This is a genomic window from Roseobacter cerasinus, from assembly GCF_009811755.1.
Classification (GTDB): Bacteria; Pseudomonadota; Alphaproteobacteria; order Rhodobacterales; family Rhodobacteraceae; genus Roseobacter; species Roseobacter cerasinus.
On sequence record NZ_BLIV01000002.1, the window covers coordinates 223,352 to 280,272 of the forward strand.

The following is a 56,921-nucleotide window of genomic DNA, read 5'->3' on the forward strand; positions in this document are numbered from 1 at the left end:
CCAGGAATGCGGTCCTTTACGGTCATCAGTGACAGTAAATCAGGGTCGCGTGTCAGTTGTGCGTGCCCATTGATCCGCATAGTGTCGTCAAAGCCCGGGATCAGAAACAGCAGCCCCACCTTGGGATTTGTCAGAAGATTTGTCAGCGTATCGAGACGGTTGTTGCCCAGCCTGTCAGGGATCAGCAGCGTCTTGTCGTCCAGAATTTTCACGAAACCACGAGGATCGCCGCGTGGACTTACATCCGCAGAGCCAGCCTGCGACTGGGTGCCGATGCAGACAAACGGCGATCGTTCGATGAAGGACCGCGCGTGCACATCAATCTGAGCCATGCATTTCTTGATGGCGATGTCATGTGTCGCGGCAAACGAACGTCTCAGGTCCTGTTCGTCGCTCACCAGGAATTCCGGTCTCAGCGAGGTTTTCGCGGTCATATCTGGCCTCTCATGCTTGCCGGACAACACTGCCCCCGCTCGGGTCAGGAAGGAAAGGCGAAAGTGGCTTGGCGCGCGGCGCGCACTTGGCCGACGTCACAGCGGATATCTGGCCGCTGGAACAACTGCGCGCCTCACCCCTCGCGCGGGTCGTGCGGTTTGCCGGGACCGAACCGGCGCAGGAAGGTTGCGTAGGAAAACCCAAGCTCTGCCGTATTGCAGAGCTTCTGTCCGCTCGTTTCCGTGTGCAGCGACAAGCCACCCCAGGCGATCCGCATGAAATACCCATGGCGGCCAAGTCGCGCATCGAGATCTTCCCAGCTCTTGGCCTCGGCCATGTCGCGAAACAGCAGTTTCTGCAGCGCAAAGACGAGCCGCGGATCGACAGCATCTGACTTCTTTTTGACCTGCTCTTGCGCCGCCAGATGCGCCATCAGCACATCCTCCACGATCTTGGCCACGGTGCCCTGCTGCTCAACCGCAAGGTCGTGAACCGCAAGCGCCAAGTCGGCGGGTAGCTGAATCGAAACGGTGCGCCTGCTCATAGCGGGGGAGGGTCCTTAATTATGGTTTACAATGAGTTAAAACCGTTCGGCTCTCAACACTTCGCAATCCACAATTGTCACGACGCCGATATGGCGTTCGACTACGTCGAAAGCGGCGTCGAGCAGTTTGTCCAATTTTTCAGGACGCACGATGCAGATGACCTGCACCATGCCACTGGCGCGGCCAATCTCACCAGCGCGGGTCCAGGCGCCGGAGCGTCCGGAGCCGCCCAGAACCGGCAGAACCGTAAAGCCCGTCACATCTGCGGACAGCAAGGCTTCGGTGAGGCGCGACTGCATGATCGCCTCGATGGTGATCTCGACCCGTTTGGCTTGATGGGTTTGCATGGGTCAGCCTCCTGTCATGGTTGTCGCCACTGCAACATACAATGGAATGCCCAGCGTCAGATTGAAAGGGAAGGTCACGCCCAAAGACAACGTGAGGTAGATCGCCGGGTTCGCCTCTGGCAACGCCACCCGCATCGCCGCTGGCACCGCGATATAGGACGCCGAGGCCGACAGCACCATCAGCAAAGCCACACCACCGGAGGAGAGCCCGAGAAGCAGGCCAGCGCCAAGGCCGCAGAGGCTGCCGATCACCGGCATCAGCAGACCGAAGGCAAGCACGCCGGGGCGCAGCACATCGCTGCGCTCGCGCAACCCACGCCCGGCCACCAGCCCCATATCCAGCAGGAAGAGGCAGAGAACACCCTTAAACGGCGCCACGACAAAGCTCGAAATCTCCTCAAGCCCCTCTTCGCCGGTCGCCCAACCGATGAAAAAGGCCCCCACAAGCAAAACAATCGAACCGTTCAGCAAGATTTCGCGCCAAAGCGTGCTGTCCATCCGCTGGCCATTTCCACTGCGGGAGATCAGCCATAGCGCCGAGAGGATCGCAGGCGCCTCCATCGCTGCCGCCACGGCGACCATATAGCCTTCGGAGGCGATCCCGCTGCTTTCCAGCACGGATGTGGCCGCCACGAAGGTCACAATGGAGATCGATCCATAGTGCGCCGCAACCGCCGCCGCATCCAGTCGGCTCAACCGGGTCATGACCTGCAAGAGCGCAAAGGCAATCAACGGAAGAACGGCCGATAGAATCACCCCCGCCAGAAGGGTCAGACCCAGCTTCACATCAATCCCATGCGCCGACACGCTGACGCCGCCTTTGAACCCGATCGCAAAAAGCAGATAGATCGACAGCGCCTTGGCCGCTGCCTCGGGCACGCTCAGATCAGACCGCGCCAGCGAGGCTGCAACACCAAGCGCAAAGGACAGGATAATAGGCGACAGCAGATTGGTGGCCGCCAGTGACAGGATCTGTTCCATACGCTCACTCCTCGCAAGGCCGCTGAGGGCCGCATCTCAAACGGGTTGAAAGGTCTCAATGTGGGCGTTGAAGGGCTCAGGCCTATCATCGCCGCTGTCGGTCCAAAGCCCGCGCAGGATCAGACGCGCCACATGTCGCACGTCGACTGCATGCCCCACTGCGGCCCATGTTCCGTGATCGCCGCCTTCGGGGCGATATGATGGCACCAAATAACTCGGCAACGGTTTTGCGTTATCCATAACTGTCCCGCTCGGCTTTTTGCGGTGGAGCTATACTGAATTCAAATAGAATTCGAGGGAAAAGCACCCGTGGTCTCAACACTTTGGATAGCTTTGCGCGGCATATCTGGTCAGGCCGTGGGGGTGCAAAGGGTGAGTACTATGGATCAAGTCCTGAAAATCAGGCTGAAAGAAGCGGTGCATGTTGATCAGGACCGGCTGGCCGCACTCTATGCGGAGCTTGGCGACATCGGCGCCGAGGACGTCGTGTGTCGTGCGATGGAAGAGATGGCCTTGCGCCTGTCCCATTGCAACCGGCTCTTTGCGGCGCACAACTATGATGACTTGCGCAAATGCGCCCGCTCGCTGATCGCCATCGGCGACCAGATCGGTATGCACGCATTGACCCGCGTGGCCCATGACGTCATTTCAACCATTGACGCGGGCGATGGTCCCGCGGTCTCTGCAACGCTCGCGCGGTTGATCCGCATTGGCGAACAGTCACTGACAGCCATCTGGGATCTTCAGGACATCACCATCTGACGCCTTGCGCGGCGGGCATGACAGGCTAGGCTGGCCGCAATAGCTCCCAAAAAGGCCCAGCCCATGCCTCTGCCGCTCTTTGCCGCCCCCACCGAAACGGCGCTCCCCCTACATGTTGTCGATCAACCGGGCCTCGCAGCCTGGCGCGAAACTCAGCCGGATGCCATCCTTGCCTGGCTCGATGGGCTTGGCTTTACCGGGGCATTGGGACAGGCCGTGCCCCTGCCAGGCGACGGTGGTGCGCCCTGCGGTGCGGTCGTCGGTTACGGAAGTCGCGAAGCTCGCGGCCGCGCCCGCTTCCACCTTGCCGCTGCAGCGGCCAAACTGCCGAAAGCAACCTACAAGATTGCATCCGGGCTTCCGCAAGATCAGGCAGAGGTCGAGGCACTGGGGTGGCTGCTCGCCGGATATCGGTTCGAGCGATACAAAACACAGACACCCATGCCTGCCACACTCATCGCCCCCGACGGCGTTGATGCCAATGCAGTGGCCGCCATCGCAACCGGTGAGGCCCTGACCCGCGATCTGATCAACACACCCGCCTCCGACATGGGCCCGGACGATCTGGAGCAAGCGGCCCGAGATCTCGCCGCACGCCATAGCGCCAAAATCGCCGTGACCATGGCAGATGCCCTGCTGGCAGAGAACTTTCCGATGATTCACACGGTCGGGCGCGCCGCCAACCGGGCACCCCGGCTGATCGACATGCGCTGGGGCGACGCAGGCCCGCGCATCACGCTGGTGGGCAAGGGCGTCTGCTTTGACACCGGCGGGCTGAACCTCAAACCCGGGGCGTCGATGGGTCTGATGAAGAAGGACATGGGCGGGGCGGCCGCCGTGCTGGGTCTGGCACATATGATCATGGCCAGCGGCCTGCCTGTGCAGCTGCGCGTGCTGATCCCTGCGGTCGAGAACGCCGTATCCGGCAACGCGTTCCGCCCGGGTGACATCCTGACCTCGCGCAAGGGGCTGACGGTCGAGATCAACAACACCGACGCCGAAGGGCGCCTTGTGCTCGCGGATGCGCTGACTTTTGCACAGGAGGAGGACCCGGACCTCATCATCTCCATGGCCACGCTGACCGGGGCGGCGCGGGTCGCCGTTGGCCCCGATCTCGCGCCCTATTACTGCGACGACGCGACCTTCGTCACCCGCCTGGAAACAGCAGCCACACAACAGGCGGACCCGGTCTGGCGCATGCCCTTCCACGCGCCTTACGAGACCATGATCGAACCGGGGATCGCCGATCTCGACAACGCACCCAAGGGCGGGTTCGCCGGGTCGATCACCGCCGCGCTCTTCCTGCGCCGCTTTGTGGATCAAACGGCATATGCGCATTTCGACATCTATGGCTGGCAACCCAGCGACGCGCCTGCCCGCCCCAAAGGCGGCGTTGGCCAGGCCACCCGGGCACTCCTGAAAACCATCGCGGAGATGTCTGCTCAGTGACCGACGCGCGCTTGACCCTCGATCCGGCCCTGATCACAAAAGAGAAAGCGATGCAGATCGCAGTACCGCTCACCGATCTCTGCCGAACGCCCGGCGGCGCGCGCGACAGGCAACTGCTCTGTGGCGATGCTGTCACGGTGCTGGGTCAGCAAGACGGCTGGAGCCTCCTGCGCGCGTCCAAAGACGGCTACTGCGGTTACGTGCAAAGCGCCGCGCTGTCGGAGGCGCAAGATCCCACTCACCATGTCACCGCCCGCAGCACACATGCCTATACGGCGCCGGATATGAAGTCACCCGAACGTCACAGCCTGTCTTTCGGCAGCCGGATTACCGCACTGTCAGAGAGCGCCACATTTGTCGAAACCGCCCTCGGCCATATCCCACGCCAACACCTTCACCGCGTGCATAATATCGCCACGGATCCGGTGGCCATTGCCGAGCTGTTCCTCGGCACACCCTATCTTTGGGGCGGCAACAGCGTCTGGGGCATCGACTGCTCCGGCCTCGTGCAGGCTGCGTGCCTCGCCTGCGGTCTGCCCTGCCCCGGTGACAGCGACCAACAGGAGGACCAACTGGGCGCACATCTGCCGCCAGGCTCCGACTACGCCCGCAACGATCTGCTGTTCTGGAAAGGCCATGTGGCCTGGGTTTTGACGGCAGACACACTCTTGCATGCCAACGCCGGCCATATGGCGGTCGCCCGCGAATCGATTGACGCGGCCATCTCCAGGATCGCAGCCCAAGGCGACGGCCCCGTCACAGCGCACAAACGCCTCATGGCAGAGTGACCACCAAACGCAAGCGCCGGAGGCGATTGCAAAACATCGTGTGGCCCGGAACGGGCCTCCTTTTGAGAGAGATTACTCGACGGCGCGGATCAGTTTGCGCTCCAACACACGCAAAACGGTCTTCAGGTCATGGCCGCGTCGCAAAATCTGGCCGTCCATCCCAACAACTGCGTACATTCCCTGCTTGTCACGCATCCGTGGGCGTTTTTCGATCCGGTAGATCGGGTTCTCCGCTGTGCGCCGGAACACCGAGAACACGGCCACATCGCGCAGGCAGGAAATGCCATAGTCCCGCCACTCGCCCGCAGCAACAAACCGGCCATAGAGAGATAAGATCACAGACAGTTCTGTGCGATGAAACGCCACCTGCTGAGTCGGAAACGGGTGCAGGTTGCTCGACGGTGGCACCGATATATTCATGCTCTCACAGTTGCGCCGTTGCGCGGACAAATCAAGCCCCCTGATTGGCCCCGTATCGCGCCATGAAGGTCTTGACCGCCCCATCGACCACACGATCCATTTCCTCTTCGGTCACCGTTTGGGTCATCCCAAAGATCAGGCGCGGCCAGACATCTGCCTTACACAGCTCTCCAAACTGATCCGCCGCCAGAATCCGGTCCTCAATCCGCAGTTCTCCCCGAGCCTCCGCCTGCTCGAAATAAGCCGCCATCTCGGCGCGCATCACCGCCGGGCCGGAGTTGTAGAATTTCTGCCCCAATTCGGGAAAGCGATCGGATTCCGCTACGCAAATGCGAAAGATCTGCTGCCCGAACTTCGATGTGATGAAAGTAAGGAAATGCCGCCCGGTCTGTTGCAGCACCTGTTCCGGTGCTGCACTCATATCAATGCTGCTCAGCGCGTCATCCGCCTGACGCTGGCATTCGGTGGTCGCCACCTCCATGAACAGCAGGCGTTTGTCCGGAAAATAGCTGTAAAGCGTGGCCTTGGACACATTCGCCACCCGCGCGATCTCGTCGACACTGGCCCCTTCGAACCCATCCGCCATAAAGACCTGCCGCGCGCCTTCAAGCACCTGGTCGAATTTCCGGCCTTTGCGGATGATTTCGGCTGTCGACGTCATGAAGCCCCCCCGGTTTCTTATGGTTAACAATATAAACCGAACAGTTCAGTTCCAAGAAAAATTGTCGCAGCCCCAATACAGAGGTGTTGAAGACGCCATGACCAAAGTTTAGAATAATTCTAAACGACGAGGCGTGTGACGTGTATTTCCCCTTTTTCCGCAAACGGTTCCGCACTCTTACCGAACAGCAGATCCTGGCCCTTGCGATCTCTTCGGAGGAGGACGATGCCCGCATATATCGCGGCTATGCGGAACATCTGCGCCCTGACTTCCCGGAATCCGCCCGCCTGTTCGACGGTATGGCGGATGAAGAAGACAGGCATCGCCAGCGCCTGATCGACAGGCACAGAGCGCGTTTTGGAGAGGTCATCCCGCTCCTGCGGCGCGAGCATGTCGCGGGCTATGACCACCGCCGGCCTGTCTGGTTGGTCGAAAACCTCGGGCTTGACCGCATCCGCGCCGAGGCCCAGGCCATGGAGCAGGAGGCCCAGGCATTCTACCTCGCGGCGGCCGCCAGAACGCAGGATGCCGAAACCCGCAAGCTGCTGGGCGATCTCGCCGCGGCAGAGGCCAGCCATCAAGTCACGGCGCGTGAGTTGGAAACCCGGCACCTCGACCCCGACAGCCGGGATAAAGAGGACAAGACCGCACATCGGCAGTTTCTGCTGACCTGGGTGCAACCGGGGTTGGCGGGCCTGATGGATGGCTCCGTCTCGACGCTGGCGCCGATTTTCGCAACCGCCTTTGCCACGCTGGACACCTGGACAACCTTCCTCGTCGGTCTCGCCGCCTCCGTCGGCGCGGGCATCTCCATGGGCTTCACCGAAGCAGCCTCGGACGATGGTCAGCTTTCGGGGCGTGGCTCACCGATCAAGCGCGGCTTTGCGTCGGGGATCATGACCACCGTGGGCGGGCTGGGCCATGCGCTGCCTTACCTCATCACCGATTTCTGGACGGCGACCAGCATCGCGATCCTGGTGGTCTTTGTGGAGTTGTGGGCTATCGCCTGGATCCAGAACCGATACATGGACACGCCGTTCTGGCGCGCCACGCTGCAAGTGGTCTGCGGCGGTGCGCTGGTCTTTGGCGCAGGTGTCCTGATCGGCTCGGGCTGACTTGCAGAGGTGCCACGCAGCCTCTACCACTCCGGCATGATCGAGATTTTCCTCAAGACCGTTCCTTTCTTTGCGCTGATCGGTCTGGGGTATTGGGCGGGCTACACGCGGTTTTTCACCGAAGAGGCCACGGCCTATCTGACGAAGTTCGTCTTCTACTTCGCGCTCAGCGCCATGCTGTTCCGGTTTGCGGCCAATCTGTCCTTCGACGACATCTGGGATCCAAACCTTGTGGCTGGGTATTTGGTTGGTACGCTCGCCGTCTATCTTGTTGCGACCCTCGTCGCTTACCTGCGCAAACTCGACGTAGCGACCACTGCGGTCGAGGCGCAATGTGCCGCCATCGGCAATGTGGGCTTTCTTGGTGTGCCGATGCTGACCCTGCTGATGGGCGAGGCGGCAATTGGCCCGATCATGATGGCGCTGGCGGTTGATCTGATCGTCTTTTCCAGCCTGATCGTGATCCTGATCACTGGCTCGCGCGACGGGCGGGTGAGCCTGGGCATCCTGCGCACCGTGGGGCTGGGGCTGGTCAAGAACCCGATGATCGTGTCGATTGTCGCAGGCCTCATCTGGTCGGTCTATGATCTGCCGATCCCGGTGCCCGCCAATGAATTTCTCGCCATTCTGGGGGCCGCTGCGACGCCCGGCGCGCTCTTTGCCATTGGCGCCTCGCTGGCCAGCAAATCAGCGGAGCGGTTGCAGATCGCAGGCTGGCTGAGCTTTTGCAAGCTGGGGCTGCATCCGCTCTTTGTTGCCATCGGCGTGCTCTATCTCTTCCCGGCGGATCCCTATTTCGCCGCCGTGATCATCGCCGCTGCGGCCCTGCCGGTGGCAGGCAATGTCTACATCCTCGCGCAGCACTATGGCGTCGCCCCGCACCGGGTATCTGCCGCCATTCTCGTCTCCACTGCCATCAGCATTCTGACAGTCAGCGGGATCATCTCCATCGTCGCCCCAGCCTAAGGTGGCACTTGCCGCAGGGCCGCAGGCGCGCTAGCCATGCGCCGAGTGAACCGAGGAGCCCGCCCATGAAAACCATATCCGAAAACGCCTGCTTCGGCGGCACCCAAGGGGTTTACACCCACACCTCCCAGGTTTGTGACTGCGACATGACCTTTGGTCTGTTCCTGCCCGAAGAGGCGGCCGAGGGTCCGGTGCCGCTGCTCTGGTATCTGTCAGGTCTGACCTGCACCCATGAAAACGCGATGACCAAGGCGGGCGCGCAATCCTGGGCGGCGGCGCATGGCATTGCACTGGTCTTCCCCGACACCTCGCCGCGCGGTGAGTGGGTTGCCGACGACGAGGCCTATGATCTGGGCCAGGGCGCGGGCTTCTATGTGAACGCCACCGAGGCCCCCTGGGCCGCGCATTTCCAGATGTGGGACTATATCACCGAAGAGCTGACCACCGCACTTGATCACTCCTTTGCCGTCGATATGGAGCGTCAGGCGATAACCGGACATTCCATGGGGGGGCACGGCGCGCTGACCATGGCGATGTCGCTGCCGGGGCGCTTCCGGTCCGTTTCGGCTTTTGCGCCGATCTCCAATCCGACCGCCAGTGATTGGGGGCGCAAGCAGCTTTCTGCATATTTGGGGAACAATGAAGAGACATGGGCGGCACATGATGCGACCCTGTTGATGCGGGAGAAGGGGTTTGACGGGCCGATCCTGATCGACACCGGGACGAATGATCAGTTCATTGATTTGTTGAAGCCCGAGGCGCTGGCCGAAGCTACGGCGGCGCGTCGGCAGCAGGCGACGCTGCGGATGCAGCCCGGCTATGACCACAGCTATTTCTTTGTCTCGACCTTCATTGAGGAACATGTGGCCTTCCACGCCGACGCGCTTTACGCATGACGGCGCTCTACATTGATGCGGATGCCTGCCCGGTGAAGGGTGAGGCTGAGAAGGTGGCAACCCGGCATCGCGTCAGGATGTATGTGGTCTCCAACGGCGGGTTGCGCCCGTCGCAGAACCCGCTGGTGGAGACGGTGATTGTGCCCGACGGCCCGGATGTGGCGGACATGTGGATCGCCGAGCGTTGTGGAGCCGGGGATGTCGTTGTCACCGGGGACATTCCACTGGCTGCGAAATGCGTTGAAGCGGGGGCGCTGGTGCTCAAGCACACTGGCGAGGCGCTGACCCAGGCCAATATCGGGAATGTGTTGGCAACGCGGGATTTGATGGCCGACCTGCGCGCCGCTGATCCCTTCCGTCAGGGCGGCGGCCGGGGCTTTGCAAAGGCGGACCGCTCGCGTTTTCTGGACGCGTTGGAGCGTGCCCTGCGCACCGCTAAGACAGCTACCTGATTTACAACAGTTTTTGACGAGGCACGCATGCAGCCCAAGGCCGTGGTTTTTGACATCGGAAACGTGCTGATCGAGTGGCAGCCCGAGCGCTTCTACGACGCGGTGATCGGCGAAGATCGCCGCCGCGCCATGTTCGAGGCCGTCGATCTGCATGGAATGAACGAGCGTGTGGACAGAGGGGAACATTTCGCCGACACGATCTATGCGCAGGCCGAGGCCACGCCCGAATGGCGCGACGAGATCCGCATGTGGCACGACCGCTGGATCGAGATGGCCTCCCCCGTCATCGACCAGTCAGTGCGGCTGATGAAGGCCTTGCAATCCAAGGGCGTGCCAGTCTTTTCGCTGACCAACTTCGGCATTGAGAGCTACGATTTCGCCGCCACGTACTACCCGTTTCTGCGGGAGTTCGACCGCGACTTTATCTCCGGCCATATGCGGGTGACCAAGCCCAACCCGAACATCTATACCTTGCTTGAAGAGGGCGCGGGGCTCAGCGGTGCGGATCTGGTCTTCACTGATGACCGGGCTGAAAACATCGCCGCCGCCGATGCACGGGGATGGCAGACGCATCTGTTTGAAGGGCCGGAGGGATGGGCAGCACGGCTTGTGGGTCTGGGCCTGCTCACGGAGATGGAGGCCGCATGACCGCCCCGGTGATCTCCTTTGCCGAAGGCGACAAGCTGCTCGACTGGATCGCACTGACCAACGCGCTGGCCGCAGGGCACACGCTGCCCAAGGCGGAGATTTCCGACACCTTCCTTTACCGCGACCCCGACACGCTCTTGAACCGGTCTGCCTGGATCGACGGGCTGGGGCTGGCGGTGAAATGCGCGACGGTGTTTCCCGGGAACACGGCGCGCGGCACGTCGTCGATCAACGGCGGCGTGATGCTGTTTTCAGATCAGGACGGCACGCTTGAGGCGATCATCGACTTTCACCTCGTGACCAAGTGGAAGACGGCGGGCGACAGCCTGCTTGCCACCCGCCGTCTGGCGCGGCCCGACAGCAAACGCATCCTGATCGTTGGCGCGGGCACGCAGGCGCGCGGGCTGCATGCGGCCTACAGCGCAGCTTTTCCACAAGCACAGTTTACTGTCTGGAATCGGACGGCAGAGAATGCAAAGACGCTGGCGTCCGCGATCCCCGGGCTTGAAATCGCCACCTCACTGGAAGAGGCCGTTCCACAGGCCGACATCGTCACCTCGGCCACCATGTCGACCGAGCCGCTCATTTGCGGCGATTGGCTCCAACCAGGCCAGCATATCGACCTGATCGGCGCCTACCGCCCCAATATGCGGGAGGCGGATGACACCGCTCTGCGCCGCGCCCGCCTCTTCGTGGACAGCCGCGATACAACGGTTGGGCACATCGGTGAGGTCAAGATCCCGCTGGAAACCGGCGTGATAACCGAAGATGATATCGCAGCTGACTACTACGACCTTGATGCCTTCGCGCGACAATCCCCGGAAGACATCACACTCTTCAAGAACGGCGGCGGCGCGCATCTCGACTTGATGACAAGCCGCTACATCCTTGACCAATGGATGGCACAAAGCTCATAGGTACACGTCCCACCTGCCGCTCTGAAACGCACACGCCACCACTGGCGCCCCCGGCGGCTCACGCCGGGCAGCGTTCTTTCCCCCTCGATGGGGGAAGGAACGCTTCGCCCGTCAGGTGACAGCCACGCGGGCCACCAGGCTCAAGCTGTCCGCAGCCCCTCCAACCGCCGCTCGCGGATCGGCAAGTGAATGATCGCGCTGAAAGCCCCTACGCCAACCCCAATCCACCACACCAGCGTATAGTCGCCATAGACGTCATACATCCGCCCGCCGAGCCACGCGCCCATGAAGCTGCCCAGCTGGTGGCTGAAAAAGATGATCCCATAGAGCGTGCCCATGTAACGCAGCCCATAGATATGCGCGATCAGCCCCGACGTCAGCGGGATAGTCGCAAGCCACAGGCTACCCATGACAATCGCGAAGAGGATCACGCTGGTCGGCGTGATCGGCATCATGATGAACAGCGCCGAGGCGACCGTGCGGCCCACATAGATGCCTGCCAGCAGGTATTTCTTGGAATAGTGCTTGCCCAGCCACCCTGCCAGCAACGTGCCCCCGATATTGGCAACACCGATCAGTGATAGCGCCACGGCCCCCAGCGCCGACGTCGTGCTGACCCCCATGCTGTCAAGCATGCCCCCCGGCGCAATTGGCCCGCAAAGCTCTTCAACAAAGGCCGGGAAATGCGCCGTGATAAAGGCCAGCTGGTAACCGCAGGAAAAGAACCCAAGGAAGATGAAGGTGTAAGACGGATCGCGAAAGGCCTTGATCAGGATCTCACCCATGCTCTCTTCCAGCTCGGTCCGGCTGGCCAGCTGCGGAGCGCGCATCATCGGCAAGAGCAGCAGGACAAGCAGGATCGACAGCGCGAAGATCACAAAAATGCTCTGCCACGGCATGAACCCCAGCATCCACTGCGCCATCGGCGGCCCGAAGATCTGCCCGCCACTGCCCGCCGCCGAAACAATCGCCAGTGACATGGAGCGGTTCTCATCCGAGGCGGCACGCCCCACCACCGCGAGGATCACGCCAAAGCCTGTGCCCGCGATGCCAAACCCCACCAGCCAGGCGTAAAGCTGATGCTCGATCGGCGTGACCGAATAGGCCGACAGCACCAGCCCCAGCGCATAGATCAACGCGCCCAGGATGATGGCCTTGCGATCCCCGATCTTCTCGGCCAGCGCGCCAAAGAGCGGCTGGCCCACACCCCAGGCGAGGTTCTGGATGGCGATGGCCAGCGAAAACTCCGCCCGCAGCCAGCCGAACTCCTCTGCAATCGGGATCTGGAAGACGCCAAAGGCCGAGCGGATCGCAAAGCTGGCGATGATGATCACACAGCCGACGATCAGGACCGGTGTGAAAAGAGCGGTGCGGGTTTGCATGGGGTGGGCCTCCGTCTCCGAGACACTAAGCAGCCACCGAGAGCCGTCAATTCAGCAATTTTTGCCTCCGCATCACAAATCCTGATGTGACCGCGGCCTTTTCTCCGCCACATCTGCGCGCTATGGCGAAGGCATGCAAACGCTGGGCGATATTTATCAAAGCATGATCGACACAGGCGCTCTCCAGCCTGACGATGCTCAATTGACCGTGCTTCCGGAATTTGACCGGATCAGGACCGCGCTTCAAACCCCCGTGAAGAAAAGCCTCTTCCGCAAGGCGCCTGAGCCACCGAAGGGCCTCTATCTCTGGGGCGGTGTCGGGCGCGGCAAGTCGATGCTGATGGATCTTTTTGTGGATCATCTGGAGGGCATCCCCGCGCGCCGCGTGCATTTCCATGCCTTCATGCAGGACATCCACAGCGCCATGCATGAGGTGCGCAAGACCGGTGTCGAGGATGCCATCGCTCCGGTGGCCGCCGATGTGGCCGCCTCGGTGCGACTGCTGGCCTTTGATGAGATGCAGATCACCGACATCACCGACGCGATGATCGTCGGGCGGCTGTTCGAGGCGCTCTTTGCCGATGGGGTGGTCGTGGTGACCACCTCGAACCGCCTGCCGGATGACCTCTATCTCAATGGGCTGAACCGCGACCTCTTCCTGCCCTTCATCGCACTGATCAAAGAGAAGATGCAGGTCGTCGAGCTGGCCAGCCCCACGGATTATCGTCAGGATCGGTTGGGCGGGCAGCCGGTTTATTTCACCCCGCTGGGCAGCGAGGCGCGCGGGGCAATGGATGCGGTTTGGGACGATCTGGCGGGCGGCGGTGGCGATCCGCTGATCCTCAAGGTCAAAGGCCGCGAGGTCACGCTGCCCGCCTTCCGCAACGGCGTGGCCCGCGCGGGCTTTCACGATCTTTGCGGCAAACCGCTGGGGCCCGGCGACTATCTGGCGCTGGCCGAGGCGGTGAAGGTGCTGATGCTCGACAATATCCCCGCCCTCTCGCGTGACAATTTCAACGAGGCAAAGCGCTTCGTCACGCTGATCGACGCGCTTTATGAAGCCAAGGTGCGTCTGATCTGCTCCGCCGCCGCCAAGCCCGAAATGCTCTATCTTGAAGGCGAAGGCACCTTTGAGTTTGAGCGCACGGCCTCGCGCCTGCGCGAAATGCAATCGGACGGGTGGGGCCAGTAGGCACGCGCGTTTCCGGTTGACCCTGCTCTGCAAACCCTCTCAGGTGGAGCCATGGGCACGCTTGTCAGAAACCGCAACTATGTCCGGCTGGTGGGCGCCTCGGGGGCGACCAACCTGGCCGATGGGATTGCCAGCGTCGCCTTCCCCTGGCTCGCCACCCTGCTGACGCGCGATCCGTTTCTGATTGGCCTCGTGGCCTTTGCCGGGCGGCTGCCATGGCTCCTGCTCGCTGTACCCGCAGGCGTCGTGACCGACCGCGCGGACAGGCGGCGGCTGATCGTGCAGGCGGATTGCTTCCGGCTGGTTCTGGCGCTTGGCGTGGTGGGTCTGATCCTGCTCTTGCCCGACACCTACGCGCCGGAGGCGGCAACCCCGTTCATTCTGGCCCTATCAACCCTGGCCTTTCTTCTGGGTTGCGCCGAGGTTGTGCGCGACAACGCGGCGCAAACGCTGATGCCGTCGGTGGTGAACAAGAATGATCTGGAGGCCGCCAACGGCCAGCTTTGGAGCGTCGAGATCGTTCTGGGCCAATTCGTCGGGCCACCGCTGGCCGGTGTGCTGATCGCGCTGTCGATCACCTCTCCCTTCCTGTTGAACTCAGCGGCCTTCGGGCTGGCCGCGCTCATGGTGTGGTTCATCGTCCTGCCGCCCCGCATCGCCCCGCCCAAACGGTCGTGGCGGGTGGAAACGATGGAAGGGCTGCGCTGGCTCTGGACGCGGCCTGTCCTGCGGCGGCTGGCTCTCTCCCTCGGCGTGATCAACGGGCTGGAAGCGCTCGCCTTTGTGGTTCTGGTGCTCATTTCGCAGGAGCGTCTGGGGCTCTCGGCCTCGGGCTTTGGCCTACTGCTGGCCGCCGGTGCAGCAGGTGGTGTTCTGGGTGGTCTCCTCTGCCCTCGCATCGCCTCGCGGATCGGAGCACAGCGAAGCCTGACGGTGGCGCTTGGCTTGATCCCGCTGCCCTTCCTCGTGGTTGGGCTGTCGGGCAATGCCGTCCTCATTGGCGCTGCGCTGTTTTTCCAGACCTTCGTGGCGGTCTTGTGGAATGTGGTCACCGTGTCCTACCGCCAACGGGCCATCCCCGATGACCTGCTGGGCCGGGTCAACAGCGTCTATCGGTTTTTCGGTTGGGGCACGATATCACTCGGCGCACTGCTGGGAAGCATGATCGTATCCGCCGCAGAGCCTGTGTTGGGCCGAGAGGACGCCTTGACCCTACCATTCCTGATCTCAGCGGCTGGCACAGGCGCGCTGTTTCTCTGGGGTGTGACCCGGCTCAGGATCGACTAGAGCCGGGCATAGACATCTTTGGGGACGCGCCAAGCTTACCAGCTGTTGTAACCGAGGAACTTGCCGGACATCTCAACCTTCACGCGGTCACCCTTGGGGTGCTCCACCCGGGTCACCGACATGTCGAAATCGATGGCTGACATGATGCCGTCGCCAAACTTCTCCTGAATGATCGCCTTCAGTGTCGGGCCATAGACCCCAACGATTTCATAAAAGCGATAGATGCAGGGATCGGTCGGCACCGCCTGTTCCCAGATCTTGGTGGGGCTTTCGGCCAGCACCGAGGCGGCCTCTTGTGGCAGACCCATGGTGGTGACCATCAGCTCCGCCTTTTCGGGCGGGAAGGCGTTCATGCCCATGACAGCGGAGTGGGTCCAGATCGGGGACATGTCGATTTTTTCAGCGATCTCTTCCCATGTCAGCCCCGCCTGTTTCTTGGCAGACAGGATCATCGCAGTGACGTCCTCTTTGGTCATCTCAGTCATGTCTATCGTGTCCTTCATCTTACAATCCTAACTCTGTCAATCCGAGGTGGTCGTCGGGCCGGGGCGTCCCCTCCGGCCAATGAAACAGGCGGTCTTCCTCCGCGATGGGCACATCGTTGATCGAGGCGTGGCGCACGGCCATATAGCCAAGATCATCGAACTCCCAGTTTTCATTGCCATGGGCGCGGTACCACTGGCCCGCCTCGTCGTGCCATTCATAGCAAAAGCGCACGGCGATCCGGTGGCCCGCATGCGCCCAGATCTCCTTGATCAGGCGATAACCCGTTTCCTTGGCCCATTTGCGGGTAAGGAACGCCTGTACTTCCGCGCGCCCGCGCGGAAACTCGGAGCGATTGCGCCAGCGCGTGTCCGGCGTGTAGGCCTGCGCCACCTTCGCGGGGTCGCGCGTGTTCCAGGCATTTTCGGCCATTCGTACCTTGGCAACCGCCTCCTCATAGGAGAACGGCGGCAGCGGTGGTCGGGGTAGCGTGTCGGTCATGGCCTCATCCCTCTACCGCGCGCAGGACCGGCTTGGCGGGCTCGGGGTCCTCGGTCTCGGCGTCGTCCGTTAGATCAATCCGAACCGGTGTGGGCTGCTGGTCGGGTGTTTGGGCCTGACCTGACAGCTCTGCCGACCGCTGCGCGAGGAAGTGCACCAGGTGGTTGCGGATGGCGTAGTAGTTCGGATGCTCAACAATATCATTGCGCACGCGCGGACGCGGAATGGTAATCTCCACGCTTTCCGCCACCTGCGCCATCGGCCCGTTGGTCATCAGCAAGATACGGTCGGCCAGCAGGATGGCCTCGTCGATGTCGTGTGTTATCATGAAGACCGTCTGGTCCGTATCGCTCCACACCTTGATCAACTCGTCCTGAATGGTGCCGCGGGTCAGCGCATCGAGCGCGCCAAAGGGTTCATCCAGCAGCAAGAGCTTGGGCTCATTGGCAAACGCACGCGCGATCGAGACCCGCTGGCGCATGCCGCCCGAGAGCTGGCTGGGCTTGCGGTGGATCGCGTCGCCGGTCAGGCCAACTTTGGCGAGGAAGGCCGTCGAATGCTCGATGACCTTCTCTTTGCTCCAATTGGGAAACCGCGCCGACACGCCAAAGGTCACATTCTTCAGCGCAGTCAGCCAGGGCAGCAGCGAGTAGTTCTGGAACACCACACCCCGGTCGAGGCTGGGGCCAGACACATGCTGCCCATCCATCTTCACAACACCGCTTGTGGGCTCGGCCAGCCCCGCCAGAATGTTCATGATCGTGGATTTGCCACAGCCCGAATGGCCGAGGATACAGACAAACTCGCCCTTCTCGATGCCAAAACTGGCGTTTTCGAAGACGGTGAACTCGCCGCCTTGACCATCGGGATAGCGCTGAGTCAGTTGCTCGATACTCAGAAAGGATTTTGCCACGAAAAGCTCCTATTCCGTGTAGGCGACGGTGCGCTGCAGCAGGCCAAACATGGAGTCCAGCAGCATGCCCACGACGCCGATCATGAGGATGGAAAAGATGACGGAGGTGAGGTCGAGATTGTTCCACTCGTTCCAGACATAGTAGCCGATGCCTGTGCCGCCCACGAGCATCTCGGCCGCGACGATCACCAGCCAGGCGATCCCGATGGAGATGCGCATGCCCGTGACGATGGTGGGAGCCGCCGCAGGCAGGATCACGGTGAAGGCCGTCTTCAGCGCGCTTAGCTCATGAGTCCGCGCCACATTCACCCAGTCCTCGCGCACCCCGGCCACGCCAAAGGCGGTATTGATCAGCATGGGCCAGATCGAGCAGATGAAGATCACGAAGATCGCGCTCATCTCACTGTCTTGAATGACGAAGAGCGCAAGTGGCATCCACGCCAGCGGCGAGATCGGCCGCAGCACCTGGATGAATGGATTGAGCGCTTTGTAAGCGACCGAGGACATCCCGATCAGGAACCCCAGCGGGATGGCGATGGCCGCCGCGAGCGCGTAGCCCGTCAGCACCCGGTAGATCGAATAGCCGATCTGAATGCCGATGCCCTTGTCATTGGGGCCTGCGTCATAGAACGGGTTCGACAGCTGCTCCCACGCCTTGCCCAGCACCTGGCTGGGCGGCGGCACACCGGCCTTGGGCTGGCCACCACCGGTGAGCAACTCGTATTCGGTCAGTTCACCCACCGCCTTTTGTGCCGGGATTGACGCCTCCCAAATCAGGCAGCCCACGACCAGGATCAGGATCGAGAGCAGGGCTGCCTTGCGGTTTTCAGAGAGCGCCTTCATCAGCCCGCCTTGATCGCGAAGCTGTCGATGTAGGCTTCCGGTTCCGCCGGATCGAAGGTCTTGCCCATGATCGTATGCGATTTGTAGGTGATGTCCGGCGCGTCATAACCCAGATCGGTCATGACCTTCTTGGCATCCGACGCGAGGTAGACCTGTTCGGCCACCGCCTTGTAATCGACGTCCCCCTCAATATAGCCCCAACGCTTCATCTGCGTGAGGATCCACACGCCCATGGAGTGCCAGGGGAACGGGTCAAAGTCGATCCGGTCCGGCACACGCTGCACTTCGCCAAGGCCATCCGCATAGGTGCCGGTCAGCACCTGCTGCACCACCGTGACCGGCTGGTTGAGGTAGTTGGTGGGTGAAATCGCCTCCGCAATCTCGACCCTGTTGTCCGGGTTCGAGGCGTATTGCGTCGCATCGATGATCGACTTCAAGAGCGCGCCATAGGTGTTGGGCAGCTCCTGCGCAAAGCTCAAGGGAGCAGCAAAGGCGCAGCACGGATGCCCTTCCCAGATCTCCTTGGTCAGGATGTGGATGAAACCGATGCCCTCGAAAACCGCGCGCTGATTGAACGGGTCGGGCGAGAGGTAGCCGTCGAGGTTCCCAGCCCGCAGGTTCGCGACCATTTCGGGCGGCGGCACCACGCGGATCTGGATGTCCTTGTCGGGGTCGAGCCCGAACTCCGCCACGTAGTAACGCAGCAGGAAGTTGTGCATGGAATATTCAAACGGCACCCCGAAGGTGAAGCCCTTCCACTGCTTCGGGTCGCGCTTGTCGAGGTGTTCGTTCGACAGCACGATCGCCTGCCCGTTGATATTCTCGACGGCGGGCATGATGTACGGCTCCGCCACCGAGCCCGCCCCCAACGTCATCGCCAGCGGCATGGGTGTCAGCATGTGGCTGGCGTCATACTCGCCCGACAGCGATTTGTCGCGCGCCACGGCCCAACCGGCCGTCTTGATCACCTGTGCATTCAACCCATAGCGCTCATAGAACCCGAGCGGTTGCGCCATGATGATCGGCGTCGCACAGGTGATTGGCACAAAACCGATGTTGAGGTCGGTCTTCTCGGGCGGGCCGAGGTTGTCGAGGATCGCCGCCTTCGCCTGCTCCAGCGGGAACACCGAGGCCAGCGCCGCCGCTGCCGTGGCCCCACCGATCATCCCCATGAAGGACCGACGCCCGATGTCGCTCTGGCCAAAGACGGAGCGAACAATCGCGCTTTCCACTGCGCGATCCATCATCTGTTCAGAGGACATCTGATGCGGCTCGATATGGTCATGATCGTGTCCGTGACCGGAAAGACAGCCCTCACAGCCGCAATCCGCGCCATGCCTCAGATCGGTCTTTTCCGAAAACGGATTGCCTAGGCTTTTGATTGTCATGTCCATCTCCTGTCAGCGTTTAGAGAACTGTCCCATGGGCTTGCGCCGGGGAAAACGCGGTCTGAGACCTGCCTGAAAACCGTCACCGCACTGAATTTGCTGATGAATTTCTGTGCGTTTCTCACGAATTTTCGTAAATTACGATTTTTCGTGATTGCGCATAGGCGGGAAGCTGCAAATCTGATTGCGATGCTGGATTTGCTTGATTCCGACCGGTTGGTCTCACACCAACCCCTGCCGACGCTGCTGCTGAGCACGCAGGACGACCGCGTCTTGTCTGCCAATGACACTGCACACCGCCTGTTTGGGCCTGAAACCTCAGGCAGAGCATTCTCCGAGCTTCTGCAATGCGATGTCTCTATCGCCGCCGTCTTTTTCGACGCGGTCGCGCATTTCGGGACCTATATCGACCGCAGTCTGTCGCTGGCCCGCCCGGACGGCACAGCATTGCGCCTGCAAAGCTATGGCGTGCAGGTGCAGCCGGATCTGGTGCTGATCAGCTTTCTGGATCTGGATGAGCACGACCACCGCAGCCGCGTAGCCGAGCAAGAGGCGCATCAGCGCGCGGGCCTGTCGCAATGGCAGAACATCTATGGCTTTTTCCGTGAGGTCGAAGCGCAGAACCACCTCATTCTGGAGGCGGCAGGCGAAGGCATCTACGGCATCAACGCTATGGGTCAGGCGACCTTCGTGAACCGTGCCGCGCAGGAAATGCTGGGCTGGTCCTCGGACGATCTGATTGGTCGCGACCTGCACGCCACGATCCATCACAAGCACCTGAACGGCGAGCATTTCCCGGCCCATACCTGCCCGATCTATGCCTCCTTCCGACAGGAGGAGACCAAGCGCGTCGACGATGACGTCTTCTGGCGCAAGGACGGCAAGCCCATTCTGGTCGAATATGTCTCAACCCCGATCTACGATCATGGCGTGTTGGCGGGCGCGGTGGTGATCTTCCGCGACGTGACTGAGCGAAAGGAAAACGAACGCAAACTGCGCGAGGCGCTGGCGCAGGTCGAAGAGCTGAAGGTCAAGCTGGAGCAGGAGAATGACTATCTGCTCACCGAAATCCGTTCTGCCCGGTCACACACCGGGGTCGTGGGGGTCTCGCCTGCGATCAAGTCGCTGAACGCGCGGATCGATCTGGCAGCCCGCAACAAGGCGCATGTGCTGGTCTCCGGCCCACCGGGGTCGGGCAAGAGCCTCACCGTCTCGGCCATCCACGAGGCCAGCGACCGCGCCCGCCGCCCGCTGGTGCGCATCAGTTGCGATCACCTCTCAGCACAAGAACTGGAGGCGGAACTTTTTGGTTACCGCCGGGGTGCCTTTGCCGGAGCGACCCGCGACAATACCGGAAAACTGATCATGGCGCATAACGGCACGCTGCATCTCGACGAGATTGCAGACCTGCCGAAGGGCGTGCAGGCCAAACTCTATGATGTGCTGCAACGCGGACACTTCCAGCGTCTTGGCGACAGCACGCAGACGCCGGTGTCTCTGACGGTCGTGGCGACGACCTCGCGCGATCTCATGGCGGAACTGCGTGCAGGTCGGTTCCGGCAGGATCTCTATTTCGCGCTGAACGTCTTTTCGATCACCTGCGAGCCTCTGCACGAACGCCCCGAGGACATTCCCTATCTCGCCAAACACTTCCTCGACCGCACGACGCGCCGCCTGCGCCTGCCCACCACGCGGCTGTCCAAATCGAACATTGACGCGCTAACGCAATATGAATGGCCCGGAAACGTGCGAGAGCTTGAAAACGTGATCGAACGCGCGGCGCTTCTGGCGCAAGGCGGGCGGCTGGAGTTCGACTTTCAGCGCCCCGACAGCAGCTTTGCCGCCCGGTCAGATGTGGTGCTGACCCAAGACGACCTGCGCAGTCTAGAACGCGAAAATCTGCAAAACGCGCTGCGCCGCGCCGGGGGCAAAGTGTCTGGGCAGAAGGGGGCGGCGGCGATGCTCGGCATCGCGCCCACAACTGCCTATTCCAAGATCAAGTCGCTGGAAATCGACCCCAAGGCCTTCAAATAACGCGCGGCGTAGGTCAGCCGTTTTCGCGCAGGATGGCACCAGCGAGGTAGAGCGATCCGCAGATCAGCACGCGCGCCGACGGCTCGCGGCCAAGGATTGCAGCCAAAGCGGCCTGCACGCTATCCGCTGTCTCAGCGGCAAATCCAGAGTCCCGCGCCGCCGCCGCCGTCTCGTCGGCGGGCAGCGTGTTGGCCTCGCCGGGGATAGAGACAGCAACCAGCCCCTCCGCCACCCGTGTCAGAGGGCGCAGATAGCCGCCGATGTCCTTGGTGTTCAGCATCCCGCAGATCAGGTAGGTCGGACGCTTGGGCAGGCTGACCAGATGGGCGGCCAGCGCCTCACCTGCTGCAGGGTTATGTCCACCGTCAAGCCACAGCTCCGCTCCGCCAGCTGCATCGACCAACGGGCCGGTTTTCAGCCGCTGCATGCGCGCGGGCCACTCGGCTTGGCTGACCGCCGCCTCCCAAGCCGTGGCCTCCAGCCCCAGCGCGCGCAGCACGGCCAGCGCCGTCCCGGCGTTCGAAATCTGATGATCCCCCGGCAGGTTCGGGCGGGGCAGGTCCAAAAGACCCAACTCGTCCTGATAGACCAACCCATCCCGCTCCGGCCCCACATGCCAGTGCTGCCCGTAGGCTTGCAGTGGCGCGCCCACGCGTGCGGCGACCTCTTCGATCACCTCCAGCGCGTCGCCATCTTGCCGCGCGACAACGCAAGGCACGCCGCGTTTTAGGATACCTGCCTTCTCGAAGGCGATCTTCGCCAGCGTATCCCCCAGAAACTGCTGATGGTCGATGGAGACCGGCGTGATCGCTGTCATCACCGGTTTGGCCACCACATTGGTGGCATCGAGACGCCCGCCCAGACCCACCTCAAGCAATGTGTAGTCCGCCGGGGTCCGCGCAAAGGCCAGCAGGGCCGCGCAGGTCGTAATCTCGAAATAGGTGATGTTGCCGCCGTCGTTCGCAGTATAGCATTCGTCGAGCACAGCCGTCAGATCGTCTTCGGAGATCAGATTGCCCGCCACGCGAATGCGTTCGTGAAAGCGTGCGAGATGCGGGCTGGTGTAGGCATGTACGGTCTGGCCCGACGCCTCCAGCCCCGCGCGGATCATCGCGAGGGTCGAACCCTTGCCGTTGGTCCCGGCCACGTGGATCACGGGGGGCAGATCATTCTGCGGGTTGCCTAAGGCATCGAGCAAGCGCCAGACCCGATCCAGCGTCAGATCAATGATCTTGGGGTGCAGGGCCATCATCCGCTCAAGGATGACGTCCGACGAGGCTTGCGTCATTTCTGCTCGGGCTCGGCGGCTTTGGCCTCGTCTTCAGACAGCGCATGCGGCAGGTCGGCGGGTGGCTCGGGCGGCGGCAGATCACCGCGCACAGCAGGCGGCAGGCCGAGCAGCATCCGGGTGATGGAGATCAGCTCATCCCGCATCTCGCCGCGCGGCGTCACCCGGTCGAGCATCCCGTGATCGAGCAGGTATTCCGCCCGCTGGAACCCTTCGGGCAGCTTTTCACGGATCGTCTGTTCAATCACCCGTGGCCCGGCAAAGCAGATCAGTGCGTTCGGCTCGGCGATATGCACATCGCCCAGCATCGCATAGCTGGCCGTGACCCCACCCGTGGTCGGATGCGTCAACACGACGATGTAAGGCAGCCCGGCCTCTTTCAGCATCTGCACTGCGACGGTTGTGCGCGGCATCTGCATGAGGCTCAGAATACCTTCCTGCATGCGCGCGCCGCCGGCGGCGGAAAACAGGATCAGCGGGCGGTTCAGTTTCACCGCCTCTTCGGCGGCGGCAATGATCGCATTGCCCACATACATGCCCATGGAGCCTGCCATGAAGGAGAAATCCTGCGCCGCAGCCACAATCGGCGTGCGCCCGATCTCGCCACTGGCGACCAGCATCGCCTCGGCCTCGCTGGTCTGCTTTTGCGCGGCCTTCAGCCGGTCGGGGTAGCGTTTCTGATCGCGGAACCCAAGCGGGTCGGCTTTGGGAGCCTCAACCGACACCTCGGTGAAGATGCCGCCGTCGAAGAGCGCGGTGAAGCGGTCGCGCGGCGTGATGTGCATGTGGTGGTTGCAGTTGGTGCAGACATTCAGATTGTCCGACACCTCGCGGTGGAACAGCATGGTGCCGCACTCGGGGCATTTGGTCCACAGGTTGTCCGGGGTTTCGCGGCGCGAAAAGATCGAATTGATCCGGGGCCGGACATAGTTCGTGATCCAGTTCATGGCGGTTCCTTTGGCGTGCCTTGCCTTTACCTAATCGCGTCCTGACGAAAGTGCAATCAGCGCCGGATCGCCAGACGGGCCGCCAGCCAGCTGACAATCATGAACCCGAAATCAACCGGCAGCCAGGCCGCAACGGCATCGGTATCAGCCATGGAAAACGGGCTATGATAGAGCGCCAGGCCCGAGAGGCTGTCCGGCATGGACACGATCAGCAGCGCGGTCACATTGTTCACAAAATGCACCGCAATCGCCGGCCCGAGCGTGCCCGCCCGCGCGGTCAGGTCTGCCATCAGCAGGCCAAAGAGAACGGCCCAGACGGCAATGGTCTGCGCATTGGGTCCGGCCTCCTGCGGCAGGTAGTGGCCAACACCAAACAGCAGCGCAGGCAGCAGCATCCAGACCAGAGGAGAGCGGAACCGTGCCGCCAGCTGTTGCTGGATATAGCCGCGAAACAGCACCTCCTCGGCGCTGACCTGGACCAGAACCGACAACAGCGATAGCGGCAGAAGCACCAGCCAGACCCCAAAACCAAGGTTCGGGAGCAGCGGCGCGCCCATGCCCCAAGGCGGCAGCAGCCATATGACGGCGTTGATCACAATCAGGACGATGAGCACGTTCCTGAGCTGTTCGACACACAGCCGGAGATGGCCCAACGTGCCAGCTAGCCCACGTTTGTGCACCACCCGAAGGGCAACCGCGACACCCACAATCATGAACCCAAAGCTGAAAAGCAGCAGAAACATCGCCAAGGGTGTGTCGCCATGGTCCAGCGCATTGGCAAAGGCGGGCGCATTCTGCCCCTGCCAGGTGAACAAGGTCTGGAACAGGGTCTGGTTGCACAGCAGATAGACCCCCGCCGCGATGATCAACCCCATGATCAGGCGCCAGATCTGCGCCGTCTCGCGCGCCGGGGCGACCAGCGCCTCATGCGCGTTATAATCCGTGCGCCAGAACATCTGCGCCCTCCTCAGTCCTGCGCCCGCGCGTGTTCCTGATCCTCCTGCGGGATGCTGACCCTGGCCTCACGCAACAGCTCGGCAGCACCGGTCAGATGCCCCGCGACAGTCTGCAACAGGCTCATCAGGACGGTCGGGTCCGTCTCGATCACGGCGCGGAATTCCTCGGCCCCGATGCGCAGGAACTTGGTCTCTTCCTGTGCGATCAGATCGAGTTGCCGGGGCTCATCGAGGATGACCGCAAGGTCACCGATCAACCGCCCGGGGCCCACTGCCGTCACATCATGCCACGCGTCCTCCTCATCCCGGTAGCCCATCATGGCGTGGCCCGAAAGGCAGAGATAAGCCGCATCGGGCCGCTCGCCCATCTCGAAGATGCGCGCGCCCTTTTCGGCTTTGTACCACTGGGCCGAGAAGGCAAGAAGGCGTTGCGATCGTGAGTCGAGCTTTCCAAACAGCTCCGTCCGGGAGATCACGCGGATCTTGCGCCGCAGATCGTCCGAGCCGCTATCCTCCGCATCGGCGGTCTCAGCCTCCTCCACGCCATCTATGCGGCCATTCTCGATCTCGACAAACATGTCATAGGCGGTCGGGTTCTCGAACTTGTCCTCAAGGAAGAACATGGTGGTGTTGGGCAGCAAATCTCGCAGTTTTGCACGCGCTTGTTTGCGGCTGGCAGCATCATGGCTGGCCAGAACCGTATCGAGGATCAGCACATTGGGCCGTTTGATCCCCGCGCGACTGAACGCGGCGCGTTCCTGGAATATGCCCGCCAGATTGGTCCCGCCCAGGCCGGTCTTCACATCAAGGATGGTTTCGGCCACCTGACGTTTGAGGCCATGGTCTGCGACAACCTCAGCCACCAGATCTTCGATCAGCTCTCCCCGAACACCTGCCATGTTCGAGATCCGGCCGTAGAGCGCGTTCTCCAGCAAGCTCAGCCGCGGCAGGTAGTTCTCTGGCGCAATCGGCACAAAGAGCCCGCGCATACGTTCGCGCATCTCTTCGCCCTTGGCCTTACGGATCTCAAGGATCTCCGTCTTGAAGCTCTCTGGAAAGCCCGGGCCGATCTGCTCGGCCGTGAAGGCAAAGGGGACGGTCAGCAGCAGAGTGAACTCTTCCTCACTCAGCGCGCCGTCACCCTTCTCGCGCCGTCGATTGGCGATATCAACTAGGCGCTCGTAAAGCTCCTCCTCAATGTCCAGCGCGGTAAATAGCGGATGGCTGGTGCCGTCCGTGCCGAAGGTCTGGTGCAACGCCTCGATAAGAGTCTGCGAAATGGCAATGGCCTGTTCCGCCAGCCCCAGCTCGCTGATCAGACCGACAAGACCGCTTTCCGCCGCCAGACCGCGCTGCGAGATCTGGCGCTTGGGCGCTGCAAACATCAGGTTGCCGCCAAGCGGGATCGATGGGTTGAAGACCTCGGGGTGAAAGCGGTTTACGAAGCCATCAAGACCACGCGCAACCAGCTTTTCATGGACCTCCTCGCGCAGCGACACGATGGAGGCGACAAGCTGGGTGTGCAGCTCCGGCTCCATGCGCGATTTCAGCATGCGGCGGAACATCAGCTCGTCAATGCCCATGGCTTCCACGAGTTGGAACCACCAGCCCCGGATTTCCTCGGTTGTGCTCAGACCTGCGAGACCGGGGTCGACCCAATCCGCTTTGATACTGTCGAGGCTATTGCCCGCGCGCTTGGCTTCGAGGGTGGTGCGATCCTTGCGGTCCGGGTCCCACAGGACGGTCTTTGGGCTGGATTTGAGCGGCATCAGCAGGTTGTCACCCAAGGTCCCGTCAAAAAGATACGGTCGCGAATGCGCATAGCCAATGCGGGCCGAAATCACCGATTGGTGCAGATCTGACAGATCATGTCCACTGATGGTGACACTGCCGCGCGTCGGAAGCACTTCGCGCGTCAACAGCTCAGCCAGCGCGGTGCGTTCGACCTGGCTGGTGGTCTGAACCGCGACACGCGCGCCTGCCGGGATCTCAAGGTTGATATTTTCCAAAACCGGATTGCCGTCAGAGTTGCGCACCGTCACGTTGCGGATCGAAATGGCACCGTCTAGAAGCGGGATCTCTTTCGGCTCCCCTTCAAACAGCTTCTCGTCGATCATGTCTTTTGGCGCGAACCGTTCGGTCACGATATCCCAGCGCAGCGACATGTCCTGCACCTGGTTGTAGTAGGTCAGAAGCTCTTTCCAGGGCGAACTCAGATCCTTGTATGCGGCCAGTGCCGCCACGAGCGCACCCACGGTGATATCGCCCCGTATCGCCAGATACCCGCCCGCAGAATAGAAGAAAAACGGCGTCAGCTGCGTGATGAAGTTGTTGAGAAACTTCATGAAGAATTTTTTCTGGTAAATCTGGAAACGGATCTCAAAAAGCCGCCCCAACCGATCCGTGAAAGTCGCAAGACGATAGCGCAGCCCACCATTGGTGCGCAGGTCGCCGATGCCCGCTGCCGTCTCACCGATCTCAGAGGAGAAGCTGCGCACCTCTACGATGCGCTTCTTGTTCAACTGGTTGATCTGCCGCTGCAGCATCGGAATGAGCCAGGCCTGTAGCGGGATCAGCGCGACACCTGCCAGCCCGAACCAGACGCTCTGCGCAAAGAGGAAGATCACGATGATCAGCATCTGCCCCGCCTGAAACACCGGCTGTGCCACGGCGTCGCCCATCAGCCCGCCCATCGGCTCGGCCTCGGAGGTCACCATGGACACCAGCTCACCCTGGCTGGTGCTGCGGAAGTAGCTGCGCGGAAAGCGCATCATGCGGTTGATCAACGTATAACGAAAGCGGCGCAGCATACGCTCGGCCAGCACACCTTTCATCGTGTTCAGCCGCATCTTGAGCAGCCCGTGCACCAGCACCGCACCCAGATATCCAAAACACAGGGCCATCAGGAACTGCGTCTGGGTCATGCTGATGCCGAAGGTGGTTACCGTTTCGCTGGTGGCCCCGATGGCATCGTTGATGATCCGCTTGGGCAGTTCCAGCGTGGCGTAGAGAAACGGGAAGGTGAACAGGGTGAAGAACAGCAAGAACAGCTGGTCCCGTTTGGAATGCTTCCAAATGAAGGCAAAAAGTGACTTTTCCATGCAATGGCTTTCGGGTCTGGGCTGTCAGCGCGGCAAAGGCGGACGGGCGCACACTCTTTAGTGTTCTGACGTACTTAGGGCGGCGCATATTCCAATACAAGCGCACAGATGGTCAGGCCTTGTGCAGATCTGAACGCTTGTGCCTTGCAGGCCCAAGGGCGGTTGGCTATTCCGGCAGGGATGTTTTTGAGGGGAGACAGCCCATGACCAGCCAGCGCTTCGACAAATCGAAACTGCCGAGCCGCCACGTGACCGAAGGGCCCGCGCGCGCGCCGCACCGGTCGTACTACTACGCCATGGGCATGACGGAGGAGGAGATTCACCAGCCGCTGGTCGGTGTCGCCACCTGCTGGAACGAGGCCGCGCCCTGCAACATCGCTCTGAACCGTCAGGCGCAGGCCGTGAAGATGGGCGTGAAACGGGAATTCGGCACGCCGCGCGAATTCACCACGATCACCGTGACCGATGGCATCGCCATGGGGCATGAGGGCATGCGTTCGTCGCTCGCCTCACGCGAGGCGATTGCAGATACGGTTGAGCTGACCATGCGCGGCCACTGCTATGACGCGCTTGTGGGTCTTGCGGGTTGCGACAAATCCCTGCCGGGCATGATGATGGCGATGATCCGGCTGAACGTGCCGTCGGTCTTCCTCTATGGCGGGTCGATCCTGCCGGGACGGCTCAATGGCAAAGACGTGACCGTGCAGGACGTGTTTGAGGCCGTGGGCCAGCATCAGGCGGGCAACATGACCACCTGCGAGCTGGAAAAGCTCGAAGCGGTCGCCTGCCCATCTGCGGGGGCCTGCGGGGGCCAGTTCACCGCCAACACGATGGCCTGTGTCTCCGAAGCCATCGGCCTCGCCCTGCCGAACTCCGCAGGCGCGCCGGCACCCTACGAGAGCCGCGACGCCTATGCCGAAGCCTCAGGTGCTGCGGTGATGAACCTGATCGAAAAGAACATCCGCGCGCGCGACATCTGCACCCGCGAAGCCTTTGAGAATGCCGCGCGCATCGTGGCCTGCACAGGTGGGTCCACCAACGCAGGCCTGCACCTGCCCGCGATGGCGCATGAGGCAGGCATCGACTTCTTCCTCGATGACGTCTGCGAGATCTTCCGCGACACGCCTTACTTCGTCGATCTGAAACCGGGCGGACAGTATGTGGCCAAAGACCTTTACGAGGTTGGCGGCGTTCCGGTGGTGATGAAGGAGCTGCGCAAGGCGGGGCTGATCCACGAGGATTGCATGACCGCGACCGGCTATTCCATCGGCGAAGAGCTGGACAAGAACACGCTGGAAGCGGATGGCCGCGTGATCTACCCTGTGGAAACCCCGCTCAGCAAGACCGGTGGCGTTGTCGGTCTCAAAGGGAATCTTGCCCCCGAAGGCGCCATCGTGAAGATCGCCGGGATGGAGCCGCAGCACTTGCTCTTCACTGGCCCCGCCCGCGTTTTCGAATGTGAGCAGGACGCCTTTGATGCGGTGCAAAACCGCACGTACGAGGAGGGCGATGTCTTCGTGATCCGCAATGAAGGCCCCGCAGGGGGGCCCGGCATGCGCGAGATGTTGGCCACCACGGCGGCTCTGTCCGGTCAGGGCATGGGCAAGAAGGTGGCGCTGATCACCGATGGCCGCTTCTCGGGCGCCACGCGCGGGTTCTGTGTCGGCCACGTGGGTCCCGAGGCGGCGCATGGTGGCCCCATCGCCCTGCTGAAAGACGGCGACATGATCACGCTGAACGCCATTGAGGGCACCATTTCGGTCGATATCTCGGAGGACGAGATGGCCGAACGCAAAGCCGCCTGGACCGGCCCGCGCCCCACGATCTATGGCGCCGGCGCGCTGTGGAAATACGCCAAGCTGGTTGGCCCGACCTATCTGGGTGCTGTGACACATCCGGGCGCCAAGGACGAGGGCCACGAGTATATGGCGCTCTGACCTCTGATGGCCTCCCACGCGGAGGCCATTTTTTATCTCAGAAAGAGGCGGAAAATTCGCGCGGCACCGGATATGCTTGTGGTCATCTGCAACAGCGATCATCAACGGCATGACCGAACACATCAAAACCCTGAACGGACAACCCTGGTGCCGGATCGTGGTTGGACGATTCGGCCGTGGGTAAGCCTTGGTATCAGCCGATCGTGGAGGCTTTGAGCGCCCGCGCCTCCTGGCGGACCCGACGCGATCGGCTGCGCGTGCAAGATGGGGCAATCGACACAGACCCGATGCTCACGCCGCCGAACACCGACTGGGCCTGGCGGCCTTCGGTCTGGCAAAGCCCGATTTCGGTGCCCGTGCACGACGGCGTTGGCCGGAAAACCCGCCTTGATCCAGCGGTCAGCGCGTTCCATGACGCTGCTGGGGGCCGGGTCAGCCTGAGGCAGCAGCCCACTCCGGATGGCCCCGCAGCTTATGGGCTGGTCATCGACGTCACGGGATTTGACGGAAGCTTTGTCTCGGTTGTTCTGGACTTACCCGAGAGCGCCACCCAAGAGCTGAACAGCACACATCTTGTGTGCCTGACCGCCAACATTGGCCATCAGACGCCAGCCAGGATGTTTGTGCGGCTAAACATCCGCCATGGTCCGAACACAGCGCAGATGGTGCAGGAGGTGACTCTAGAAAAGACAAGTCTCGCCGTGGAGTTCGACTTGACCCATGCAGAGATCAACGAGCGGCGTATTGAAAACGCCTGGATTGATCTGATTTCCGACGTGCCCGACACAACCCAAATACGGCTTGGGGACGTATACGTTATGCGCCGCCGCCGCGCCGAACTCTAGACTGCAGATGCCCGGCCTGTCGCCGGGCAACGCATTCATACAGAGACCCTGTTACTCGACGGGAACCAGCGCGCTCAGGCCTTTCAGGATATCGATGGCATAGGCCAGTTGATAATCCTCTTCCCGCAGCGCCGCGGCTGCTTCGGCCTTGGCGCGATCCGCCTCGATCTGCTTGATCTCATCTTCCGACAGGCTGTCATTGTTCAGGCTGCCACGAAGATCAGCTTCAGACCGCAGGTTGCGCGGTGTATCCTCATCGTCTTCGGTATCAGGCGCGCGGCGGGGTTGTTCCACCACGATGTCAGGTGACACGCCCAGCGCCTGGATGGACCGCCCGGACGGCGTGTAATAGCGCGCAGTTGTCAAACGCATGGCCCCTTCGCCGCGCAACGGCATGACCGTCTGAACCGAGCCTTTGCCAAAGCTCTTGGTGCCCACCACGATGGCGCGACGGTGATCCTGCAAGGCCCCCGCCACAATCTCGGAGGCCGAGGCCGAGCCGCCGTTGATCAGCACAACGATGGGCTTGCCCCCCACCAGATCGCCCTCGGTGGCGTTGAAGCGCTCGCCGTCCTGAACCTCGCGACCTCGGGTGCTGACGATCTCACCTTCATCAAGGAAAGCGTCCGACACGCGGATCGCCTGATTGAGCAGACCGCCGGGGTTGTTGCGCAGATCGATCACCAGGCCATTGACCTTGTCGATGCCGCCTGCCTCCTCAATCTGTTCTTCCAGCCCTGATTTGAGGTTGGTGTAGGTTTGATCGTTGAAGGTGGTCACCCGCAAAACAACCGTGTCGCCTTCGGTGCGCGTGCGCACTGCCGTGAGCTTGATCGTGTCGCGGATGATCGAGACGTCGAACGGTTCGGCCTCACCCTCGCGCACGATGGTGATCAGAATTTCCGACCCAACCGGCCCGCGCATCATGTCGACCGCCTCGTCCAGCGTCAGCCCCAGCACTGAATCTCCATTCACATGGGTGATGAAATCTCCGGCTTCGACACCGGCCTCATCCGCCGGGGTGCCGTCGATGGGTGAGACGACCTTCACAAAGCCCTCTTCCTGCGTCACCTCGATGCCAAGTCCCCCGAACTCGCCGCGCGTCTGCACCCGCATCTGTGCCGCATCATCTGGGGAGAGGTAACTGGAGTGCGGATCAAGCGATGTGAGCATCCCGTCGATGGCCGCTTCGATCAGCTCCTTGCTGTCCACCTCCTCGACGTATTGGGCGCGAATACGCTCAAAGATATCTCCGAAGAGGTCCAGCTGTTCGTAGACATTGCTGCTTTTCGAACTTTCCTGAGCCAGCAGGGGGCCAACCACCTGAGTCGTGGCGATAAAGCCCGCGAGGGTGCCGCCCACTGCCGCCATGGCAAACTTCTTCATCGTTCTCTATCCATTCTTGTCGGTTTCGAACCAGAGGCCCGGGTCCTCAGGCGTATTCTTGTATCTGACCTCTATATAGAGCGTTTCTGACCGAAGCGCGCCAGTGTCATCACCATCTGTTGACAATTCCCGCCTATTTTCGGCCCCAGAGTCACCCATAAGCCCCAGCGGCGCCCCCCCATCGATGACCTCGCCCGCCGTTGCGTAAACCACATCGAGACCGGCCAGGATGAACAGCACCCCCGCCTGCGGTTCGAGAATCACCACCTGTCCGAGGTTCAGGAGCGGCCCTGCGTATCGGATTGTCGCCGGGGTTGGGCTGGTCACAATGGCCTGCGGGCGGGTCGCCAGAATAACGCCGGGTCGTGTGATCCCGGCAGCATCAGCAACCCCCGCGCGCCTGAGCACGACGCCCTGGACCGGCAGCGGCAAATCGCCTTTCACCCCCGCCAGCTCTGACGGCGGGGGAGGCGTCTGCTGTGTCACAACCTGCGAGAGCCCATCGGCAAAGCTCTCCAACGTCTCGGCCGAGGCCAGCAGGATCGCCTCGCGCACCGGGTCCTGGATGAAGCGCTTGGGCAGAGGTGTGCGCTCGGCGATAGCGTGGCTCAGCGCGGTGCGGGCCGCCTGCACTTCGGTCAGGCCGGAAGTGAGCTGAACCGCTGCGTCGCCCTGCAGGGCGCGCAACACTTGCAAATCCTCCAGATCACGCCGGAGCCCGCTGGCCCGCGCGTTCAGCGCCGGTGTCATCTCAGCCAGCAACATGCCCGAGCGGGCCGTACCCGTCGGCCCACCCGGGTGCAAAAGAGCAACGGGGCTGTCCTGCGCCCCGATCCGCTGCAGTGCGGCCAGCAGCGTGGCAATCTCGGCGTCGCGGGCCTGCAGTTGGGCGGACAGCTGCGCTTCGCGGATTGCGGCCTGCCGCAACCCGCTGCGCAAGGCGGACAGCCCGTCCTCAAACGCCTGTATGGTTTCGGTCAGCGCCCTGACCCTGTCGCGCGCCGTCTCCGCTTCGGCCAGCTGGGCCGAGGCCGCGCGCAGCATATCCATCGCGGCGCGAGCGCGGTCCGCCGGGCTCTGCTGTGCGAGGGCACCGGCGGGCACCAGCAGCAGCAGGATGAGCGCGATCCACCTCACGTCAGCAAACACCCCCCCGTCATCTCAGCGGGTGGCGCCAGCCCCATCAAATGTAGAACCGTCGGGGCCAAGTCTGCCAGACGACCGTCCTGCATCTTCGCGCCCTCCGGCGCGCCAACGACGACGACAGGCACCGGATTGAGCGTATGGGCCGTATGCGGCCCACCCGTATCGGGGTCGATCATCACATCGCAATTGCCGTGATCCGCCGTCACGATCATGGCCCCGCCAGCGGCCTCAAGCGCCTCAAGCGCCACGCTCAGCCCGTGATCGACAGCCTCGCAGGCTTTGATTGCGGCATCAAGATCGCCGGTATGACCCACCATATCCGGGTTCGCATAGTTCACGACAATCAGGTCATAGCCGTCACGGATGGCAGCAACCAGCGCGTCAGTCACCTCACCCGCTGACATTTCTGGTTGCAAGTCGTAGGTCGCAACATCAGGCGATTTCGGCATCTTGCGATCTTCGCCGTCAAAGGAGACCTCCTCGCCCCCGTTCAGAAAGAAGGTCACATGCGGGTATTTCTCGGTCTCAGCCAGGCGAAACTGGCGCAGGCCCTTCTGCGCCACCCAATCGCCCAGCGTGTTCACGATCTCCGGCTTGGGGTACATGACGGACATATACTCCGAATGCGCCTCGGAATACTGCGCCATGCCCATCAAAGCGGCCCAGTTGGGGCGGGCACCAGTGTCGAAGGCATCAAAGTCCGGCGCGCCGATGGCGGCCATGATCTCGCGCGCGCGGTCGGCCCGGAAGTTCAAGCAAAAGACCGCGTCGCCGTTTTTGGCGCCGTCATAGCCATCCAGCACGGTGGCTTGGATGAATTCATCGGTCTCACCCCGCGCATAGGCCTCTGCCACTGCTGCCTGGGCATCCGCGGCCGTAGCACCTTCAGCCCGGACAGTAGCAGCATAAGCTTTTGCAACCCGGTCCCAGCGGTTATCGCGGTCCATGGCGAAATATCGGCCCGTCACGGTGACGATGCGCACCCGCTCCGGCAGCGCGGCTTCAAGCGTTTCAAAATAGCCCCTAGCCGTCTTGGGGCCGACATCCCGCCCATCCGTCAACGCGTGGATCACAACCGGCACGTCCGCCGCATCCAGCGCCTTGGCCGCGGCGATCATGTGGTTGAGGTGCCCGTGCACGCCCCCATCCGAGACCACACCCAGCAAATGCGCCGTACCACCCGTGCCGTGCAGCCGCGTGATGAAAGCTTTGAGCCGCGTGTTCTCGGCAAAGCTGCCCTCTTCGATGGCCAGATCGATCTGGCCCAGATCCATCGCCACGACACGGCCCGCCCCGATATTGGTGTGCCCCACCTCCGAGTTGCCCATCTGTCCGCGCGGCAGGCCCACGTCAGGGCCAAAGGTGGTCAGCGTCGCGTTGGGGCAGGTCGCCATGATCCGGTCCATGGTGGGGGTCTGCGCCAGCAGCGGCGCGTTGCCCTCACGCCGGTCGCTGATCCCCCAGCCGTCAAGAATGCACAGGACAACGGGTTTCGGAGCGCTCATCTCTCACATCACCTCTGTTTTGCTTTGCCGCGTGTCTAGCCCAGCGCCCTGCCGAATTGAAGCATCGAATGGCACAGGCGGGCTTGCTCCCTGCCTGCGCTTTGGTCATAACGGCACGGCAGACCCAAAGGAATGTCGCCCATGCAGCAGCCGCCCGAAACCAAGATCGTCGAAAGCTACCGGATCGCCTGTGACGGCGGTGAGGGCGCCTTGGGCCATCCGCGTGTTTGGCTGCAGATCCCGAAGGACACCGGCTGGGTTGAATGCGGCTATTGCGACTGCAAATACATCCACAAGGATTTTGCCGAGAAGGTCTGATCCCACATCCCGGCGCCTTAGCTGACCGGAACCACGACATCGCCACAGGTAAGGTTGCCCTCGACAGAGCCATCCCTGTCCTTGAGGAACCGGCGGATGTTGTGGCCTGACCAGATTTCGAGCAAATCGCCGTCCGTTGTATAGCCTCTGCCCGTCGCCGTGCCGGTTTGCATGTCCTGATAGGTCATGGTCGCCACACCCGCCGTGCCGTTGTCACATTCAAAGGCCGCATGGCCCTGACCAGTGAATTCATTGATCTCCCATCCGCCGGAGCACATCGCGCCCGAGCGCGTCTGGCCGTCCAGCGTGCCTTTGTTCCAGCCGATGGCCCGACCGGTGAAATAGTCCCCCTCACGCCCGACACAGCCCACCATGGGCACACAGTTGCCGGGCGCGCCGATATCCTCGACACAGTCCATGTTCACCTTTGGAGAGGCACCCACCGGCGCCGCACAAAGGGCGATTGCAGCCAGGGTCACGATACGGGATAACATCGGCGAAGCTCCCTGCATGGAATATCGAGAGGCAGTCTACAATGGGTACCGCGTTCGGCAAAGGGCACCACCTGCATCTGATAGACGGATCGGCGTTTATCTTCCGAGCGTACCATGCGCTGCCACCGCTGACGCGCAAGTCCGACGGGCTGCCCATTGGTGCAGTCTCGGGGTTTTGCAACATGTTGCAGCGCTATGTGGAGACGAATACCGGAGACGACGCCCCCACCCATGTGGCGGTGATCTTCGACAAGGGCAGCCACACATTCCGCAACGAGATGTACGACCAGTACAAGGCCAATCGCGATGAGATGCCAGAGGATCTGCGCCCGCAGATTCCGCTCACCCGCCGCGCGACGGAGGCCTTCAATATCGCCTGCAAAGAGCTTGAGGGCTATGAGGCGGACGACATCATCGCCACGCTGGCCGTCCAAGCCCGCGCTGCTGGCGGGCGCTGCACCATCATCAGCTCCGACAAGGACCTGATGCAGCTGGTGGGCGACGGGGTTGAGATGCTGGATGCGATGAAGAACAAGCGCATCGACCGCGATGGGGTCTTCGAGAAGTTCGGCGTCTACCCCGACCGGGTGGTCGATGTGCAGGCCCTCGCGGGCGACAGCGTTGATAACGTGCCCGGCGCGCCGGGCATCGGTATTAAGACCGCCGCGCTGCTGATCAACGAATATGGCGACCTCGACGGGCTGTTGGAGCGGGCGGAAGAGATCAAACAGCCCAAGCGGCGGCAGACCCTGATTGACCATGCGGAGCAAATCCGCCTGTCGCGCCGGTTGGTTCTGCTGGACGAAAACACCCCGCTCGATTTCACACTGGACGATCTGGAAGTGCGCACGCCCGACCCTGATCAGTTGATGCCCTTTTTGGCGGAGATGGAATTCCGCACCCTGACCAAACGCATCGCCGAAAAGCTGGACGTCGAGCCGCCTGAAATCGACGACACCCCCGCCTCGGCCCCCGACGCGCCGGAGATCGAGGAGGTGCCCTTCGACCGCGCGGGCTATTCCAAGGTCGGCACCGCCGACGAACTGCAAACCTGGATCGACCAGATTTATGAGCGCGGTTATGTGGCCGTCGACACGGAGACAACGGGTCTGAACGAGATGACCGCCGATCTGGTGGGGGTTTCCATTTGCGTCGAGCCGGGGCAGGCCTGCTATGTGCCGCTCATTCACAAGAAAAGCAGCAGTGATGATCTCTTTGGTTCCGACGATCTGGCTGAGGGGCAGATGAGCGTCAAAGCCGCGTTGGAGATGCTGAAACCGGTGCTGGAGGATCCATCGATCCTCAAGATCGGTCAGAACATGAAGTACGATCTCAAGATCTTTGCCCGGCACGATGTCACGGTTGCGCCCATCGACGACACCATGCTGATGTCCTACGCGATGCACGGCGGGCTGCACAATCACGGTATGGACACGCTGTCGGAGCGCTATCTGAACCACACGCCGATCCCGATCAAGCCGCTGCTCGGCTCGGGCAAGTCGGCGATCACCTTCGACAAGGTGCCGCTGGAAGACGCCGTGCCCTATGCCGCTGAGGATGCCGACATCACCCTGCGCCTCTGGCAGCAGTTCAAACCCTCACTGCACCGCGCCCAAGTCACCCGTGTCTATGAAACGCTGGAGCGCCCGATGGTGCCCGTGCTGGCACAGATGGAGCGCACCGGTATCAAAGTCGACCGCGACACGCTCAGCCGCATGTCTAACGCCTTTAGCCAGAAGATGGCAGGGCTGGAGGCGGAAATCCACGAGCTGGCGGGGCGGTCCTTCAACGTGGGCTCTCCCAAGCAGCTGGGCGAGATCCTCTTTGACGAGATGTCCCTACCGGGTGGCAAGAAGGGCAAGACAGGCGCGTATGCCACCGGCGCTGATGTGCTCGAAGACCTCGCGACCGAGCACGAATTGCCTGCTCGGGTGCTCGACTGGCGGCAGATCAGCAAGCTGAAATCGACCTACACGGATGCCCTACAGGATCACATCAATGCTGAGACGGGCCGCGTGCACACGTCTTATTCCATTGCCGGGGCCTCGACCGGCCGCCTCGCCTCCACCGATCCAAACCTGCAAAACATCCCGATCCGCACTGAAGAGGGCCGCCGCATCCGCGAGGCGTTTGTCGCGGAAGACGGCAAGACGCTGGTGGCCCTCGACTATAGCCAGATCGAGCTGCGCATTCTTGCGCATATTGCCGGCATCGACGCGCTGAAAGACGCGTTCAAAAGGGGCGATGACATCCACGCCATGACCGCCTCCGAGATGTTCGACGTCCCCATGGAGGAGATGACGCCCGAGATTCGCCGCCGCGCCAAGGCGATCAACTTCGGCGTGATCTACGGCATCTCGGGCTTTGGCCTGGCTCGCAACCTGCGCATTCCGCGCGGCGAGGCGCAGGACTTCATCAACAGGTACTTCGAACGCTTCCCCGGCATCCGCACCTATATGGATGACACCAAGGCCTTCGCGAAAGAGCACGGGTTTGTGCAGACACTCTTTGGCCGCCGCATCCACACGCCCAACATCGGCGCCAAGGGCCCGCACGCTGGCTTTGCCGCGCGGGCGGCCATAAACGCGCCCATTCAAGGCACCGCGGCCGACGTGATCCGCCGTGCCATGGTGCGCATGCCCGCCGCCATCGAAAAGCTGCCCGCAAAGATGCTACTGCAGGTTCATGACGAACTGCTCTTCGAAGTGGATCAAGGCGCCGAAGACGACCTGATCAAAGCCGCGCGAGACATCATGGAAGCCGCCTGCGATCCGGTGGTGAAACTCGACGTGCAGCTCAGCGTAGATGCAGGGCAAGGCGCCAACTGGGCTGTCGCACACTAAGGCTGCGACCCTCCCACTCAGCGGGCCGCTGTTCCGCCCGACGGGCACCGCCGGGCAGCGCCCGCCCCTCGTCACGCCACTGGCGTGCTACTACCGAGTAGCGCACCTTTGGTACGATGGAGGGAAGGGCGCTTCCCCCGCATAAGATCGCAAGGCCGCAGTGCCTCCGCCCTTACCTCTGCGTTTGCGACTCCGGCCGCACCAACCGCGCCACAAGGCGGCGGGCGATGGGCGCCACGACGAGAACAGTCGGAAACGCCACAGCCCAGCTTGGCAGCCAGTTGCTCATCCACAACCCGACAAAACCATCGATCCAGCCGACAGTGCGGGCCGTCGCAATGCCGGATACAACGAAGGACATCAGGCCCGACAGAATAAGGCCAAACAGCACATGCTGATAACGGGCTGGGATCATGGGCGCTCTCTCTTGCAGACCTGCTTACCATAGAGACAAGCACGAGGATTGGAACCTGCGCAGACGCACAGCGGCGGCTATCTGCGCAGCTTTTCATAGGTCTCGCGGTGTGTCTCTGGCGGCGCGGACGGGTCGTAGGCAATACCGACCCACCCCCTGTAATCAATGTCCATCAGCCCGTTGCCCAAGGCCTCCAGATTGGCGGGCCCATCTGGCGCATCGGAAATCTGGACGTGACCAATCAGCTTTGCGTGCCTCTCCAGCACCTCGACGGGGTCGCCGTGCAAAATCTCAGCCTGCCGACTGTCAAACAGCAGCGCCACATTCGGGGCCGCCACCTCCTGCAGAATCTCCGCCGCCAGATCGTAACTGTCGAGGAACGAGCCAGGCAGATCTTCCCCACCAGCCGGGCTGATCATGACCAACAGCCCCTTCGGCGACTCTTCCGCTGCGATCTTCAGATTTGCCACAAGGGTCCGGCGCGCAGGATCGCCATCCGCAGCCCCTGCCAGAAGCTGGAGGATCGGCGCGCGCAAAGCCCCGCAATATCGGATCGCACGCCGCAGATCATAGCGAAAGCGCTCTGCCGCCTCGGGCACCGCCGCAAAGCCCCGTGCGCCGCCAGTATAGTTGGGCGGCGGCGCCGCAATCCGCACCATCGACAGACCGGCGCGCATCAGGGCGCGCTGCGTGTCCTTGGCCGGCATCTCGTAGGGGAACATGACCTCAGCACCATCAAATCCCGCCTCAGCCGCCGCATCGAACCTGTCCAGATAGGGCAGGTCCGGCCACAGAAGGCTGAGATTTGCGGCAAATTTCATCAGTGGGGATCCGGCAGCAGGCGTCAGTCAGCGGCACGTTAGGCCGCACCCGGACCGACCGCAAACCAGTTTCACATCAGGGCAGTTCAGCACTCGGAATTATCGGAAAGAAGGTGCCCTTCGACCACACTCCAAACCAGCCTTCGTGATGCACACCCAGATCCACCAGCCGGTAAAAGCTCTTGCGGTCAATCAGCGCCTCCAGCTCTGCCCGGACGCGCACATAGGGCGAGGGCTCGCCGCTCTCATCATCCCGCACCACGCGGATCGGCAGATCCGCGCTGGCCACGGCTGTGTCGTCAACATGGGTCGTGAAACTGAGAACCTGGCCCTCTCCCTCACCCGTCACCTCAAAATCCACAGCAACAAAGGGGGCGTCTTCTACGGTGATCCCCACTTTCTCAACCGGGGTCACGAGAAAATATTTCTCGCCCTCTTTCTTGAGAATCGATGAAAAGAGCTTCACCAGACCGGGCCGCCCGATGGGGGTCCCTTCATAGAACCACGTGCCATCCCGCGCGATGCGCATGTCAAGATCCCCGCAAAACGGCGGATTCCAGAGGTGAACGGGCGGCATTCCGCGTGTTTTCACAGCAGTTAACGAAGCGGTAAGACTTTCTGCCGACGGTGTCACGGTTTTTTGTCCACTCATTGCTTTTGCCATTTCCCTTGGGCGCGATAGGTTACACCATGCATATAAGTTATCGGAGCAGGTTGTCATGAGCGAAGCAGAAGACTTGGTCACCGAAATCGAAGCCCTGGGCGCAAAGCTGGCGCAGGCCAAGGCCTCGATCACCAAACGCTTTATCGGGCAGGAGCGAGTCGTGGAGCTAACGCTCGCAGCACTTCTCTGCGGCGGGCACGGTCTGCTGATCGGCCTGCCGGGTCTCGGCAAAACACGACTGGTCGAGACGCTCTCGACCGTGATGGGGCTGCACGGCAACCGCGTGCAGTTCACGCCCGACCTGATGCCCGCCGATATTCTGGGCTCCGAGGTGCTCGACACTGCTGCAGATGGCAGCCGCGCGTTTCGCTTTATCCAAGGGCCGATCTTTTGCCAGCTGCTGATGGCGGATGAGATCAACCGCGCCTCGCCCCGGACGCAATCGGCCCTGCTGCAGGCGATGCAGGAGAAAACAGTCACTGTTGCAGGCGAAAACCGCACCTTGGGTGTGCCGTTTCATGTGCTGGCGACACAAAACCCGATTGAGCAGGAAGGCACCTACCCGCTGCCCGAGGCCCAGCTTGACCGCTTCCTTGTGCAGATCGACGTGGCCTATCCGGATCGTGACACCGAACGTGATATCCTGCTCGCAACCACCGGCGACAGCGAAGAGGAGTCCACCGAAGTATTCACCGCCGCAGATCTGTTGGCCGCGCAGCAGCTGTTGCGCCGGATGCCAGTGGGTGAAAGCGTGGTGGAGACTATCCTCGATCTGGTCCGCGCCTTCCGGCCCGAAGAGGACAGCGCCTCGCAGCAAGTGCGCGATACGGTGGCCTGGGGCCCGGGGCCGCGTGCCGCGCAAGCGCTTATGCTGACCGTGCGTGCGCGCGCACTGCTGCATGGGCGGCTCGCGCCCTCTGCCGAAGATGTGCTCGATATGGCCCGCCCGGTGCTGAGCCACCGCATGGCGCTGAATTTTGCGGCAAGGGCACGCGGGGATAGCCTCGCTGATCTCATCGACAGCACCGCCGCCCAACTTGCCGGAGCAAAGGCCGCCGCGTGACAGCCTCTCCCCACCCCTACACGGCTGCGCCAAACACTCTGCGATCAGACGCGGAGACACAGGCGGCGCGCCTCCCGGATCTTCTGGCGCGCGCTGAGCATCTTGCCGGGGCCGTGCTGTTGGGGGATCACGGGCGCAGACGCGCAGGCATGGGCGACGATTTCTGGCAATACCGCCCGGCGCAAATGGGTGACAGCCGCCGGTTGATCGACCACCGCCGTTCGGCGCGTGGCGACACCGAATTCGTGCGCGAGCGGGAATGGCAGATTGCGCAATCGGTGATGCTCTGGATCGATCAGGGGGCGTCGATGCGCTTTGCCAGCGATGACGCGCTGCCGCTCAAAGCCGACCGCGCACGGCTGCTGGCCCTTGCCTGCGCGATCTTGCTGGTGCGTGGCGGCGAACGCGTGGGCCTCACAGGCACCACGCTGCCACCCCGGCGCGGCAACACGCAGATCTTGCGGCTGGCGGAAGCCTTTGCAACCGACGCTGAGGAAGACTACGCCCCGCCCGAGCACCGCGCGATGATTCCTTCGGCCCGTGCGCTCTTTGTCTCGGACTTCATGGGCGACGTGGATGAGGTGAAGCTCGCACTGACCAAAGCTGCCGACCGGGGGGTGCGCGGAGTGCTGCTGCATGTGCTGGATCCGTCCGAAGAATCCTTCCCCTTCCGGGGCCGCACGATTTTCGAAAGTGTGGGCGGTAGTCTCAGCCATGAGACACTGAAGGCCAATGATCTGAAAACCCGTTATCTGGAGCGCCTCGCAGCGCGCAAGGAAGAACTGCAAAGCCTTTGTGCGGTGACCAGCTGGCAATATGGGATGCATCACACCGATGCATCGGCGCAGTCGGCGCTGCTGTGGCTTTATCGCGCGCTTGACACTGGGGGCGCGCGGTGACGGTTTTCGGCGGCATCGGCTTCACCGCGCCCTGGCTGCTGCTGGCGCTGCTGACGCTGCCGATCCTGTGGATCATCCTGCGCGCCGTGCCGCCCGCGCCCATCCGGCGGCGCTTTCCGGGTGTGGCGCTGTTGCTTGGGCTCAAGGATGATGAAACCGTCTCTGACCGCACACCCTGGTGGCTTCTGTTGCTGCGGATGCTTGCGGCGGCGGCCATCATCATTGGCATCGCGGGGCCGGTTCTGAACCCCAATGACGATCAGGCACAGGGCAACGGGCCGCTGCTCATCGTGCTGGATGGCAGCTGGGCGGGGGCCACCCGCTGGGCCGAGCAGGAAGAGGCCATTGCAGCCCAACTCACCCGGGCCAGCCGCGCAGGCCGCACTGTCGCCTTTCTGAACCTGGCCCGCCCCGAAGCACCGGTTTTCGTGACCGCCCAGAGCTGGCGAAACCGGCTGGTGGGATTCCAGCCCGCCCCCTGGCAGCCCGATGCCGCGCGCGCAGCCCAAGCCCGCACTCTGGTTGAGGACGTCGAGCCGTTTGACACGCTGTGGTTCAGCGATGGGTTGGACTATCCCGGGCGCGAGGATCTGCTGGCCACATTTGAAGCGAAAGGCAGCGTGGATGTCTATCAAACGGCTGCAAATGTGCTGGCCATGACGCCTGCGGGCTTTGAAGATGGCGCGGTACAGCTGACCGCGATCCGCGCAGCCGCAGGGCCGGAGCGGGAGATTGCTGTCCAGGCGCAAGGCCGTGACCCCGCAGGCAACGCGAGCATTCTGGCCACCGCAACCGCCGTCTTTGCCGCTGGTGAGACCACGGCTGAAACGGCGCTTTCCCTGCCGTCCGAGCTGCGCGCGCGCATCACGCGCTTTGATCTGCAAGGCCAGCGCTCTGCGGGCAGCACCACGCTTGCAGATGACGGGCTGCGCCGCCGCGAAGTTGCGCTGATCGCCGGGCGTGAAAGCCGCGAGGGCCTCGAATTGCTGTCGCCACTGCACTACATCGAGCAGGCGCTGGCGCCCAATGCCGACCTGATCGGCGGCGCGCTGGATGAGATCCTGCCCGCCAACCCAGATGTGATCGTGCTCGCCGATGTGGCGACGCTCTCCCCTGCCGAGGAAGAGGGCCTCGGCGCCTGGATCGACGAGGGCGGCATGCTGGTGCGCTTCGCCGGGCCGCGCGTCGCCGCCAGCGATGTCAGCCGCGCCGACGAGGACCCGATGATGCCGGTCCGCCTGCGCTCCGGCGGGCGCACCGTCGGGGGCGCGATGAGCTGGGGAGAACCCAAGACGCTCGCCCCCTTCCGCGAAGGCTCACCCTTCTTCGGCCTTGCGATCCCCGAAGACGTTCAGGTGACCAGCCAGGTGATGGCGCAGCCCGACCCAACGCTCTCTGAACGGGTGATCGCCGAGCTCACCGACGGCACCCCGCTCGTCACCCGCAAGGCGCGCGAGCAGGGGCAGATTGTGCTCTTCCACGTGACGGCTACTGCGGATTGGTCGACCCTGCCCCTCTCCGGGCTGTTTGTGCAGATGCTGGAACGGCTGGCGATCTCCAGTTCCGCCTCGCGCCCGGATGCAGGCCAGCTTGAGGGCACCACATGGACGCCCGAGCAGGTGATGGACGGGTTTGGTACCTTGCGCGACGCGGGCAATCTGCCGGGCGTACCGGGCGCTGATCTGCTGAGCGCACCACCCGGGCCGGACATGCAGCCGGGTATCTACGCTTCGGGCGACCGGCGCCTCGCGCGCAACGTGATTGAAGCGGGCGATACGCTGACACCGGTCAGCTGGCCTGATCGTATCCCGGTCCGAGGCTTTGCCGTGCCTCCCGAGCAGCCCCTTGCAGGTTGGCTTTTGAGCCTCGCGATCCTGCTTCTGCTCGCCGATGTGGTGGCCTCGCTGGCGCTATCGGGTCGTCTCTTGGGCAAGGTGAACCGGGTTGCAGCCATCACGCTTGCGGCTCTGCTGCCATTGACTGTGCCGCAGGATATCCGTGCGCAGACGACGGAGGCTGACGGCTTTGCGCTGAATGCCACAGCGGAAGTTGTCTTGGCCTATGTGCAAACCGGCAACCGGCAGGTCGACGAAATGTCTAACGCCGGTCTGCGCGGTCTGTCCGATACTCTGTTTTTCCGCACGTCAGTTGAGCCCGCAGCCCCCGTTGGCGTTGATCTGGAGATGGACGAGCTGGCGTTCTTCCCGGTGCTCTACTGGCCGATCACCCCGGACCAGCCGCGCCCCTCTGCTGAGGCCTACGTGAAGCTGAACGCCTATCTGCGGTCAGGCGGGCTGCTCATCTTTGACACCCGTGATGCGGATGTCGCCCGCTTTGGCAATGCAAGCCCCAACGGGCGCAAGCTGCAGGACATTGCCGCCCCGCTGGATATCCCGCCGCTGGAGCCGCTACCCGCAGATCACGTGCTGACGCGCACGTTCTACCTGTTGCAGGACTTCCCCGGACGCCACAGCAGCCGCGATGTCTGGGTCGAGGCAGCGCCACCAGACGCGGAGCAGATCGAAGGCATGCCCTTCCGCAACCTGAACGACGGCGTCACGCCGGTGGTGATTGGCGGGAATGACTGGGCCGCGGCCTGGGCCATTGGCCTCAACGGCGCCCCGATGGTGCCGATCGGTCGCGGCTTCAGTGGAGAGCGGCAGCGCGAGCTGGCCTTCCGCTTTGGCGTGAACCTGATCATGCACGTGCTGACCGGCAACTATAAATCCGACCAAGTGCACGTGCCTGCGTTGCTCGACAGGTTGGGCCAATGACGGGCACGGTGATCTTTGACCCGCTGGTGCCATGGTCGCTGCTGATCATGGTCGCCACCATCGCAGCAATCAGCGTGATGCTGGCGGTGGTGCGCGGCCTGAACGGCTGGGCCCTGCGCGCGTTGGCGGCACTGGTGATCGTGGCCGCGCTCACCGGCCCCTCCTACCAGCAGGAAGACCGTGCCCCGCTGACCGATATCGTGGTGCTTCTGGAAGATGACAGCGCCAGCCAGCGGCTGTCGGACCGGCCTCAGCAGTCGACATCCGCAGGCGATGATCTGGCGGCCACCATCGCGGCCCGCGCGAATACCGAAGTGCGCCGTGTGACCGTCCCGGACGGAGACGGCGATGCAGGCACACAACTGATGACGGCCCTGTCCGCCGCGCTGGCGGAAGAGCCGCGCGCGCGCATCGCCGGGATCATCGCGATCAGCGACGGGCAGGTGCATGATGCGGACCTGCCGCTTGATCTGCCCGCGCCGATGCACCTTCTGATGACCGGCAAGGAGGACGACTGGGACCGTCGCCTGGAAATCCGCAACGCGCCCGCCTTCGCCATCATCGACGAACCCGTCACACTCACCCTGCGCATCGAAGACATGGGCGCCGCTCCTGAGGGCACCGGCCTCGCCCCGCTGGATATCTCCGTCGACGGTGCGGAACCGCAGAGCTTTCAGGTGCCCATCGGCGAGGATATCGAGCTGCCAATCACCCTGCCGCATGGCGGGCGCAATGTGATCCAGTTCACTGTTCCGGAAGCCGAGGGCGAGCTGACCGACCGCAACAACACCGCGCTGATCCAGATGAACGGCGTGCGGGACCGGCTGCGCGTGCTGCTGGTCTCGGGCGAGCCGCACCCCGGCGGGCGCACCTGGCGCAACCTCCTGAAATCAGACAGCTCTGTCGATCTTGTGCATTTCACCATCCTGCGCCCTCCTGAAAAACAGGACGGTGTACCGGTGAGCGAGCTGAGCCTGATCGCTTTCCCCACGCGTGAGCTGTTTCTGGAACGCATCGACGACTTCGACCTGATCATCTTTGATCGCTACAAGCGCCGTGGCATCCTGCCTGCGCTCTACCTCGACAATGTGGCCAACTACATTCGCGAGGGCGGCGCAGTGCTGGTGGCGGCAGGTCCGGATTTCGCCAGTGCCGACAGCATCTATCGCTCGCCGCTTGGCTCCACATTGCCCGCCGCACCAACGGCGCGGGTGCTGGAGGAACCCTACCTGCCCACTGTCACCGAGTTGGGTGCGCGCCATCCAGTCACCACCGGTCTGCCCGATGGCGGCGATTGGGGCCGCTGGCTGCGCCAAATCGACGTCTCGGGATCTGTCGGCCATGTTGTCATGTCGGGGATCGATGAGCGCCCACTCCTGATGCTCGACCGGGTGGGCGAGGGCCGGGTGGCACTGCTGGCGTCGGACCACGCCTGGCTGTGGAACCGAGGCTATGAAGGCGGCGGCCCGCAGTTGGAGCTGTTGCGGCGCCTTGCGCATTGGATGATGAAAGAGCCGGAACTGGAGGAAGAGGCGCTGACCGCCGAGGCCACGGGCCAGACCATGCGGATCAAACGGCGCAGCCTGTCGGACAGTGTGCCTCCTGTGACCATCACCGACCCCTTGGGCACGGTGACCGAGCTGACCCTGACAGAGACCAGCCCCGGCGTCTTTGAAGCCCCCTTCGAGGGCCCTGAAATTGGCCTGTACCGGCTGGCCAGTGGGGATCAAAACACGGTGATCGGCCTTGGCCCGGCAGCCCCCCGTGAGTTCGAACAGACCATTGCAACAGGAGAGGTGTTGGAGCCGGTCATCGCCGGGCTGCGGGGCGGCACGATCCGGCTTGAAGACGGTCTGCCGCGGCTGCGTGAGGTGCGCGCAGGCCGGCCTGCTGCAGGGCGGGGGTGGATCGGTCTGACACCCCGGGATGCGTTTGAGACACGGGACGTGCGGCAGACCAATCTTCTGCCCGGCTGGCTGGTGCTTTTGCTGTCGCTGGGTCTGCTGACTGCCGCGTGGCTGCGCGAAGGGCGCCGCTGACCCGGGAACTTGGAAATTCTGTGTGCCGCCACAGCCGGGTTAAGCAGTTGTTCACCTCATCTATAGAAAGTGCTGACATATTTCAGGATTGCCGGTGGTCGGATGAGTCTCGCCAACAAATTGGCTGAAGAACGCCGCGGCAGATTGGCCGCTGAACGCCTGCTTGAGCTCAAGCAGGCGGAGCTTTTTGCGGCGAACCGAAAGCTGGGCGAACACGCCAAACAACTGTCCCACGAAATTGTCGAAACCCGCGCCGAAGTGGCGACGGTTCGGGATGAAAACCTGCGCGTGCGGTCCGATTTGTCCGCTGCAAAAGAACAGATCGAGATTGTCGAGCGTCGGCTATGGCACTCGATCGAGACGATCAACGACGGCTTTGCCTTCTTCACGCCTGATCTCGAAATGATTATGGCCAACAAGGCCTATCTTGCGGTGTTTGACGGCCTCGAAGACGTCAAACCGGGCGTCAATTATGTTACCATCCTGCAGCTGCTGACCGAGGAAGGCATCGTCGACATCGGCGATGCAACACCCGCTGAATGGCGCCAGCAGATGATCGACCGCGTGCAGCAGCCGGTGCCCAAACCTGAAGTCATTCGCCTGTGGAACGGCGAATACATTAAGGTCATCGACCGCCGCGGGCCGGATGGCGATATTATTTCGCTGGGCCTGAACATCACGTCCAGCGTGAAGTACGAAGAAAAGCTGAAAGCCGCGCGGGAAAGCGCGGAGGCCGCGAACCGCGCGAAATCCGCCTTCCTGGCCAATATGAGCCACGAGATCCGCACGCCGATGAACGGCGTTGTTGGCATGGCGGACGTTCTGGCCGACACGCCCCTGACGGAGGAGCAGCGGCTTTACGTCGATACCATCAAGAATTCGGGTGAGGCGCTGCTCGTCATCATCAACGACGTGCTCGATTACTCCAAGATCGAAGCGGAGCGTCTGCAACTGCACCCGGAACCGTTCGATCTGGAGACCTGCATCCTTGAGATCATGATGCTGCTGCAGTCCTCCGCACGAGACAAGGGGCTGGACCTGACGCTGGATTACGATCTGTTCCTGCCGTCTGAAGTCGTTGGCGATCCCGGCCGCATGCGGCAGATCCTGACCAACCTGATGGGCAACGCGGTCAAGTTCACCTCCGAAGGCCATGTGCTGGTGAAGGTTCGCGGCACACCCAATGAGGCCACCGGCAATGTGACGCTCAGCATCACGGTCGAAGACACCGGCATCGGCATTCCGGACGATATGATCGACCATGTGTTTGGCGAGTTCAATCAGGTGGAGAGTGAACGCAACCGTCAGTTCGACGGCACGGGGCTGGGTCTGGCCATTTCGAAGCACCTTGTCAAAATGATGGATGGCCGGATCTGGCTCACGTCCGAAGAGGGCGTCGGCTCCTGTTTCGGGTTCGAGGTGACCTTCCCGGCGGCAGATGGCCTACGCAGCACCTACCCCGCGTTGCATGACCGCTTGCGGCACGTGATGCTCATTGATGATTTTGAGCCCAATCTGCAGATCTTCACGCGGCAACTGGAACAGTTGGGCTTGAAGGTCACCGCATGCAATGACGGCGCATCGGCGCTCGCCCTGCTGGACCGAAGTGTTGATCTGGCGCTGGTGGATCACATCATGCCAGGCATGAACGGTCTGGAGTTTGCAAAAACGGCGCGCGCTGCCGGGCATGAGATGGCAATGCATCTGCTCAGCTCAAACATCGGATATGCGCGCGCTGATGAGGCGAAGAGCTGTGTGGACGGTGTTTATCAACGCCCCTTCCCAAGACGCGATCTGGTTCAGTGGCTGGCAGCCTGGGAACCGAGAGATGAGGGTGCCGAACCGCCGCAAGCGGCAGAGGAAGACAGCGCGCCAAGCGTCTCGGTCGACCACAATGCAGTGGATGGTGCGGGCGCTGCAGAGCCGCGCAAGATGCGTGTTCTGGCCGCGGAGGACAACAAGACCAACCAGCTTGTCCTGCGCAAAATGTTGAAAAACATGGATGTGGATCTGAAATTCGCAAACAACGGGTTGGAGGCCGTTGAGGCTTATTCCGATTTTGAGCCTGACCTGATTTTCATGGATATCTCCATGCCGAAGATGGATGGAAAGCAGGCGACCCAGGAGATCCGCAAGATCGAGGAAGAGACGGGGCGGCACGTGCCGATCATTGCTCTGACCGCCCATGCGATGGAAGGTGACAACGTCGACATCCTCGCCGTGGGTCTCGACCACTACATGTCAAAGCCGGTGCGCAAGGCGGAAATGCACGGGCATATCATGGAGTATTGCCCCGCAGACGCCAGCTCGCCGGACCAGAATATGCAGGATCAGGCAGTCGGATAGTCGCGCAGGAACACCGGTGCATCCGGCTTGGACAGATCGGCGGAGTAAGCATAGCCGCCGACAGCAAAGGATTGCAGCTCCGCTGGATCAGTCACCCGGTTCTCTACGATATACCGCGCCATCGCACCGCGGGCCTTCTTGGCAAAGAAGCTGACGACGCGCGGACCTTTGCCATCCTGCTTGTCTTCAAGGAACGCCGGTGTGATCACCCGCAGTTTCAACGCCTTGGGCGCCACTGCGGCAAAGTACTCCTGACTGGCGCAATTGACCAAAACATTCGTGCCCACTGCCTCGGCCTGGGTGTTCAACGCCTTCGACAGATCCTCTCGCCAGTACCCATAAAGGTCACTGCCGCGACGAGTCTTGAGGCGGCTGCCCATCTCCAGCCGATACGGCTGGATCGCGTCCAACGGGCGTAACAGGCCGTATAGCCCGGACAAAATGCGCAGATGATCCTGCGCCCAGGTCAGATCATCCTCACTCAGAGTAGATGCCTCAAGCCCCTGATATGTGTCCCCGGCAAAGGCCAAGGCGGCCGGGCGAGTTGTTCCTCCAGCGGGTTCAGCCTCGAACGCGGCAAAGCGATCCCGGTTCAGACGCGCCAGATCGTCCGACAGGCTCATCAAATCCTTGAGTTTGCCCAAGGTCAGATTGCGCGCAGTCTTCACCAGCCGCACCGCATCTTCCTGAAAATCGGGCGCGGTCATGTCCACATCCCGCTCTGCCCAGTCCAGCCGCTTGGCTGGCGAAATCACCACCAACATGCCCGCATCCCCATCGGTTACCTGCTCTTGCAGAGGGACTTAGCTCGCCTCCCGCAGCACGTCCAGAAAGGCCGGTCCAAAACGTTCCGCGCGTCGCTCGCCCAACAACCGTTGCAGAGCCGACGCGTCGGCCCCACGCATCTGCGCGACCTTGGCCAGCAAGGACGCGGAGCAGCTCAGCGGTTTGTCCACCCCGTCCTCGCCGCGCGCCAGATCCGCTTGGACGGCCAGAAGCTGATCATAAACGGACCCCGCCGCATGCCCCGCCAGTTTGCGGCGGGATGGATGCATCTGCTCCGCCTCGCCAATTATCACCTCAAGAAAAGCCACGCCATAGCGTTCCAGTTTCTTGGCACCCACACCGCTGATCCCGGCCATCTCATCCAGCGACTGTGGCCGGTTCTGCGCCATCTCGATCAGCGTGCGGTCGTTGAAAATCACATAGGCCGGCACCTTGGCCTCTTCGGCAAAGGCCCGGCGCTTGGCCTTCAGAGCCGAGAGCAATGGCGCATCCTCTTCGGAGACCATCGCCTTCACCGCCGGGCGCCGCGAGGCCGCCGCAGCCCGGATAGTATCCCGCCGCAGGGCGATATCAGCCTCACCGCGCAGGATGGGCAGCGCCGCATCGGTCATACGCAGCGCCCCGTGCCGCTCGGGATCAGGGCGGATCAGATCATGCCCCATCATCTGCCGGAAAATCGCCTGCCACGCCCGGCGATCATACTCACTGCCCACAGCGAATGTGGGCAGTTGATCATGGCCGCGCTGGCGCACCTTGTCAGTCTCGTTCCCCAGCAGGATGTCAATCAGATGGCCTGCGCCAAACCATTCGTCGGTGCGCAAAATGGCGGAGAGCGCCTTGCGCACCGCCGTGGTCCCATCAAACACCTCAGCAGGACGATCACAAAGGTCGCAGTGCCCGCAGGTGATATCCGCCTCATCGAAGTACCCCAGCAACGTCTTGCGGCGGCATTCCAAGGCCTCAGCCAACCCCAGCAGCGCGTTGAGCCGTGCATGATCCGCAGCGCGCCGTTCGGGCGGCGCCAGCCCCTCGTCGATCTGCGACCGGCGCAGGCGGATGTCATCAGGACCAAAGAGCGTCAGCGTCTCAGCCGGTGCGCCATCCCGGCCTGCCCGTCCGATTTCCTGATAATAGGCCTCAATGGATTTGGGCAGGTCGGCATGCGCGACCCAGCGGATATCCGGCTTGTCGACCCCCATGCCAAAAGCCACGGTGGCCACGACAATCAGCCCATCTTCGCGCTGAAACCGGGTTTCGGCTATGCGGCGATCCTCCGCCTCCATCCCGCCGTGATAGTGCAACGCGGTGTGCCCGGCTTCGCGTAATGCGCCCGCCAACCCTTCGGTCTTGGCCCGTGTGCCGCAATAGACAATCCCCGACTGCCCCTTGCGCGCTGCTGCAAACTCCAGGATCTGCCGTCGCGGCCCATCCTTCGCTGCAAAGGCCAGATGAATATTGGGCCGGTCGAACCCGCGCAAAAATGCCCGGGGCGCCCGCCCATCAAACAGCTTCTCAACAATCTCAGCGCGGGTCTCTGCGTCAGCTGTGGCCGTGAAGGCGGCCAAGGGCACCCCAAGCTCGCGCCGCAAAGCACCGATGCGCAAATAGTCTGGCCGGAAGTCGTGCCCCCATTGGCTGACGCAATGCGCTTCATCCACGGCGATCATCGATATGTTTGCACGCCGTAGAACCCCCGCACCCGTCGCCAACCGCTCGGGCGCCATGTACAAAAGCTTCAGCCGGCCGGCGGCCAGAGCATCGAAAACAGCATCTGTCTCCTCCGGCGTGTTGCCCGAGGTCAGCGCCCCTGCTGCCACGCCCGCCTCCTGCAAGGCACGGACCTGATCCCGCATCAGCGCAATCAGCGGAGATATGACGACCGTCACACCCTCACGCAGCAGCGCGGGCAATTGAAAACATAATGATTTTCCGCCACCCGTCGGCATGATGGCCAGCACGTTTTCACCAGCTGTCACGGCCTCGACGATCTCACCCTGCCCAGGACGAAACCCGTCAAAACCAAAGACGTCTTTCAACACCGCAGCGGCGCCTGTCATCCGAAATCCCTATGGCGAACTGCTCTTTTTTGCAGAGTCACACACTAAGGAATCGTGAACAAGCCCCGACACTTCATTGTTCCAAAAATATGCAAATCCTATGGCCGCGTCAGACGAACAGAGCGTAGTTGTTCACCAGCACGATCCGCAGCACAGCCACACCCAACAGCACGGCCAAGGGCGCCAGATCGATCCCGCCCAATTGCGGCATGATACGGCGCACCGGCGCATAAATCGGCTCCAAAATGCGGTTCAGCATGTACCAGATCTGCGCCACCAGCTGCTGGCTTGTGTTGAGCACCTGGAAGTTGATCAGCCAGCTCATAATCACATGCGCGATGATAAAGAACCACAGCACGTCCAGCAGCAGCATGATGATTTGGAACAGCGATTGCATCGGCAGACCTCTTCTAGCATGGGGTCCAGTTAAGCAAGACCACCCGTTTTCGCAAGCCCGCGTGCCTCTCATGGTTGATCGAAGCCAAAGCGTGACTTGCCTGATCGGCGCGCGCCTGTTCTACCTCGACGGGCAACAAGGACAGGCAGGGCAATGAGCAGCGCACGCAAACGCATCTGGGGGTGGTATGCCTTCGACTGGGCGAGCCAACCCTACAACACGCTGCTGATCACCTTCATCTTTGCCCCTTATGTCAGTGAACTCATGCAGGATGGCGCCCGCGCCCAAGCCGCCTGGGCGTTCGGGATTGGTGCGGCGGGGTTTGTCATCGCAGCGCTTGCCCCGATCCTCGGCGCTATCGCCGACACCTCTGGCAACCGCATGCGCTTCATCTGGCTGTTCTCAGCGCTCTATGTCATCGGCAGCGCAGGTTTGTGGGTTGCGGCGCCTGACAGTTTCAACATCATCCTCGTCCTCTTTCTCTTCGCGCTTGGTCTTATCGGCATGGAGTTCGCAACGATCTTTGTAAACGCCATGCTGCCGGACCTCGGCCCGCGCGAGGAGCTTGGGCGCATCTCGGGCACCGGCTGGGCCATTGGCTATGTCGGCGGGTTGATCACACTGGTGATCATGCTCTTCTTCTTTGCCGAAAGTGCCGCGACAGGCAAAACCTTCATTGGGCTGGACCCGGTACTCGGTCTCGACGCCGAAGCGCGCGAGGGCACCCGCTTTGTCGGCCCGCTCACAGCGATTTGGTATGCACTCTTCATGATCCCCTTCTTCCTTTGGGTGCGCGAACCGAAGCCAATCAAGGTTGCCAAGGGCGCTGTTCGCGTAGCGCTCAAAGGCCTGTGGCGGACGCTACTGCGCCTGCCGGAGACACCCTCGCTCTTCTCCTATCTTGGCGCATCGATGTTCTACCGCGACGCGCTCAACGGCATGTATGCCTTTGGTGGCATCTATGCGCAGGGCGTTCTGGGCTGGACGGTGGTCGACGTGGGCGTCTTCGGCATCATCGCGATTATCACCGGCGCGCTCTTTGCCTGGCTTGGCGGGAAGGCGGACGTCCGCTTTGGCCCGGGTGCGGTTATCAAGGTCTCGATTGCTGTGCTGACCGCCGTGGCGATCACCATCGCCTTCGTCTCGCGTGACAGCCTCTTTGGTATCCCGCTGGCGGAGGGCAGTCGCGCACCCGACATCATCTTCTACATTCTCGGTGCGCTGATTGGCGCGGCAGGGGGCACACTGCAATCCGCCAGCCGGACGATGATGGTGCGCCAGGGGGACCCCGCACGCATGACCGAAGCCTTCGGCCTTTATGCGCTCTCGGGCAAAGCCACCAGCTTTCTCGCGCCGCTGCTCATCGGGATCGCAACGGCAGCAAGCGGGTCGCAGCAAATTGGCGTGACGCCCATAATCGGGCTGTTCATCCTAGGGTGGGTGCTGCTAGCGTGGGTCAAGCCGCATGGAGATTTCAGCAGATGACCCTCCGCCGTCTCATCCCCACCACTGCCCTTCTGATCACCCTCGCCGCCTGCTCGGATGGCACCCCGCCCTCTCAGGCTCAGGCCTCAAAGATCCTGCCGACCATAGGCACCTCCGGCCATGCCCAGAGCAATGAACCCGCAAAGCAGATTTTTGGTGCCAAACGCGTCGCCTCTATCGGCGCTTCGGCTCCCTTCGGCAGCTATTCCAAGGGTTGTGTGGCCGGAGCCGCGCAACTGGCCGAGACGGGCCCGACCTGGCAAGCCATGCGCCTGTCGCGCAATCGCAACTGGGCCCATCCCGCGACCGTCGACTACGTACAGGATCTCAGCCGCAAGGCCGCGCAGCAGCCGGGATGGAACGGGCTCTATGTCGGCGATCTGAGCCAGCCGCGCGGCGGACCAATGCTGACGGGTCACGCCAGCCACCAGATCGGGCTGGATGCCGACATCTGGCTGCGCCCGGCGGACAACCTGCAGCTCTCTGTAACGGAGCGCGAGAATATCTCCTCGATCTCACTGCGGCGCGATCGCGGGGCCTTCGTGAATGAGAACTGGACCCGCCAACACCACGAGGTCCTGAAAGCGGCCGCATCTGACCCGCGTGTCGCACGAATTTTCATCTTCCCCGGTGCCAAAGTGCAGATGTGCAAGGACGCGACCGGTGACCGCAGTTGGCTGCGCAAGATCCGCCCCTGGTACGGGCATCACTATCACTTTCACGTGCGGCTCGCCTGCCCCGCGGGCGCCCAAGGCTGCATCAATCAATCACCGCCGCCACCCGGTGATGGCTGTGCTGATGCGCAGGCCTGGGTGGACAGCATCCTGAATCCGCCGCCACCCGACCCCAACGCGCCGCCACCTAAACCAAGACGACAACTTCGACTTGCCGATCTGCCCCATCAATGCGCCCAAGTCTTGCAATAGCGCTCATCGCCCTGATCGGGCTGCCTCCGGTTCTCGTTTATCTCTTCCCACTGCCTGCACCGCTTGCGGTGCCTGTCAAAGACCAACCGGCGCAGCACCTGTCCACCTATCGCTGGCACCATGACGCGCACTGGTTTGGTGGCTTTTCAGGCATCGAACTGGCCACCGACGGTGTGGGGTTTCACGCGATCACGGACCGAGGGCATCTGGTCGAAGGCACCCTGCGCCGGAGCGGCGATCAGATCACTGGCGCAACCATTGCGAAGGACCGTCCGCTGACGGATGACAAGGGAACCGCAATGGACTTTCCCAATGCGGATTCGGAGGGGCTTGCCCGCGATTCTGAGGGGCGGTTGTTTGTCTCTTTCGAAGCGAACCACCGCATCATGAGCTATGATGACGGGGCAGTTGCGGCAGGGTGGCCCGGCTACACTCTGGCGTGGAGAGCCCTGCACTTTAACAGAGGTCTTGAAGCTTTGGCGGTCAACGCCGATGGCACAGTTTTCACGCTGCCCGAAGGCATCCTCCGGGGCGCGAGCGAAGCCTTGATCTACCGCCGCGTGGCGGATGGCGACTGGACTCAGCCCTTCACGCTACCCGTTGATCGCAACTTTTTTCCCGTCGGGGCGGACTTTGGGCCTGATGGACGGTTTTACCTGCTGGAACGGGAATTCCGCTGGTTCGGCTTCCGCAGCCGCGTTCGTGCGATGACCCTCGCCGAAGACGCTGTGGAGGATATCGAACTGCTGATGGAAACGCCGCATCGCACTTATGGCAATCTCGAAGGGCTGGCCGTTTGGGTTGATAGGGATGGTCAGACGCGGCTCACCATGATCTCGGACGACAACTTCCTGCCTGTCATGCGCACGGAGATTGTCGAATACGTCCTGGCCAACTGACTTGCACCGCCGCGCCTTTGCGCCTAAACCGCGCCCGTCGGGCCGATGCCTGACCAAGTGCCGCACCCTTGTCAAAACGGATAACTCATATGACCCGCGCTCACCTTCCCGGCATTCTTGCCATGGCCGCCATCGTTGTGGCCTCCAATATCCTTGTCCAGTTTCTCTTTGGTCAGTGGCTGACCTGGGGGGCGTTCACCTATCCGCTGGCCTTCCTTGTCACGGATGTGATGAACCGCGTCTACGGCGCAGGCCCGGCGCGCAAGGTTGTGTTTGTGGGCTTTTTGGTGGGCATCGGCTGCTCGCTGATCGGCACGCAAATCATGGGCGAGTTCGGCCCGCTGGTCACATTGCGCATTGCCATTGGCTCGGGTCTGGCCTTCCTGACAGCGCAACTGCTTGATGTCGCTGTCTTTTCGGCCCTGCGCGACGGGCGCTGGTGGCGCGCGCCCCTGGCCTCCACGCTCATCGGCAGCACGGTGGACACAGCGCTTTTCTTCACGATCGCCTTCTCCGCAAGCCTCACGTTCATCGAGCCTGCCAATGATGTCAGCTGGGCCGGTGATGTTCTGCCGATTCTTGGGCTTGGCCCCGCAGCCCCGCTCTGGGTCTCGCTTGCTGTGGCCGACTGGATGGTCAAGCTGTCGCTGGCACTCCTGGCGCTGGTTCCGTTCCGCATGATCACGACACGTCTGACAGCTGCGGCGTGAGCGTTTGCATATTTTTGGAACAATGAAGGTCTGATGTAGCAAGCGGGTCGGCGCCGCGAACGAAAAAACGCTTGGTGATTTCCAAAACCTGTGCAACGATTCTGACAACGTCAACAGATAGGTAAAGGAGGTGATCCAGTGTCAAGAAAGGTATTGGAGCGAGGTGTCGGAACAGCTTTGGAGGTCGCCTGCTGAGGCAGCCCTTGACGGGCAGACCCCCTGAGTGGACATCGGTCTAACCGATCCCCCTCCTGAAACCATTCGATTGGGCCGCACCACACCGTGCGGCCCTTTTCTGTCTCTACCAACGCCGGAGCATCACCATGATCCCCACTTTGGGCAGTCTGATCCTCTACACGCACAAGACCGATGCGATGATCGCCTTTTACGAGGCGCATTTCGGCTATCGCGCAGATCAAAGGCCCGGCGACCGGATCGTAGAACTGCGTCCGCCGGATGGGGGTCTGCC

53 protein-coding genes (2 of these 53 running past the window's edge) are annotated in these 56,921 nt (G+C 62.3%); 26 read left to right on the forward strand and 27 right to left on the reverse strand.

What is annotated here, in order from left to right; all coding sequences use genetic code 11:
• The 5 genes from So717_RS04930 to So717_RS04950 form a co-directional block, all read right to left on the reverse strand.
• Positions 1–434, reverse strand: the 5' portion of a protein-coding gene (locus tag So717_RS04930; RefSeq protein ID WP_159975101.1) for a pyridoxamine 5'-phosphate oxidase family protein. It extends 220 nt beyond the left edge of the window; 434 of the gene's 654 nt are visible here — the first part of the coding sequence; its start codon is at positions 432–434; its stop codon lies off the left edge, out of view.
• A 134-nt stretch (positions 435–568) separates the two neighbouring features.
• The gene (locus So717_RS04935) at positions 569–979 is read right to left on the reverse strand and encodes a hypothetical protein (protein ID WP_159975102.1); all 411 of its coding nucleotides are present in this window, start codon (positions 977–979) and stop codon (positions 569–571) included.
• Positions 980–1,015: 36 nt separating this feature from the next.
• Complete coding sequence (locus So717_RS04940) at positions 1,016–1,327, reverse strand: P-II family nitrogen regulator (protein ID WP_159975103.1); 312 nt, start codon at positions 1,325–1,327, stop codon at positions 1,016–1,018.
• Between the two features lie 3 nt (positions 1,328–1,330).
• Positions 1,331–2,308, reverse strand: a complete 978-nt coding sequence (locus So717_RS04945) for a sodium-dependent bicarbonate transport family permease (RefSeq protein WP_159975104.1) — start codon at positions 2,306–2,308, stop codon at positions 1,331–1,333.
• 36 nt (positions 2,309–2,344) lie between these two features.
• Complete coding sequence (locus So717_RS04950; RefSeq protein WP_159975105.1) at positions 2,345–2,515, reverse strand: hypothetical protein; 171 nt, start codon at positions 2,513–2,515, stop codon at positions 2,345–2,347.
• A gap of 174 nt (positions 2,516–2,689) precedes the next feature.
• On the opposite strand from So717_RS04950, the gene So717_RS04955 reads away from it, so the two are divergent.
• The 3 genes from So717_RS04955 (at position 2,690) to So717_RS04965 (ending at position 5,307) form a co-directional block, all read left to right on the forward strand.
• Positions 2,690–3,070, forward strand: a complete 381-nt coding sequence (locus So717_RS04955) for a hypothetical protein (protein WP_174238994.1) — start codon at positions 2,690–2,692, stop codon at positions 3,068–3,070.
• 63 nt (positions 3,071–3,133) lie between these two features.
• Positions 3,134–4,519 carry a leucyl aminopeptidase family protein gene (locus So717_RS04960; RefSeq protein ID WP_159975107.1) on the forward strand — a complete coding sequence of 462 codons (1,386 nt, stop codon included), beginning with the start codon at positions 3,134–3,136 and terminating at the stop codon, positions 4,517–4,519.
• Entirely contained in the window at positions 4,516–5,307 is a 792-nt protein-coding gene (locus So717_RS04965; RefSeq protein WP_159975108.1) for a C40 family peptidase, read from the forward strand. The genes So717_RS04960 and So717_RS04965 overlap by 4 nt, the downstream gene beginning before the upstream one ends.
• Before the next feature lie 72 nt (positions 5,308–5,379).
• Here the strand turns inward: So717_RS04965 and So717_RS04970 are convergent, their stop codons facing one another.
• Both So717_RS04970 and So717_RS04975 read right to left on the reverse strand, forming a co-directional pair.
• Entirely contained in the window at positions 5,380–5,727 is a 348-nt protein-coding gene (locus tag So717_RS04970) for a DUF2794 domain-containing protein (RefSeq protein WP_159975109.1), read from the reverse strand.
• Between the two features lie 31 nt (positions 5,728–5,758).
• Complete coding sequence (locus tag So717_RS04975) at positions 5,759–6,388, reverse strand: TetR/AcrR family transcriptional regulator (protein ID WP_159975110.1); 630 nt, start codon at positions 6,386–6,388, stop codon at positions 5,759–5,761.
• Between the two features lie 140 nt (positions 6,389–6,528).
• Here So717_RS04975 and mbfA point away from each other — a divergent pair, with 140 nt between their 5' ends.
• From mbfA to So717_RS05005, 6 genes are all read left to right on the forward strand, one after another.
• On the forward strand, positions 6,529–7,503 hold the full coding sequence (mbfA, locus tag So717_RS04980; protein ID WP_159975111.1) for an iron exporter MbfA: 975 nt from the start codon (positions 6,529–6,531) through the stop codon (positions 7,501–7,503).
• 36 nt (positions 7,504–7,539) lie between these two features.
• Positions 7,540–8,469, forward strand: coding sequence for an AEC family transporter (locus So717_RS04985; protein WP_159975112.1), 930 nt, complete (start codon positions 7,540–7,542; stop codon positions 8,467–8,469).
• A gap of 65 nt (positions 8,470–8,534) precedes the next feature.
• The gene (gene fghA, locus So717_RS04990; RefSeq protein WP_159975113.1) at positions 8,535–9,365 is read left to right on the forward strand and encodes an S-formylglutathione hydrolase; all 831 of its coding nucleotides are present in this window, start codon (positions 8,535–8,537) and stop codon (positions 9,363–9,365) included.
• Positions 9,362–9,817 (forward strand): YaiI/YqxD family protein, encoded by a 456-nt coding sequence (locus So717_RS04995; RefSeq protein WP_159975114.1) that lies wholly within the window; start codon positions 9,362–9,364, stop codon positions 9,815–9,817. Before fghA ends, So717_RS04995 begins: the two co-directional genes overlap by 4 nt.
• A 27-nt stretch (positions 9,818–9,844) precedes the next feature.
• A complete protein-coding gene (locus So717_RS05000) occupies positions 9,845–10,465 on the forward strand; it encodes an HAD family hydrolase (RefSeq protein ID WP_159975115.1) in 621 nt (206 codons plus the stop codon).
• Complete coding sequence (locus So717_RS05005) at positions 10,462–11,382, forward strand: ornithine cyclodeaminase family protein (protein WP_159975116.1); 921 nt, start codon at positions 10,462–10,464, stop codon at positions 11,380–11,382. Before So717_RS05000 ends, So717_RS05005 begins: the two co-directional genes overlap by 4 nt.
• 140 nt (positions 11,383–11,522) lie before the next feature.
• Here So717_RS05005 and So717_RS05010 read toward each other — a convergent pair whose 3' ends face one another.
• Positions 11,523–12,764, reverse strand: a complete 1,242-nt coding sequence (locus So717_RS05010; protein ID WP_159975117.1) for an MFS transporter — start codon at positions 12,762–12,764, stop codon at positions 11,523–11,525.
• Positions 12,765–12,897: 133 nt separating this feature from the next.
• Here So717_RS05010 and zapE point away from each other — a divergent pair, with 133 nt between their 5' ends.
• A complete protein-coding gene (gene zapE, locus So717_RS05015; protein ID WP_159975118.1) occupies positions 12,898–13,956 on the forward strand; it encodes a cell division protein ZapE in 1,059 nt (352 codons plus the stop codon).
• A gap of 51 nt (positions 13,957–14,007) precedes the next feature.
• On the forward strand, positions 14,008–15,243 hold the full coding sequence (locus So717_RS05020; RefSeq protein WP_159975119.1) for an MFS transporter: 1,236 nt from the start codon (positions 14,008–14,010) through the stop codon (positions 15,241–15,243).
• Positions 15,244–15,278: 35 nt separating this feature from the next.
• On the opposite strand, the gene cynS is transcribed toward So717_RS05020, so the two are convergent.
• From cynS to So717_RS05045, 5 genes are read right to left on the reverse strand one after another with little or no spacing between them, the layout of a single operon-like run.
• Entirely contained in the window at positions 15,279–15,746 is a 468-nt protein-coding gene (gene cynS, locus So717_RS05025; RefSeq protein ID WP_238840679.1) for a cyanase, read from the reverse strand.
• Position 15,747: 1 nt separating this feature from the next.
• Positions 15,748–16,227 carry a nuclear transport factor 2 family protein gene (locus tag So717_RS05030; RefSeq protein WP_159975120.1) on the reverse strand — a complete coding sequence of 160 codons (480 nt, stop codon included), beginning with the start codon at positions 16,225–16,227 and terminating at the stop codon, positions 15,748–15,750.
• 4 nt (positions 16,228–16,231) lie between these two features.
• Positions 16,232–17,140: an ABC transporter ATP-binding protein gene (locus So717_RS05035; protein ID WP_159975121.1), complete on the reverse strand. Its 909-nt coding sequence runs from the start codon at positions 17,138–17,140 to the stop codon at positions 16,232–16,234.
• Positions 17,141–17,149: 9 nt separating this feature from the next.
• The gene (gene ntrB / locus So717_RS05040) at positions 17,150–17,983 is read right to left on the reverse strand and encodes a nitrate ABC transporter permease (RefSeq protein ID WP_159975122.1); all 834 of its coding nucleotides are present in this window, start codon (positions 17,981–17,983) and stop codon (positions 17,150–17,152) included.
• A complete protein-coding gene (locus So717_RS05045) occupies positions 17,983–19,371 on the reverse strand; it encodes a CmpA/NrtA family ABC transporter substrate-binding protein (protein WP_159975123.1) in 1,389 nt (462 codons plus the stop codon). The genes ntrB and So717_RS05045 overlap by 1 nt, the downstream gene beginning before the upstream one ends.
• A gap of 189 nt (positions 19,372–19,560) precedes the next feature.
• Here So717_RS05045 and So717_RS05050 point away from each other — a divergent pair, with 189 nt between their 5' ends.
• Positions 19,561–21,405 carry a sigma 54-interacting transcriptional regulator gene (locus So717_RS05050; protein ID WP_159975124.1) on the forward strand — a complete coding sequence of 615 codons (1,845 nt, stop codon included), beginning with the start codon at positions 19,561–19,563 and terminating at the stop codon, positions 21,403–21,405.
• Positions 21,406–21,418: 13 nt separating this feature from the next.
• On the opposite strand, the gene So717_RS05055 is transcribed toward So717_RS05050, so the two are convergent.
• From So717_RS05055 to So717_RS05070, 4 genes are read right to left on the reverse strand one after another with little or no spacing between them, the layout of a single operon-like run.
• Positions 21,419–22,693 carry a bifunctional folylpolyglutamate synthase/dihydrofolate synthase gene (locus tag So717_RS05055; protein WP_159975125.1) on the reverse strand — a complete coding sequence of 425 codons (1,275 nt, stop codon included), beginning with the start codon at positions 22,691–22,693 and terminating at the stop codon, positions 21,419–21,421.
• Entirely contained in the window at positions 22,690–23,640 is a 951-nt protein-coding gene (gene accD / locus So717_RS05060) for an acetyl-CoA carboxylase, carboxyltransferase subunit beta (RefSeq protein WP_159975126.1), read from the reverse strand. Before accD ends, So717_RS05055 begins: the two co-directional genes overlap by 4 nt.
• A gap of 56 nt (positions 23,641–23,696) precedes the next feature.
• Positions 23,697–24,596 carry a CPBP family intramembrane glutamic endopeptidase gene (locus So717_RS05065; protein WP_159975127.1) on the reverse strand — a complete coding sequence of 300 codons (900 nt, stop codon included), beginning with the start codon at positions 24,594–24,596 and terminating at the stop codon, positions 23,697–23,699.
• An 11-nt stretch (positions 24,597–24,607) separates the two neighbouring features.
• A complete protein-coding gene (locus So717_RS05070) occupies positions 24,608–27,697 on the reverse strand; it encodes an ABC transporter transmembrane domain-containing protein (protein WP_159975128.1) in 3,090 nt (1,029 codons plus the stop codon).
• Between the two features lie 203 nt (positions 27,698–27,900).
• On the opposite strand from So717_RS05070, the gene ilvD reads away from it, so the two are divergent.
• Together ilvD and So717_RS05080 are read left to right on the forward strand one after the other, a co-directional pair.
• Complete coding sequence (gene ilvD / locus So717_RS05075) at positions 27,901–29,634, forward strand: dihydroxy-acid dehydratase (RefSeq protein ID WP_159975129.1); 1,734 nt, start codon at positions 27,901–27,903, stop codon at positions 29,632–29,634.
• A gap of 161 nt (positions 29,635–29,795) precedes the next feature.
• Positions 29,796–30,479, forward strand: coding sequence for a DUF6478 family protein (locus So717_RS05080; protein ID WP_159975130.1), 684 nt, complete (start codon positions 29,796–29,798; stop codon positions 30,477–30,479).
• 51 nt (positions 30,480–30,530) lie between these two features.
• Here So717_RS05080 and So717_RS05085 read toward each other — a convergent pair whose 3' ends face one another.
• Genes So717_RS05085 through gpmI form a run of 3 tightly spaced genes read right to left on the reverse strand, consistent with a single transcriptional unit; the run spans position 30,531 to position 34,516 of the window.
• Entirely contained in the window at positions 30,531–31,865 is a 1,335-nt protein-coding gene (locus tag So717_RS05085; RefSeq protein WP_159975131.1) for a S41 family peptidase, read from the reverse strand.
• Between the two features lie 6 nt (positions 31,866–31,871).
• The gene (locus tag So717_RS05090; RefSeq protein WP_238840681.1) at positions 31,872–33,014 is read right to left on the reverse strand and encodes a murein hydrolase activator EnvC family protein; all 1,143 of its coding nucleotides are present in this window, start codon (positions 33,012–33,014) and stop codon (positions 31,872–31,874) included.
• Entirely contained in the window at positions 32,999–34,516 is a 1,518-nt protein-coding gene (gene gpmI / locus So717_RS05095; RefSeq protein ID WP_159975132.1) for a 2,3-bisphosphoglycerate-independent phosphoglycerate mutase, read from the reverse strand. Before gpmI ends, So717_RS05090 begins: the two co-directional genes overlap by 16 nt.
• A 141-nt stretch (positions 34,517–34,657) precedes the next feature.
• On the opposite strand from gpmI, the gene So717_RS05100 reads away from it, so the two are divergent.
• On the forward strand, positions 34,658–34,834 hold the full coding sequence (locus So717_RS05100; protein ID WP_159975133.1) for a zinc-finger domain-containing protein: 177 nt from the start codon (positions 34,658–34,660) through the stop codon (positions 34,832–34,834).
• Positions 34,835–34,851: 17 nt separating this feature from the next.
• On the opposite strand, the gene So717_RS05105 is transcribed toward So717_RS05100, so the two are convergent.
• Entirely contained in the window at positions 34,852–35,328 is a 477-nt protein-coding gene (locus So717_RS05105) for a hypothetical protein (RefSeq protein ID WP_159975134.1), read from the reverse strand.
• Positions 35,329–35,369: 41 nt separating this feature from the next.
• On the opposite strand from So717_RS05105, the gene polA reads away from it, so the two are divergent.
• Positions 35,370–38,171 (forward strand): DNA polymerase I, encoded by a 2,802-nt coding sequence (gene polA, locus So717_RS05110; RefSeq protein WP_159975135.1) that lies wholly within the window; start codon positions 35,370–35,372, stop codon positions 38,169–38,171.
• Between the two features lie 172 nt (positions 38,172–38,343).
• On the opposite strand, the gene So717_RS05115 is transcribed toward polA, so the two are convergent.
• From So717_RS05115 to So717_RS05125, 3 genes are all read right to left on the reverse strand, one after another.
• Positions 38,344–38,586 (reverse strand): DUF2798 domain-containing protein, encoded by a 243-nt coding sequence (locus So717_RS05115; RefSeq protein ID WP_159975136.1) that lies wholly within the window; start codon positions 38,584–38,586, stop codon positions 38,344–38,346.
• Positions 38,587–38,663: 77 nt separating this feature from the next.
• Positions 38,664–39,407 (reverse strand): TIM barrel protein, encoded by a 744-nt coding sequence (locus tag So717_RS05120; protein WP_159975137.1) that lies wholly within the window; start codon positions 39,405–39,407, stop codon positions 38,664–38,666.
• Between the two features lie 76 nt (positions 39,408–39,483).
• The gene (locus tag So717_RS05125) at positions 39,484–40,071 is read right to left on the reverse strand and encodes a DUF1285 domain-containing protein (protein WP_438810636.1); all 588 of its coding nucleotides are present in this window, start codon (positions 40,069–40,071) and stop codon (positions 39,484–39,486) included.
• Between the two features lie 55 nt (positions 40,072–40,126).
• Here So717_RS05125 and So717_RS05130 point away from each other — a divergent pair, with 55 nt between their 5' ends.
• The 5 genes from So717_RS05130 (at position 40,127) to So717_RS05150 (ending at position 49,192) form a co-directional block, all read left to right on the forward strand.
• Positions 40,127–41,134, forward strand: coding sequence for an AAA family ATPase (locus So717_RS05130; RefSeq protein WP_159975139.1), 1,008 nt, complete (start codon positions 40,127–40,129; stop codon positions 41,132–41,134).
• Positions 41,131–42,033 carry a DUF58 domain-containing protein gene (locus So717_RS05135; RefSeq protein ID WP_159975140.1) on the forward strand — a complete coding sequence of 301 codons (903 nt, stop codon included), beginning with the start codon at positions 41,131–41,133 and terminating at the stop codon, positions 42,031–42,033. The genes So717_RS05130 and So717_RS05135 overlap by 4 nt, the downstream gene beginning before the upstream one ends.
• Entirely contained in the window at positions 42,030–44,807 is a 2,778-nt protein-coding gene (locus tag So717_RS05140; protein WP_159975141.1) for a DUF4159 domain-containing protein, read from the forward strand. Before So717_RS05135 ends, So717_RS05140 begins: the two co-directional genes overlap by 4 nt.
• A complete protein-coding gene (locus So717_RS05145) occupies positions 44,804–46,846 on the forward strand; it encodes a hypothetical protein (RefSeq protein WP_159975142.1) in 2,043 nt (680 codons plus the stop codon). Before So717_RS05140 ends, So717_RS05145 begins: the two co-directional genes overlap by 4 nt.
• Positions 46,847–46,948: 102 nt before the next feature.
• Positions 46,949–49,192 carry a response regulator gene (locus tag So717_RS05150; RefSeq protein WP_159975143.1) on the forward strand — a complete coding sequence of 748 codons (2,244 nt, stop codon included), beginning with the start codon at positions 46,949–46,951 and terminating at the stop codon, positions 49,190–49,192.
• Here So717_RS05150 and yaaA read toward each other — a convergent pair.
• The 3 genes from yaaA to So717_RS05165 form a co-directional block, all read right to left on the reverse strand.
• The gene (yaaA, locus tag So717_RS05155; RefSeq protein ID WP_159975144.1) at positions 49,177–49,956 is read right to left on the reverse strand and encodes a peroxide stress protein YaaA; all 780 of its coding nucleotides are present in this window, start codon (positions 49,954–49,956) and stop codon (positions 49,177–49,179) included. The two genes, So717_RS05150 and yaaA, sit on opposite strands and share 16 nt — an antisense overlap.
• Positions 49,957–49,995: 39 nt before the next feature.
• On the reverse strand, positions 49,996–52,035 hold the full coding sequence (gene recQ / locus So717_RS05160) for a DNA helicase RecQ (RefSeq protein WP_159975145.1): 2,040 nt from the start codon (positions 52,033–52,035) through the stop codon (positions 49,996–49,998).
• 109 nt (positions 52,036–52,144) lie between these two features.
• A complete protein-coding gene (locus So717_RS05165) occupies positions 52,145–52,432 on the reverse strand; it encodes a YggT family protein (RefSeq protein ID WP_159975146.1) in 288 nt (95 codons plus the stop codon).
• Positions 52,433–52,528: 96 nt separating this feature from the next.
• Here So717_RS05165 and So717_RS05170 point away from each other — a divergent pair, with 96 nt between their 5' ends.
• The 5 genes from So717_RS05170 to So717_RS05190 form a co-directional block, all read left to right on the forward strand.
• Entirely contained in the window at positions 52,529–53,917 is a 1,389-nt protein-coding gene (locus So717_RS05170) for an MFS transporter (RefSeq protein ID WP_368854954.1), read from the forward strand.
• The gene (gene mepA / locus So717_RS05175; protein ID WP_159975148.1) at positions 53,914–54,843 is read left to right on the forward strand and encodes a penicillin-insensitive murein endopeptidase; all 930 of its coding nucleotides are present in this window, start codon (positions 53,914–53,916) and stop codon (positions 54,841–54,843) included. Before So717_RS05170 ends, mepA begins: the two co-directional genes overlap by 4 nt.
• Complete coding sequence (locus So717_RS05180) at positions 54,822–55,742, forward strand: esterase-like activity of phytase family protein (protein ID WP_159975149.1); 921 nt, start codon at positions 54,822–54,824, stop codon at positions 55,740–55,742. Before mepA ends, So717_RS05180 begins: the two co-directional genes overlap by 22 nt.
• Before the next feature lie 89 nt (positions 55,743–55,831).
• The gene (locus tag So717_RS05185) at positions 55,832–56,452 is read left to right on the forward strand and encodes a queuosine precursor transporter (RefSeq protein ID WP_159975150.1); all 621 of its coding nucleotides are present in this window, start codon (positions 55,832–55,834) and stop codon (positions 56,450–56,452) included.
• A 323-nt stretch (positions 56,453–56,775) separates the two neighbouring features.
• Positions 56,776–56,921, forward strand: partial view of a VOC family protein gene (locus So717_RS05190; protein WP_159975151.1) — the 5' portion only. It continues 211 nt past the right edge of the window; 146 of the gene's 357 nt are visible here — the first part of the coding sequence; its start codon is at positions 56,776–56,778; the stop codon falls past the right edge of the window.

What these genes read in the sequence shown, in the direction of transcription:
- So717_RS04935 (WP_159975102.1), bottom strand. Translation starts at nt 979, where the DNA reads ATGAGCAGGCGCACCGTTTCGATTCAGCTACCCGCCGACTTGGCGCTT.
- So717_RS04940 (WP_159975103.1), bottom strand. Translation starts at nt 1,327, where the DNA reads ATGCAAACCCATCAAGCCAAACGGGTCGAGATCACCATCGAGGCGATC.
- So717_RS04945 (WP_159975104.1), bottom strand. Translation starts at nt 2,308, where the DNA reads ATGGAACAGATCCTGTCACTGGCGGCCACCAATCTGCTGTCGCCTATT.
- So717_RS04955 (WP_174238994.1), top strand. Translation starts at nt 2,690, where the DNA reads ATGGATCAAGTCCTGAAAATCAGGCTGAAAGAAGCGGTGCATGTTGAT.
- So717_RS04960 (WP_159975107.1), top strand. Translation starts at nt 3,134, where the DNA reads ATGCCTCTGCCGCTCTTTGCCGCCCCCACCGAAACGGCGCTCCCCCTA.
- So717_RS04970 (WP_159975109.1), bottom strand. Translation starts at nt 5,727, where the DNA reads ATGAATATATCGGTGCCACCGTCGAGCAACCTGCACCCGTTTCCGACT.
- So717_RS04975 (WP_159975110.1), bottom strand. Translation starts at nt 6,388, where the DNA reads ATGACGTCGACAGCCGAAATCATCCGCAAAGGCCGGAAATTCGACCAG.
- So717_RS04985 (WP_159975112.1), top strand. Translation starts at nt 7,540, where the DNA reads ATGATCGAGATTTTCCTCAAGACCGTTCCTTTCTTTGCGCTGATCGGT.
- fghA (WP_159975113.1), top strand. Translation starts at nt 8,535, where the DNA reads ATGAAAACCATATCCGAAAACGCCTGCTTCGGCGGCACCCAAGGGGTT.
- So717_RS04995 (WP_159975114.1), top strand. Translation starts at nt 9,362, where the DNA reads ATGACGGCGCTCTACATTGATGCGGATGCCTGCCCGGTGAAGGGTGAG.
- So717_RS05000 (WP_159975115.1), top strand. Translation starts at nt 9,845, where the DNA reads ATGCAGCCCAAGGCCGTGGTTTTTGACATCGGAAACGTGCTGATCGAG.
- So717_RS05005 (WP_159975116.1), top strand. Translation starts at nt 10,462, where the DNA reads ATGACCGCCCCGGTGATCTCCTTTGCCGAAGGCGACAAGCTGCTCGAC.
- So717_RS05010 (WP_159975117.1), bottom strand. Translation starts at nt 12,764, where the DNA reads ATGCAAACCCGCACCGCTCTTTTCACACCGGTCCTGATCGTCGGCTGT.
- zapE (WP_159975118.1), top strand. Translation starts at nt 12,898, where the DNA reads ATGCAAACGCTGGGCGATATTTATCAAAGCATGATCGACACAGGCGCT.
- So717_RS05020 (WP_159975119.1), top strand. Translation starts at nt 14,008, where the DNA reads ATGGGCACGCTTGTCAGAAACCGCAACTATGTCCGGCTGGTGGGCGCC.
- cynS (WP_238840679.1), bottom strand. Translation starts at nt 15,746, where the DNA reads ATGAAGGACACGATAGACATGACTGAGATGACCAAAGAGGACGTCACT.
- So717_RS05030 (WP_159975120.1), bottom strand. Translation starts at nt 16,227, where the DNA reads ATGACCGACACGCTACCCCGACCACCGCTGCCGCCGTTCTCCTATGAG.
- ntrB (WP_159975122.1), bottom strand. Translation starts at nt 17,983, where the DNA reads ATGAAGGCGCTCTCTGAAAACCGCAAGGCAGCCCTGCTCTCGATCCTG.
- So717_RS05045 (WP_159975123.1), bottom strand. Translation starts at nt 19,371, where the DNA reads ATGACAATCAAAAGCCTAGGCAATCCGTTTTCGGAAAAGACCGATCTG.
- So717_RS05050 (WP_159975124.1), top strand. Translation starts at nt 19,561, where the DNA reads ATGCTGGATTTGCTTGATTCCGACCGGTTGGTCTCACACCAACCCCTG.
- So717_RS05055 (WP_159975125.1), bottom strand. Translation starts at nt 22,693, where the DNA reads ATGACGCAAGCCTCGTCGGACGTCATCCTTGAGCGGATGATGGCCCTG.
- accD (WP_159975126.1), bottom strand. Translation starts at nt 23,640, where the DNA reads ATGAACTGGATCACGAACTATGTCCGGCCCCGGATCAATTCGATCTTT.
- So717_RS05065 (WP_159975127.1), bottom strand. Translation starts at nt 24,596, where the DNA reads ATGTTCTGGCGCACGGATTATAACGCGCATGAGGCGCTGGTCGCCCCG.
- So717_RS05070 (WP_159975128.1), bottom strand. Translation starts at nt 27,697, where the DNA reads ATGGAAAAGTCACTTTTTGCCTTCATTTGGAAGCATTCCAAACGGGAC.
- ilvD (WP_159975129.1), top strand. Translation starts at nt 27,901, where the DNA reads ATGACCAGCCAGCGCTTCGACAAATCGAAACTGCCGAGCCGCCACGTG.
- So717_RS05085 (WP_159975131.1), bottom strand. Translation starts at nt 31,865, where the DNA reads ATGAAGAAGTTTGCCATGGCGGCAGTGGGCGGCACCCTCGCGGGCTTT.
- gpmI (WP_159975132.1), bottom strand. Translation starts at nt 34,516, where the DNA reads ATGAGCGCTCCGAAACCCGTTGTCCTGTGCATTCTTGACGGCTGGGGG.
- So717_RS05100 (WP_159975133.1), top strand. Translation starts at nt 34,658, where the DNA reads ATGCAGCAGCCGCCCGAAACCAAGATCGTCGAAAGCTACCGGATCGCC.
- So717_RS05105 (WP_159975134.1), bottom strand. Translation starts at nt 35,328, where the DNA reads ATGTTATCCCGTATCGTGACCCTGGCTGCAATCGCCCTTTGTGCGGCG.
- polA (WP_159975135.1), top strand. Translation starts at nt 35,370, where the DNA reads ATGGGTACCGCGTTCGGCAAAGGGCACCACCTGCATCTGATAGACGGA.
- So717_RS05115 (WP_159975136.1), bottom strand. Translation starts at nt 38,586, where the DNA reads ATGATCCCAGCCCGTTATCAGCATGTGCTGTTTGGCCTTATTCTGTCG.
- So717_RS05120 (WP_159975137.1), bottom strand. Translation starts at nt 39,407, where the DNA reads ATGAAATTTGCCGCAAATCTCAGCCTTCTGTGGCCGGACCTGCCCTAT.
- So717_RS05125 (WP_438810636.1), bottom strand. Translation starts at nt 40,071, where the DNA reads ATGGCAAAAGCAATGAGTGGACAAAAAACCGTGACACCGTCGGCAGAA.
- So717_RS05130 (WP_159975139.1), top strand. Translation starts at nt 40,127, where the DNA reads ATGAGCGAAGCAGAAGACTTGGTCACCGAAATCGAAGCCCTGGGCGCA.
- So717_RS05145 (WP_159975142.1), top strand. Translation starts at nt 44,804, where the DNA reads ATGACGGGCACGGTGATCTTTGACCCGCTGGTGCCATGGTCGCTGCTG.
- So717_RS05150 (WP_159975143.1), top strand. Translation starts at nt 46,949, where the DNA reads ATGAGTCTCGCCAACAAATTGGCTGAAGAACGCCGCGGCAGATTGGCC.
- yaaA (WP_159975144.1), bottom strand. Translation starts at nt 49,956, where the DNA reads ATGTTGGTGGTGATTTCGCCAGCCAAGCGGCTGGACTGGGCAGAGCGG.
- recQ (WP_159975145.1), bottom strand. Translation starts at nt 52,035, where the DNA reads ATGACAGGCGCCGCTGCGGTGTTGAAAGACGTCTTTGGTTTTGACGGG.
- So717_RS05165 (WP_159975146.1), bottom strand. Translation starts at nt 52,432, where the DNA reads ATGCAATCGCTGTTCCAAATCATCATGCTGCTGCTGGACGTGCTGTGG.
- mepA (WP_159975148.1), top strand. Translation starts at nt 53,914, where the DNA reads ATGACCCTCCGCCGTCTCATCCCCACCACTGCCCTTCTGATCACCCTC.
- So717_RS05180 (WP_159975149.1), top strand. Translation starts at nt 54,822, where the DNA reads ATGCGCCCAAGTCTTGCAATAGCGCTCATCGCCCTGATCGGGCTGCCT.
- So717_RS05185 (WP_159975150.1), top strand. Translation starts at nt 55,832, where the DNA reads ATGACCCGCGCTCACCTTCCCGGCATTCTTGCCATGGCCGCCATCGTT.